Here is a 56,533-nt window from a genome sequence, read left to right as displayed (position 1 = left end):
CGGTGCGCTGCCCGCGCTCTCCGATCGCGTGGGCGAACTGACCCGCACCAACTCCGAATCGATCGTCGGCGCGGGCATGTACGAGGTGCATCCCGATCTGGACATCACGCAGGGCGTCGCGATCACGTCGTCGTTCCATCCGACGCCCGACACCCACATCGAGCCCGTGCGTTACGGCAAGGGCTCGAACGCGATGGGGCTGCTGCAGACCCTGATGACCGACGGCGACGGGCCCACCCCGCGCTGGATCAAGTTCCTCGGTCAGGTGGCGAAGAATCCGCGCAAGATGCTGCGGATGCTGTCGGTGCGGAACTGGAGCGAGCGGACGATCATCGCCCTCGTCATGCAGAACCTCGACAACTCGATCACCACCTACACGAAGAAGGGTCTCTTCGGCAGCCGGAAGGTCACCAGCAAGCAGGGCCACGGCCAGCCCAACCCCACGTGGATCCCCGCCGGAAACGAGGCGACCCGTCGCATCGCGGAGAAGATCGACGGCGTCGCCGGAGGTACGTGGGGTGAGATCTTCAACATTCCGCTCACCGCACACTTCCTCGGCGGCGCAGTCATCGGAACCGATCCCGAACACGGCGTGATCGACCCGTACCAGCGGGTGCACGGCTACCCCACCCTCAGTGTCGCGGACGGAGCGGCAGTATCGGCGAACCTCGGGGTGAACCCCTCGCTCACCATCGCAGCGCAGGCCGAACGTGCCGCGGCGCTCTGGCCCAACAAGGGCGAGCAGGACCAGCGGCCTGCCCAGGGCGAGGCCTACCGCAGGCTGCAGCCGATCGCACCGAAGAACCCCGTGGTCCCCGAGGGTGCCCCCGGGGCGCTGCACCTGCCCATCGTCGGGATCACAGGCTCGACCGGGGCCGCCTGATCCTCCACCGGTCCGGCCGCGTCGGGGGCACCCGGCGCGGCCGCTTAGACTGTTCTGGTGTCGCAAACCCAGCAGTCCAGGCCGGTCCTCGTCGTCGACTTCGGAGCCCAGTACGCGCAGCTGATCGCACGGCGCGTCCGTGAGGCGAACGTGTACTCGGAGGTCGTGCCTCACACCACCGCCGTAGACGAGATCGCAGCGAAGGATCCGCTCGCAGTGGTGCTCTCCGGTGGTCCCTCCAGCGTCTACGAAGACGGCGCGCCCACACTCGACCCGAAGCTGTTCGATCTCGGCGTCCCGGTGTTCGGCATCTGCTACGGCTTCCAGGCGATGGCCCAGGCGCTCGGCGGCACCGTCGGGCACACCGGTGCCCGTGAATACGGCCGCACCGAACTCGAGGTCTCCGGCGGAGTTCTGCACGACGGTCTGCCCGCGACGCAGCCGGTATGGATGAGCCACGGGGACGGCGTCACCGCAGCTCCCGAGGGCTTCGAGGTCACCGCGACGAGCGCGGGTGCCCCGGTTGCCGCCTTCGAGGATCGCGCCCGGCGACTTGCGGGCGTCCAGTACCACCCCGAGGTCCTGCACTCACCGCACGGCCAGCAGGTCCTGAGCCGCTTCCTGCACGACATCGCGGGCATTCCCGGCAGCTGGACGGCAGCCAACATCGCCGAATCCCTCATCGAGCAGGTTCGAGCACAGGTCGGAGACGGACGCGCGATCTGCGGGCTGTCCGGCGGCGTGGACTCGGCAGTCGCGGCGGCGCTCGTGCAGCGCGCGATCGGTGACCGCCTCACCTGCGTTTTCGTCGACCACGGCCTGATGCGGGAGGGTGAGCGTCAGCAGGTGGAGAAGGACTTCGTCGCCGCCACCGGCGCCCGCCTCGTCACCGTGGACGCCTCGGACACCTTCCTCCGGGAGCTCTCCGGTGTCACCGACCCCGAGACCAAGCGCAAGATCATCGGCCGCGAATTCATCCGCAGTTTCGAAGGCGCGGTGTCCGAGGTGCTCGGCGAGGGCGCCGAGAAGGGCGAGACCGTCGAGTTCCTCGTGCAGGGCACGCTGTATCCCGATGTGGTCGAGTCGGGTGGCGGCTCCGGCACCGCCAACATCAAGAGCCACCACAACGTCGGTGGTCTCCCGGAAGATCTGCAGTTCGCACTCGTCGAACCGCTGCGCCTGCTGTTCAAGGACGAAGTGCGCGCCGTGGGACGTCAGCTCGGACTGCCCGAGGAGATCGTCGGCCGCCAGCCGTTCCCCGGCCCGGGCCTCGGTATCCGCATCATCGGCGAGGTCACCCGCGAGCGACTCGAGATTCTTCGTCGTGCCGACTCCATCGCGCGCGAGGAACTCACCTCTGCCGGGCTCGACGGCCAGATCTGGCAGTGCCCGGTCGTGCTGCTCGCCGACGTGCGGAGCGTGGGCGTGCAGGGTGACGGCCGCACCTACGGCCACCCCATCGTCCTGCGCCCGGTCTCGAGCGAAGATGCCATGACCGCGGACTGGACGCGACTGCCGTACGAGACGCTCGAGCGCATCTCCACGCGCATCACGAACGAGGTCGCCGAGGTGAACCGCGTCGTGCTCGACGTGACGAGCAAGCCGCCGGGAACCATCGAGTGGGAGTGACCTTTGCGGCGTCGTAGTGCACGGGAGCAGGTCGAGCGCCCTCGACCTGCTCCGTGATGCCGTCTCCTCTGCCTAGACTGAAACGTCACCGGCGAGGAGCGCGGAACATGGACCACGACCCGAGATCTCAGTCCTGCCGCAATCACCACAGGCCTCCGGCATGACCAGCGGCACGCTCGTCAACGTGGGGGCGGTGCTGCTGTTCGTCCTCGTCGGCGGCGTGTTCGCCGCTACCGAGATGGCCTTGGTGTCGTTGCGGGAAAGCCAACTTCGGGAGTTGGCCCGGCGTGGCGGTCGTGGTCGCCGCACCGCCGCCCTCGCGCGTGACCCCAACCGGTTCCTGTCCGCCGTGCAGATCGGCGTCACCGTCGCGGGGTTCTTCTCCGCCGCCTTCGGTGCGTCCACCCTCGCCCCCGATGTGGCACCGACGCTGCGCGGTTGGGGGCTCGGGCCGGCAGTCGCCGATGCAGTCGCTCTCGTCGGCACCACCTTGGTCATCGCCTACCTGTCATTGGTGCTCGGTGAGTTGGTGCCCAAGCGCATCGCGTTGCAGCGGTCCACCGGGATGGCGCTGGCCACGGCACCCGCCCTCGACCGATTCGCGAGCATCATGCGACCGGTCATCTGGCTGCTCTCGGTCTCCACCGATGCACTGGTGCGCCTTCTCGGTTCCGACCCGTCGATCAAGAACGAGCAGATCACCCACGAGGAACTGCGCGACATGCTCGTCGGTCTCGAGGCGCTTTCCGAGGACGAACGCAGCGTGTTCACCGAAGTGTTCGACGTAGGCTCCCGGAACCTGGGGGAGGTGATGCGGCCCCGCACCGAAGTGGACTTCCTGCGCGCCGACACGACGATTCCCGACGCCCGGGCACTCGCCCTCGGTCTCGGCCATACGCGATATCCCGTCATCGCCGACACTGCCGATCACGTGGTCGGATTCGTGCATCTGCGCGATCTGCTGCTGATCGATCGGCCCGACGGCACGGTCGCGGACCTGTGCCGGCCGATTGTGGCGTTGCCGGGATCGAAGCCGGCTCTTGCCGCTCTGACGGTGATGCGACGGGGCAATGCGCAGATCGCGTTGGTCGTCGACGAATACGGCGGCACCGCAGGCATCGTCACGGTCGAGGACATCGTGGAGGAGATCGTCGGCGAGATCGGTGACGAGTTCGATCCCGTCGACGGTGCGCCCGGTCCGGACGCGTCGGGCACGGGACGCCCGGCGTTGCGCGAAGACATCGACGGATTACTGCACGTCGAGGACTTCGCTCGGCGGACCGGTATCGCGCTACCCGAGGGCCCGTACGACACGGTCGCCGGCTTTGTCCTCTACCGGCTGGAGCACCTGCCGCAGGTGGGCGAAAGCCTCGCTCTCGACGGAAACCGGTTGACCGTCACCGAACTCGACGGTCGCCGCATCGCGCGCCTGCGCCTGACTCGCCCCCGGCACTCCGACCCGGACGACGCATCCCGGTCTCGAGCCTGAGACCGGGATGCGTCGGTGTCGGTGCCGCGTCTACTTGGAGCGCCTGTTCGGCAGGAACACCAGCACGGCACCGATCACGACGGCTACCCCGACCAGAATCCATCCCCCGTCGAACGTGGTGAGGAAATCCACGGAGAACGGTCCGACGAGTGCCCACGCGCTGACCAGAAGCGCGACGACGCCGGAGAGCAGGAGCAGGATCGAGGGGCCGCGCCGGCACCGGCCTTCCTGCGCGGATCCGGTATCGAATGCGGTGTCGTACTCAGCCACGATGCACCTCCAGGTTTCCGAAGTCGACAGCCGCGTCCAAGGTCAGGACCGGCCCCTTTTCGCCGTCACGCCCTCCGTCGAGGCCGGGCTCGGGGCATTGCGTGATCTCGCCGGCGTCGACCGAACACGTCGTGCGGACATCGAGATTCTCGGGCAGCAGCACCTCGACGTTGCCGAAGCTGCCGTCGACGTCGACCGTGTAGTCCTCGGTGAGCTCGAGGTTTCGCAGATCGAGTGTCATCTCACCGAAATGGGACGCGTAGGCGGGCTGGAGTTCTGCCGCCGAGGTCGGCGCCCAGTGGCGATTGCCCCAATTCGAATGATCCATCGGACCGATGATCGAGGCCAGGACCACGAAGCCGAGCAGCGGTCCGGTGACGACCAGCAGTCCGTGCCCGCGATGCAGGAACGCACCCACGATCATGCCGGCGCCGATGACCGCGAGTGCGATCGCGCCGACCCGGGCCGGTGTCATCCACGCGACATCGCCGGCCACGGCGACCGCTCCTGCGGCTGCCGCAGCGAGCACCGCAAGTCCGAGAACGGTGGTGGTCAGGCGCGAGCGCCTCTTTCCGGTGGGAACGAGATCACGGGCAGGTGCCGGTGCGGGAAGATCCCACGCGAACGGCGCGACGCCGAGGGGATCCCATGCCGGCGGACCCGGCGCAGCCGGCGAGGAGTCCTTCGTCGGCGCTCCGGGGTCCGGTTCCTTACGAAGGTTCGGCGTGCCGGACGGCGTGCTCATCGGCGTGGTTCCCTCCTGCGTCGTGCCGGCCGTCGCCTCCGGCGTACCTGTCAGATAGCCCGGGTCGCCGGGGGCCAATCCGCTGGGGGGCGGAGTCGAGGTGGTCGTCTGCCCGAACGCGTTCCGCGTGAACATCTGGTGCATGAACATTCCGTGCGAGAAGATGCCCTGCTGGAAGGGCTGCTCCGGAGATGCGGACGGGTCAGCGGTGAATCCTCCTTCCGGCGGGAGGAATCCCACCGGAGGTTCCGGCTGGCGCTGGTACAGCAACCACCAGCCGCCGAGCATCAGGAACGCACCGATGAATCCGGAACCTCCGAAGCCGGCTCCGACCGGGCCTACAGCGCTCGCCGCGATCGCGAGGGCCACCAGGATGACGATCACCTTGGTGGACGAATCCGAACTGTTCCCCCGTCCCATCAGGGATTCGAGTGGCGACACCTGATCGCCGCGGCGCGTGAACAACACCCACGCTGCCAGGTACAGCACGATTCCGGCGCCACCGAAGATCGCCGATACGGTGAAGGCGACGCGGATGAGCACCGGGTCGACGCCGTAGCGCATTCCGATCCCCGTGCACACACCGGCGACATGTCCCTGTTCCGGCAGGCGCACCGGGCGGGTGCGCCACATATCCGACAGTTGCTCGGGGAAGCTCCTCGTGGTCATGGCACCATCCTGTCGTGAAGCAGCATCGGGCACATCGGGGAGAAACCCTGATTTCCGGCGCCGCGGAACACCCTGACATCAGGGTCCGTCCCCGATGCCGTACCGGGTGCAACCGTGTCAGTATCGATATGTGCAGCCTGTAGCCGGATCACCCCTCCCCGTCCCGCGCCTCGAGCGACGGGTGGGCGGACGTGTCGTGGGCGGCGTCGCCGGTGGACTGGCGGATCACCTCGGAATCGACGTCACGAAGGTGCGGGTCGCGTTCACGATCCTGGCCGCCCTCGGCGGCGTCGGCATCGTCGCATACGGATTGTTGTGGATGTTCGTGCCGCCGGGATCGGACAGTACCCGCCCCGAGCCGGGGGAACGTCGCCGCGCGGTGGGGCTGGCGGTCATGGGAATTGCCCTCGCTGTGGGCCTGTCGTGGCTTTTCAGCGGGGGAGCGGCCTCGGTCATCACGCCGGTTCTGGTGGTCGCGGTGGGCGCGGCCCTGGTGTGGCGAGAATTCGACGCGGAAGGACCGAGATCGGTCTTCGGTCTGCCGGCCAGGCCGACGGTGCTCACGTGGGCCCGCGTCCTCGGTGGTCTCACGCTCGTGGTGACGGGACTGGGAGTGATAGTCCTCGCCCAGGTCGACGTGGCGGCATTGCGGTCCTCGCTCCTGGCGGTGGTGGTGACCCTGATCGGTGCCGCGTTGCTGTCCGTACCGCTGTGGATCCGGATGTGGCGGGCGCTCGAATCCGAGCGTGCTGCGCGCGTCCGGAACGAGGAGCGCGAAGAAATTGCGTCCCACCTGCACGATTCCGTATTGCAGACCCTCGCCCTCATCCAGAAGCAGGCTGCCGATCAGCAAGAAGTCCTTCGGCTCGCGCGCAGCCAGGAACGCGAACTACGACGCTGGCTGTTCGGTGGGGACGAGTCGCCGCGGACTTCCCTCGCAGAAGCACTGCGGACGATCGCGGGCGAGGTCGAGGATCAGCACGGAGTGTCGGTCGTGCCCGTCATCGTCGGCGACGTGGCACCGGACGACGACATGTCGCCCGAAGCCGTCACCGCCGTTCTCGGCGCCACGCGCGAAGCACTCGTCAACGCTGCCAAGCACGCGCAGGTCGACAACGTCGATCTGTTCGCGGAAGTCGAACCGGACCAGATCAGTGTGTTCGTCCGCGACCGCGGCGTGGGATTCGATCCCGATGCGGTGCCCGGAGATCGCCAGGGACTTGCTCGTTCGATCCGCACCCGTATCGAACGCCGCGGCGGCCGGACGGTGGTGAAGTCGAACCCGGGCAAAGGCACCGAAATTCGCATCCACATGCCGCGCGCCGGACGCGAGCAGAGCGAGGAGACGACCTTAGAGTGGGAGGTGACCGACCCCCACCCCGAGGAGCAGACGCAGTGATTTCGACCCCGGTGACAGCGTCCGAGGTTTCCGAGCACGTCCGCCGTTTCCGCGTCTTCCTGGTCGACGACCACGCGGTGTTCCGGTCGGGTGTCCGCACCGAGCTGGGGCGCGAACACGACATGGACATCGTGGGGGAGGCCGGCGGTGTCGGTGAGGCCGTCGCCGGTATCGAGACTTCGCGGCCCGACGTCGTGCTCCTCGACGTGCACATGCCCGACGGTGGCGGAGTGGCCGTGCTCAACCGCATCACCGACGGTCCGGTGTGTCTCGCGCTGAGCGTGTCGGACGCAGCCGAAGATGTCATCGCCGTCATCCGTGCCGGCGCGCGCGGATACGTCACCAAGACCATCTCGGGACCCGACCTTGCCGACGCGGTACGCCGGGTGGCAGGGGGAGACGCGGTATTCAGCCCGCGGCTTGCGGGTTTCGTGCTCGACTCGTTCACCGGCAGGTCTTCCGCGCCGGAACCCCCGCTCGATCCCGAGTTGGACTCCCTGACGCCGCGGGAACTCGAAGTACTGCGATTGCTCGCCCGCGGTTACACCTACCGCGAGATCGCCGAAGAACTGGTGATCTCGGTGAAGACGGTCGAAACCCACGCGTCGAACGTGCTTCGCAAGACCCAGCAGTCCAATCGCAATGCGCTGACGCGATGGGCACACCGGCGCCGCATCGATTGACCGGCCCTCAGTGTGTCGCCAGGCGCTCCGTAGTCCTCGCGGCGATCGCTGCGGCCACGTTGTCGATTCCGCCTAGGACACCCGCTCCGTAGCCGTCGTCGGCGAGGGCATCGGCGCAGTCCCGGGCGGCCGCGAGATGACCGGCGGCCGAGTCGAAGTCGCCGAGGCGCCGGTAGTCGTCGGCGAGGTTGAGGTGCAGCGACGGGTAGAAGCCGCGGATGCGGAGGGACTCGTGGTGTTCTCGGACGCGTCGGTCGTCCATATCGTCGGCGGCGGCCAGTGCCCTGATGTCCCATTCCAGTGAGGCTGCCGCGTCGTCGTACAGGTCGGCCAGATAGTGGGCGAGGGTGCAGCGATGGAGCGGGTCGCCTCCGGGGCCGATCCCGGCCCACAGTTCTTCGAGCGCAACACGAGCGTCGGAGGCGCGTCCCGCGCGAGCCAGAGTCACGGCGTCGGTGATCGCTGTCATGGTCGGATCCGCTGGTGGAGTGCTCACGGTCTGCTCCCTCTGCTGTGGGGTGGGAGCCGGATCGTCACATACCCGTCCGACATTGCCGGGCGGACCGCAGATTTCGCCTACGCGGAATCGGGAAAGGTCAGGTCACGAGAAAGCTGATGACGAGGGCGGCCACGAGCGCTGCGACCAGCAGCGCGACCATGGCTGCCATCGCCAGCGGTGCGTAGGCGACAACCTTGTCCTGCAGTGAGTCGGGTACCGGGCCGTTCGGAAGGAGGCGGTCCAGCAGCCCGGAAGGAGGCGAACTTCTCCTGCTCGGCGACGGTCCCTGCGTCTTGTGCCCGGGCGGTATCTCGCCGAGCGGCCGGTCGACGAACGACCCCCGACCGCGGAGAGGCTCCGCGAGAGGGGTCGCGCGCTGCGCCCAGGAGGGAACGGTCCCGTCCTCCGACACGATGGGTCGTCCGCGGAGTTGTGCGGCCGTGCCCCCGGGACCGAGCGTGACCGCGGCGAGCAGGTCGCGGGCCTGGGCCATCGTCGGCCGACGGGCAGGGTCCGGCTCGAGCATCGACAGGAGGATGTCGGTGAGGGGGCCCGTGTTCGTGGGCATGATGATCTCGGCGCGGGCAACCCGGTGCAGCAGAGCGATCGAGTCGGCCTCGAAACCGAACGGCGGCTGCCCCTCGATGGCGGTGTAGAGAGTCGCGCCGAGTGAGAAGACGTCGCTGGCCTCGGTCGGGTCGTTGCCGCGTGCGACCTCTGGGGCAAAATACGCGGGCGTTCCGATGATCACGCCTGCCGGGTCGTTGTCGCCCTTGACCCGCGCGATGCCGAAGTCGCTGATCTTCACGACGCCGGAGATCTCGCCCCGCTCGGCGATCAGGATGTTGCCGGGTTTGACGTCGCGGTGAACGATGCCGGCAGCATGTGCGGCGGTGAGAGCGTCGGCGACGTTCGCCCCGATCTGGGCCACGATGTACGGCGGCAGCGTGTCGACGGCGTTCATCACCTGCGCCAGGCTCCGAGAGGGCAGATGCTCCATGACGAGCCACGGCTCGCCGTAATGCAGAGCGACGTCGTACATGGAGATGGCGTGTTCGTGCGTGAGCTGGGCCGCGACCCGGCCTTCGCGTAGTGCCCGGCGGCGGATCTCCTCGGCTTCGGCGTGGTCGAGGTCGGCGGTGGAGATCACCTGCTTGACAGCTACGTTGCGGCCGAGTCTGGTGTCGCGGGCGAGCCAGACGGCTCCCATGCCGCCACCGCCGAGCTTGGAATCGAGTCGATACCGCCCGGCCACCAAGTGGTCCGGGCCGACGACTCGTCCTGCTCTGTCCTGATCGACCACCTTGCCAAGGGTAATCGATGGGGTCGGGGCCGCCGGAGGCGAGACTGCGAGGTGTGGCCGGTCGCCCACTTGACGGCGAGCGAGCACATCGGGTCTACTGAAATGGTTCGAATGAATGTTCGAATACGAATTCGCGCTGGGCCACGTCTTCCCCGTGGTCGGCCGGTCGTGTGCAACGCGGCGGGCGGATGACAGGGGTGCAAGGTGGGCGAGGTAGCCGAATTTCCGATCGGTGACGAAGAAGCAGGGCTGGAGCGGGCGCAGCAGATAGAGACGCTGCGACGACGGATCGCCGCTGTCCCCTCGCGCGGTGAGGTCTCCCGCCCGACACCGGTGGCGGAGCCTGCCGAGGTCCCGTCCCGTGGAGTGCTTCCGGTACCCGGGCCGCTCGCCGAGTTGCTGCCGCACGGTGGTCTCGTCCGCGGCACCGTCGTCTCGGTTTCCGGTGCGGCCTCCCTGTTGCTGGGGGTGCTGGCCTCCGTGACCTCCTCCGGGGGGCACGCCGCGGTGATCGGTCAGCGGCGGCTGGGATTGCTCGCTGCGGCGGAAATGGGAGCGCATCTGCAACGTCTCGCGATGGTTCCGGATCCCGGGCCCGATCCCGTCGAGGTTGCGGCGGTGCTTCTCGATGGGATGGATCTCGTCGTCCTCGGACTGGGCGGTGCCTCCGTCCCGCCGACCCGGGCACGTGCTGTCGCGGCCAGGGCCCGGAGCAAAGGGGCTGTCCTGATCGTCACCGACGGGAGATGGGAGGGGGCACAGGTCCGGCTCGAGGCGCAGGTCAGTGGTTATGACGGAGTGGACGGGCCCGGCCTCCGGAGGCTGTGCGGAACGCGACTGTCGGTACGGGCGCACGGGCGGGCTTTTCCTCCACGCACCACCCAGATCGATGTGTGTGCCGAGCGCAGCAGAGTGCTGTGGGAGCCCGGTGGACCCCGTCGCATCGGTGGCGGTGCCGGGCGGGTGGCGCAATGAACGTGCCCGCGCAAGCTCCGGCTCGGGTGGTCGCGGTGTGGTGCCCGGACTGGCCGGCGGTGGCGGCCGCGGCGTCCGCAGAACTGCCCGCGACCACCCCGATCGCGGTGGTCGCTGCCAATCGGGTGATTGCATGTTCTGCTACCGCACGCGCCGCGGGGGTACGACGCGGCCTGCGCCGTCGGGAAGCACAAGCACGATGCCCGGAACTGTATGTGGCACAGTCGGACCCCGACCGTGATGCAATCCGGTTCGAGTCGGTGGTGTCCGCGATCGATGCGGTCGCTCCGGGGGTGGAGGTGCTGCGCTCCGGTCTGGTGGTGCTGGCTGCTCGCGGTGTCGTCCGATGGTTCGGCTCGGAGGAGACGGCAGCGGAAAGCTTGGTCGACGCCGTTGCCGCAGTCGGAGTCGAGTGCCAGGTCGGCATCGCCGACGAGTTGTCCACCGCGGTGCTCGCGGCCCGGCGCGGCACCCTCGTTCCCGTCGGTGCCGGTGCCGGATTCCTGGCGCCCCTGCCCATTTCGGAACTGGCGGTGGAACCGGCACTGGCAGCTCCCGAGCGTACGGAAACGGTGGACCTGCTGCGTCGGCTGGGAATGCGCACGATCGGAACGTTCGCCGCACTGACCCCGGCCGAAGTGGCCTCCAGGTTCGGTTCCGATGCGGTCGCCGCGCACCGGAGTGCGCGAGGCTTGCCGGAACGCCCACCGTCGGGCCGGGCGATCCCTCCCGACCTGGTGGTGGAATATCCGTGCGATCCGCCGATCGATCGGGTGGACGCGGCCGCGTTCGCCGGTCGCACGCTGGCCGGGCTACTGCATGTCCGCCTTGCCGCGGCGGGGGTGGCATGCACGCGATTGCTTGTCGCCGCGCGCACCGGAAACGGCGAGGAGCACTCCCGGACCTGGCGCTGCGCCGAACCGTTGACTCCGGACGGGACCGCCGATCGGGTGCGCTGGCAACTCGACGGATGGCTCACCGGCCGCAGCGTTTCCCGCCCCACCGCGGGGATCGTGATGCTGCGTCTGGAACCGGTGGAAGTGGTGGCCTCGGGTGCGTTGCAATTGGGATTGTGGGGTGGGGTAGGAGACGAGGACGAACGGGCCAGACGAGCGCTGGTCCGCGTCCAAGGGCTTCTCGGCGGCGATGCGGTGCAGGTGGGAGTGCTCAGCGGCGGTCGCGGACCGGGCGAACGCGTCGTCCTCGTGCCCGTGGGGGACGAAGCGGTGCCGGCGTCCGACCCGAACGCTCCCTGGCCCGGTCGGCTCCCCCCGCCCGCGCCCGCCATGGTCCTGCACGAACCGCCCGTCGTGGCACTGGACGACGAGTCCGGTGCGCCGGTGACCGTCACGGAGCGGGGTGTGCTCGACGGGCGGCCGGTCCGGTTGCGATGGGGAAGTCGCAGCTGGACGGTGATCGGATGGGCGGGCCCGTGGCCGGTGGACGAGTACTGGTGGGATCCGGCGTCGGCTCGGCACGTCGCCAGGCTCCAGGTGCTGCTCGACGGCTCGCGTGCACTGCTCGTCATCTACGGCGCGGACGGCTGGCGGGTGGAGGGCGTCTACGACTGAGTAGGCTCGGCGGTCGTGGACAGTCTCGTGCGTACGGCCGAACCGAACGGTGTCGTGGTCTCGTATCGCGAGACCGCGCCGACCGGTCGCGCGCACCCGGTGCCGGTCGTGCTGGTGCACGGACTCGGCGGTGACGGTCGCACGTGGGCGCGTTTCTCCCGGATTCTGGCAAAGGCGGGGCGACGTGTCGTCGCTGTCGACCTGCGCGGCCACGGCCGAAGCGGTCGCGCCCAGTCGTATCGGTTCGACGATTTCGCCGCAGATGTCGCGGGTGTGTGTACCCACCTGGGATTCGACACGATCGATCTGGTCGGCCACTCACTCGGGGGGCACACCGGCTCGTTGATCGCACAGCGGCACCCGGAGCTCATCCGGCGGCTGGTACTCGAGGAAGCCCCGTTGCCCTCGAGAGCGGGTGATCCGGTTCCGCAGATTCCGGCCGGCCGTCCGACGCCCGCCGAACTGTGGCATGCCACCAGCAGCATGATCCTCAATCCGCGCGCCCTCTTCACTTTCGATCGGTCCATGACCGAGACCGTGGTGAGCCAATTCCATACCCCGAATCCTTTGTGGTGGGAACAACTTTCACACGTCCGATCGTCGACCCTGTTGCTGCGTGGCATCCGCCGCGGCAGTATGGTCGACCCGACGCTGCTCGCTGCGGCGCTGTCGTCGCTACCGGACGGAACGGTGCAGGAGATCGGGTGCGGCCACAGCATCCACCGCGATCGCGCCGGAGATTTCGCGGCCGCGGTCCTGCCGTTCCTCATGGACTGACCTTCGGTCCCTACACTGGTACTCCGTGCGTATCGCGACCTTCAACATCAACGGAATCCGTGCGGCGCAGCGACGCGGATTCGAAGAGTGGCTACGTGAGCGCCAGCCCGACGTGGTTGCACTGCAAGAGGTGCGTGCTCCTGCTGCGGCGGTTCCGCCCGGAGTATTCGGCAAGTACCACTTCAGTTACGAAGAGGGTGTGCTCCCGGGCCGCAACGGTGTGGGGATCCTGACGATGCATCCTCCCGCGGCGGTGCGCACATGGAGCGGTAGGGCTTTGGTGCGGGCACCCGGTGAAGATCACAGCGAGCCGATCGAACTCGAGCGAGTGCCGTTGGCGCGCGGACTGAAAGAATTCGCAGACGAAGGCCGCTATATCGAAGTCGATCTCGCAGATGCGCCGATCACTGTCGCGTCGCTGTATCTGCCGAAAGGTGGCGTCCCGGCGCACCTGCAGAAGCCTGGCCGCATGCGAGACGAACCCGACGGCGGGCTCCGGTACGCGCGCAAGATGCGTTTTCTGGACGCATTCGCACGACAACTGGGGAGGTCGCGTCGCGCGGCACGCGCGCAGGGCAGAGAACTGCTGCTGATGGGCGACCTCAACATCGCACACACCCGCTACGACGTCCGGAACTGGCGGCGCAGCAATCAGGCCGAGGGGTTCCTCCCCGAGGAACGTGAATGGCTCGATTCACTACTCTCGCCGCGCACCCTCGTCGACGTCGTCCGCCGGCACTACCCGGGTGTCGACGGACCGTACTCGTGGTGGTCGTGGATCCCCGGATCGTTCACGCGCGACGTCGGGTGGCGGATCGACTACCACCTTGCGACCCCGGGCCTCGCCCGAACCGCCGTCGCTGCGGGCACCGATCGGGAACCCGCGGAGGATCGACGGATGAGTGATCACGCACCGGTCGTCGTGGATTACGACATCTGATCTATCAATCCGTTTCACGGACCATCGACGCGCTGAGGCCAGCCGGGAGCGGAAAGCTGGACAGCGGGAGGAGCGTCGAGAATATCGCCGTAGCGGAAATCGTCGTTGGTGGACGGATGGCGAGGAGATATGGCGCTGCCTCGGCGAAGGTGAATTCACGGAACAGTTGGGATTCTCCGAACGCCCGTACAACGAGAAGTTCTGGGCCTCCAGGCGATGCCAGGAACGTCGTCCACAGGACCGGAACGTCCTCGGTTGCCACCCATTCGTAGGGTGGGGTGGGGTGGCTCGACCACAGACGCGCTGTCGAAGTGTTTTGTCGGCGTGGTGCCGTACCCTGCCGAAAGTACTTGGGGTCGCGGCGATTGTCGCTGTTGTCCGCCGCATCGTCTCGGTTCGAAGAAGCAAATGAAGAGCAGTGATCACCGATAGGCAAACGAAGAAAGTGAGCCGTCATGCTTTACACATGGGTCAGGTCCGCTGGAGGCCCCTTTCTGGTCGCCCCCGAATCAGAACTTGGTCACTGGGGCGGCGTAGACGACGACATGGAGGGACCCGTAGAGACATGGGGCGACTACGGCCGAGCCTGCTCGGTTGAGCGATCCATCGGCCTGGTCACAATCGGCTCCCAGCAGGCATTGGTCCTTGCAGACGAACCGGCTCGCACGACGTATCTCCCCGCCGAGCGGACGTTCCTGCGATGCTTAGCCGCAGACTCAGAAGACGAACTCGTCGCCGCAGCGCGGCAAGCGTTACAAGAACACATCACATGGGAGCCAGACGAAGACCTCGTCTGGGAAATACGTGAGCCTGTTTTGCTATTCGACTCGGCCTGGGCGGGAACTGAGATAGAACTCGACAACAGGCTCCACATCGCCCTCGATCCAGGGCTTTACCGAGTCCGGGCAACCTACATCGAAACCGGGGGCAACTGGATGATCCTCGTTCAACTCCAGCCGACCGGCGACAAGCACCGAACGGCGGCGAGTATCGCTGTCGTCTGACCCATCGTCTCAGTCCGAAGAGTGAAATGACTGGTGGGGCCCCGTTATGGGCTTTGCTTGTCAGGGACCATCGACGCGCTGTGGCCATCCGGGAACGGAAGGCTGGGCAACGGGAGGAGCGTCGAGAATATCGCCGTAGCGGAAGTTTCCGTTGCTGGGTGGGTACCCGCGATGACAGTAATCGAGAAGCGCGCGATCCTCGGGTCGACTAGCGGAGAAGAAGTCATTGTCCTTGCTCGTACTGAGACGTAACTCCCAGCCCTCGAAGACATTCCAGGGCGGGTGCACAGTGCGGACCGCGAGGTTCACCTGAGGAGCCGGAACATTCCAACCGGTGCGGGTAATGGCCAGAACGCGGGGACGGCTGCTCGTGTAGTTGCTCGTTTTCCAAGTGTCGCCGATGGGCACCGCCGTACCGGACTCGTCGGCGCAGTAGATGACGCGGTAGGACGGGCGGCCAAGTTTATCCGGGAGTGCGCGCGCCTCGATGACGTGGTTGTTCACCGTCCCTGTGCGGGGATAGGTTCGCCAATTATCGGCAATGGGATACGGCACTGCCTCGGCGAAGCCTTCGTAGGTTGATTCGAATCGGCCGGTGATTTCGTAGAACAGTTCGGATTCTCCGAACGCTCGAGCGACGAGGAGTTCGGGAGCGTCGAGGTCGATGCCAGGAACTGCGGTCCAACGGACGGACACGTCGTCGACTGCGACCCACTCGTGGGGTGGTGGCGTTTCGGTCACGGGCGTGTTATCGACGTGTTCTGTCTGCTGTGTGCCGCACCCTGCCGAGAGAACCAGCATGGTCGCGGCGAGTATTGCTAGTGCTGGGCGCATCTTCTCAGTTCGTCGAAGTGAAGTGAACGGTAGGGGCGACGTCGTGATAACTCCGTCGGTATTCGTCGGTGTAGCCATACAAACGGTCAGATCCGAACTCGGTCTTCACGGCATTCCTTACGAGTTCGTGCACGCTCTGAGGGCTTCGGTTCGACAGCGGATCGGGTTCGGGTGAGAGCGTACTGTTTTCTGCCAGCACGCCCGCCGCTGTCAGATCGTCTGTCGCGCTAGGACTCTGGGGCGTCCATCCCGTGCCGACCAGCAACCGTGCGATCCGAACATCGTTTTCTGCGGTTATCTGCGACTCGTTCATGGTGAACGCGAAATTTTCCGCCGGTGATTCCGGAATCGTGAAGGTGTCGCGAACACTCGGGTTGAGCATGTCCATGGTCATGCCGACCGTGAAGTTGGCGGGAACGAACGACGCGACCGCGTTGCGCATCATCGTGTAGCCGGTGTCGTAAGCCTGGTTGCGGCGTTCGGCAACCGTGTTCGCGATGTTCTCCTGGTCCCGCGACTGTTCGACGGCCGCGCCGTAGATGCCGGTATCGACCAGAGCCTGGATGTGGGCCGCATTTCCGGCGGCCGCCGTGTCGGGGGATATCTCACCCCACTTGTCGGGCTCGACGAGGCTGCGGACGAACGCGCGATCGTAGGTCTCGTGGAACGCGAGGGCACCTCCCATGAACGTGGTGTTCGCGTCGGTTCCCGTCGACATGAGGGCGAACACACGCTGAGCATGGGCGAAACGCTTGTCGCCGGCGTCACTGGATTCTGCTGCGCGGTAACCCCACTCGCGGCTATCGGTGTCGACGCCTGCGAGATGCGGGATGTACCCGACGAGGCCCTGGCTCGTCGCATGCAGCAGCGCAGGATTCACCTCGCCGAGGCTCGAGGTGTCGGGCCCGCTCATGTCCATGAAACGTGAGTAGTTCTCTCCGTGCGAAAGGTATTGCACGAGGCCGAGAGCCGCTCGATCCGCGCGGTCGCGGCGTTCGGTGTCGAGAGAGCCGGCATCACCGGGTCCCTGCACGGCGAGGCTCTCCTCCGTCATCCACGATGTCAACCGGCCGAGCGACGCGCCGTCGTCCTCCCACTCGTGCACGAACAACGGGGTGAGGACGGCGTCGCGTCGTGTCTCGGGACTGCCGTCGCCGTCGAGGTCGCCGGTGAGGATCCGCGCGTTGGTTTCGTTGTTCCGGGTGCCGACGTCGAGCATGGCTTCGCCGAGCCCGTTCGGGAACGCGTACGACGCGGAGGCGATTGCGGAACGGCCGGTGGAGTCGGAGAGGCCCACCTGTGTCGCTGCGGATTCGACGAGTTCGATTCCGAGTCGAGTGCCGGGGATACCGTCGGAGTCGGCTACGCGTCCCCAGAACTCGTTTTGGACGCCGAGGCGCTGGGCGTAGTGGCTGCCCGGATCCCGCAGCATCTCGGCGTGCGCGCGGGCGGCCGCGCCCGGATCGGTTTCCAGCCGGGATCGCTCGAACGGCGAGAGGGAGCGCAGGTAGTCGTCGAGAGTCGCCGGTGCGGAGTCGGCCGGATTCAACTGCACGAGGGCGCGCACGTCCGGCGGAAGTCTGTCCCAGCCGCCGCTGTGTCCGCCGTCGTCGACGATGCTCTCGTTCGACAGGGTGAGGATCCCGGCGCTCAGCGCCCGCCCCGCTGCAACAGCCTGCGGGCTGCCGTCCTCATCGAGCGCGTTCTGTAAGCGAAGGAATTGTCCGACTCCGCCCCGGTGATACAACTCTTCGAGGTATCGGATGGCCCCGGCGGGCAGGTGTGTGACCTGTCTGCCCGCCGCGAGATCGGCGAGGGAGTTGGTGTCGAGGCCGGCAGCGGTCAGGTTGGCCAGCAATCGCCCGACCTCGTCGCGGTCGAGTTTTCCGTCGTCGAGTATGGAACGGTCGCGGACCGCCTCGTCAGGGGAGAGCGGCGCAGGTTTCGGAGTGCTCGCTGCGAGATCCGCAACGATCTCCCGGAGGATGTGTGCGTAGTGATCGTCCAGTTCTCCGAGAGTGGCCAGTGCGCGTCGGATCGACTCGGCGTGCTCGGCGGCAGCGTCCTGGGTTGCAGCGGCCGAGTCGTCCGCGTGGCGGCGGGGTTTCACGCCGCTGTCGTCGACAGTGAAACCTGCCCGTTCGGCGTTCGCGATTGCATTGCGCACCGCCAGAACCGACCAGGTGAGCGCGGTATCGGCGCGGCGGAGTTGGTCCCCGACATGTCGCAGATGCTCGACGACCGCCACGACGGAGCGACGTTCCCTGTCCAGGTGTTTCTCCGCCGCGTCTGCTGCACGTCCATGCCAGGACTGCCACAGCGTGAGTGCGGTGTCCGTCAGAGCGCCGCGCTCGCTGTCGAGGTGTGCGGCAACCGTGTCGACGGCTTGTGCTCTGTCGTGGAGGACGGCGGGCTTCCAGTTGCGAACATCGGTGATCGTGGGGATCACTCGGGAACTGCCCGCGCCAATCCGGCGGCGAAGTACTCGTCGGTGTTCTCGTAGTCCGCGGCGACCCGGTCGATGGTGTCGGACGTCGACCAGGCACGGTCGGCGAGGAGTGAGACCGAGCGTCGCGACGCGGACTCGACTGCTGCAAGTGCCTCGACGATCGCAGCACCGCCGGAAAATCCCTCGACGGACCCCGCCGAGATCGCGCGGGTGTCGATACGGGCGATACGCCCTGCAATTCCACGGAAAGCCGTTGACAAAGAGAATAATTCGTCGATATCGGCCCTGATCGTATCCGCCATCGTCCCCCCAGACGTTCGGTAGCGCGGACACCATAACGCACAAATCCGACACCCGGGAAGTGGGCGCTACCATCATGGGCATGGCACTGACCGAATCGGATCGTCGGCTCATCGGATCGTCGCTGTTGTTCCTGGCGTCCCAGGCAAACATGGGCCGCGTCCTCGGCCCCACCGCGCTTACCGTCGGCACGATTCAGGCCACCTTTTCGGCGGACAAGTATCGGAAGATCCTCGACAACCTGGGTCCGGACGAGATCAGCCGGTACCGGCAGCACTACTACTGGGACATGGTGCATCCGTTGACGTTCGCCATCGCGCTCCGGGACGGTGCCCGGGCCCTCGACCACCACCGCCCGCTGACACCCCGCACGCGCAGGCTTCTCGCTGCCGCGCCTGTGATCGCTGCGGCCGGGGATTACGCAGAGAACATCACCGGGCTGTACCTGCTCGACCATCGCAGTCGCATCGACGACACGACCGTTCGTGCCGCGACGACGATCAGCCTCACCAAATGGGTGCTGGCCCTCGGTTGCTTGGGCTACCTGACGCAAGGTTTCCTACGGGTGTGGGGGAGAGCCGGACTGCGGCGGATACGAGGAAAACGGCGCTGACCGGGGAAACTCGCGAGGGCGCCGATTCCGTGAATGATCCGAGCGGCGACAATGAACCGGTGACGATCGCTGCGACAACCTGCTCCGCGCTGTCCGCTCTCGACGAGCCGTTGCCCGGCACCGCCGCAACGGCGCCCGGGTACGTGTGCCTGGAGTTCCCCTCGGGCTGGGGGCGGGACGTTCTCGACGGCACGGCACTCGGCCCGGAACTCGCTGCCGAACTCTCGGCCCGCGCAGATGCGGCGGGGGTCCGGTTCATGTTCATCCGCCGCCCGGGGCGCGACGTGGTGCGTGCGACCCGGACGGTTCTGCTCGCACGCACCGAACCGGGCGCTACGTGGTGCGAGCGCCTCGAGATCACACACCCGGCAGAACTGCTCGACATCGTGCCGCAGGTGGTGGCCGGGCCCGCCCTCGGTCTCGGCACCCCGGTCGGCGAACCGGTCGTGCTCGTCTGCGCCCACGGCAAGCGGGACCAATGCTGCGCGGTGCTGGGCCGTCCGGTCGCTGCGGCGCTCGCCGCCGAATTCGGTGACGCGGTGTGGGAGTGCTCTCACACCGGAGGACATCGCTTCGCCCCGTCGATGATTCTCCTGCCGACCGGTTACACCTATGGGCGCCTCGATGCCGCACAGAGCGCAGACGCAGTGCGCGCCGCGACAGCCGGCCGGGTATATCTCCCGGGTCTTCGTGGACGCAGCACGTGGGATGCGTCGGGCCAGGTTGCAGAGATCGTGGTGCGCGCGCTCACCGGCGCCGACGAACTCGACGACTTCACCGTCGATGAGGCCGCTGTCCCGGTCGTGCGTCACCGCGACGGCCGGGCATGGCGAGTCGAGATGGACAAACGCGACCTACCGCCGCGGCCGGCGAGCTGCGGTGCCGCACCCAAACCGGTGTATCCGGTGGTGGCAACCCGGGTGACGCCGATCGTTGGAGGGTTCGACCGGAGCTGATCCCGGCCACGCGGGCGAGAACGTGCAGTCCGCGCCGGCATCTATCGAACTCACGCGAATGCGTAGCCAATCGGTTACGCTTTTCGGTGTGGAGGGAGCGCGAGCGATAGCGGACCCGGTACGCCGGGAGATTCTCGAGTTGCTTCGCGCTGCACCGCTGTCGGCCGGGGGGATCGCGCAGCGCTTTGCGATCAGCCGGCCCGCCGTCAGCAAACACCTCCGGGTCCTGATCGAGTGTGGCGTGGTCGAGGTGACCGTCGACGGTCGCCGGCGCATCTACACACTGCGTACGGAGCCGCTGGTGGAAGTTGCCGACTATCTCGACAGGCTCATCGGGCCTGCTCTGCCGCAACGGTTCGATGCCTTGGACACCGAGGTTGCGAGAACCCGGCGTGAACGAAAGGCGGCATCGAACATGCCGAAGTTCGAGAACGGAAGGAAGAGAGCATGACGACTCCGAAACCGACCGGAAAGCTCGTGAACGGTTCCGAAGGGCTCGACCTCGTAGTGACGCGCACACTGCCCGGCTCTGTCTACGACGCCTGGGCAAGCATCACCGAACCCGAGCGCACCGCGCGGTGGGTCGGACGATGGGAAGGTACCGGCGCCGTCGGCGAAACGATCAGGGTGCAGATGGGTTTCGAGGAAGGTGCGCCCTGGGAGGACGTCGAGATCACCGAATGCGATGCCCCACATCGACTCGGCCTCCGGACGATCTCCGAGCAGGGCGCGTGGGACGTCTCGTTCGAACTGTCCGAAGACGGGGAGCGATCCGAGATCCGCTTCGTGCACCACCGCGTCGCGGCGGCAGAAGTCGGTGATGTCGGTCCTGGCTGGGAGTACTACCTGGACCAACTTGTGGCGTCGGTCTCCGGGGCACCGTTGCGGTCCTTCGACGACTACTTCCCCGCTCAGCGCGAGTACTTCGAGGAACAGACGCGATAACGCACGGAGGAGTGTCGGCGGGAGGCGCGGTGGGCTCGTCGGCCGCTCGTTCCTACCAGTGCACGCCCGGCAGCAGTCGTCCGATCCGCCGCAAGGTTGCGCCTCCGGTCAGTGCCGGAAGCACGCCGAAAGGCGCGGGTGGAGTCGGTTTCCGTTCTTCGGTCTCACCAACGGGTGTACCGGAATCCGATGACGCGTGATGCAACCGGGATCGGACGAGATTCGCGATCGACGGGGCGAAGAGGCTACCGAACTCGGCGAGGGTCGAGACCGGGACGTCGATGCGCGTGGGTCTTTCGATCAGGGCGCGCACGATCATCGCCGCCGCAGCCTCCGGGCTGGCTGCCGGTGCGTCGGTGTACTCGTCGGTGGGTGCGATCATCGGTGTGCGCACGAGCGGCATCCGGACTGTGGTGAAGGTGATTCCGTCGCTCAGGGTTTCTCCTGCGGCGACCTCCGCGAATGCTTCGAGGGCTGATTTGGAGGCCAGGTAGGCCGCGAACCGAGGCGTGCGGGCGGGCACACCCGCGCTGGTGATGTTCACGATGTGCCCGAAGCGTCGCCGGCGCATCTGCGGAAGAAGCGCGAGCACCAGACGCACTGCGCCGAAATAGTTGACCGCCATGGTTCGTTCGAAATCGTGCATCCGGTCCGTCGAGTCGTACAGCCCGCGACGGATCGATCGACCGGCATTGTTGACGAGCATGTCCACGTGCCCGTGGTCCGTGAGGATAGCCGCGACGGTGTGTTCGACGGAGTCTGGGTCGGTGAGATCGCAGGGGTAGGCGTGGCCCCGCCCGCCTCCGGCACAGATCTGAGCGACTACGGCGGCGAGTTCCTCGTCGCGGCGAGCCACGAGAATCACCCGCGCCCCCTCCTGTGCCACTGCGAGTGCGGCGGCTCGGCCGATCCCCGACGAGGCGCCGGTGATGACTACATTCCGGCCGGCAAGCGGTCCGGGCCCGTCCCCGCGTCGCGCGCGGTTCGGATCCAGATTCTCTTCCCAGTACCGCCAGAGCGCCGGTGCGTACGTCGAGAGATCCGGAACCGTGATACCGCTGTCGCGCAACACTTCCCGGGTTCGCGCGTCGTCGAACACGGTCGGCAGGGCGAGATGGTCGAGCATCACCGGTGGGATGCCGAGACGGTGCAGTGCGAAACGGCGAACAGCGTCGAGCCCGGGCAAAGCTGTCGACGACAAGAGCGTGCGCACGAAACCGCCGGGAACGGTGGCGACCGGAAGCGGGGCCCCCGCCGCGGAAGCGAACGCGGCGAAGACTTCACGCAGCGGTTGGGGCCGGGGAGCGACGAGGTGGAAGGCCCGGCCGTCGAGGTGCGGGCGGTGCACGAGTTCGACGATCGCAGCGGCGACATAGTCCACGGGCACCAGGTTGGTGTCGCCCAGATCGGGTACGACGAGGGGCAACCCGGAGGGCAGCGCTCCGAGGCGCGCCACCGCGGGGAAGAAGAAGTACGGCCCGTCGATCTTGTCGATGGCACCGGTGACGGAATCGCCGACGATCGCGGACGGGCGGTACGTGCGCCAGCGGATGTCGCTTCGGCGCACCGCCTTCTCGGCCTCGAACTTGGTGCGGTGGTATGGCGTCGGGAAGTGCTGCCCGAGGTCGAAATCGTTCTCGGTGAAGGTCCCGCGGTGGTCGCCGGCGACCGCGATCGACGAGACGTGGTGCAACGTCGCGTCGAGTTGCCGTGCCAGCGCGATGACGGCGTGGGTGCCGTCGATATTGGTGGCGGTCTGCTCGTCACCGGCGGTCAGGTCGTAGATGGCGCCGAGGTGCAGAATGTGCTCGGCCTGCGGGATCGTCCCCGGTTCGAGGCCGAGCTCGCTCGCCGTCAGGTCTCCGATCAGGGCGTGCAGCCGCGCGCCACCCGGCAGGGAGTCGGCGAGCGCCTCGAGCTTGGTGACGGAGCCCCGCCGCACCAGCACATGCACTTCGGCGTCGGGCCGGGTGGCGAGCAGTCGTGCGAGGACCTGCCGACCGAGAAATCCTGTTCCACCCGTGACCAGGTAGGTTGCCATGCCCGAGAACTTACTCTGAGGTAAGTATCGCGGGCCGGAAATCGGGGTCGCGCCCTAGTGGCCCAGCCCGACCTTCTCGTGAATTCGTTTCATCCATGCCGGCGCCCACCAGTTCGCCTCACCCATCAGCTTCACCAGCGACGGGACCAGAAGCATCCGGATGATCGTCGCGTCGATGATGAGCGCGATGATCATGCCGATGCCCAGGAACCGCATGATCGACAGACCGGAGATCGTGAACGCACCGGTCACCACGATCAGCAGCAGGGCAGCCGCAGTGACGACCCGGCCGGTCCGCGCGGTGCCGTATTCCACGGCTTCGACCGTGGTGGCGCCCGCTGCGCGGGCCTCGACCATCCGGGACATGAGGAACACCTCGTAGTCCGTGGAGAGGCCGAACACGACCGCCAGGATCAGGACGACGAATGTCGGCTCGAGTGCACTGGGTACGACACCGATCCACGATGCGCCGTGCCCGAGCTGGAACACCCAAGTCAGCACGCCGAACGTGGCTGCCAGGCTCAATCCGGCCATCAGGACCGCCTTGATCGGCAGCACCACGGAGCCGAACGCGAGGAACAACAGCACCAGCGTCGAGGCCACCATGATCGCGATCATCCACGGCAGAGCGTCGGCGATCGCAGCATTGGCGTCGTCGACGAGCGCGCGTCCGCCACCGACGAGCACCTCCGTTCCGGCGGGTTCGGGCACGGCACGCAGTTCGTCGGTGATGGCACTCGCCCGGGGCGTGCCGTCGACCCCCTGCCCGTACAGCGCTTGCAACACCGCGACGTCGCCCTGGGAGCCGACGGTGACGGTTTGCTCGATGCCGTCGAGGGCGGTCGCCGCGCGCGACACCTCACGAACTGCCTCGGCCGACGGGGTCTGTCCGTTGTCGCCGCGTACCACCAGGGTGGCGCCGTTCCCGCTGCTGGAGAAGTCGTCGAGGAGTTTCTGCGTTGCGGCGCGTGCGGGACTGTCTTCCGGAAGGGCCGTGTACTCGATCTCGCCGAAGCCGGCCTTGAAGACCGGTGTGGCAAGCACGAGCAACCCAGCGGTGATGACGATCGCGATGGTCGCGGGTCGCCGCATCACGTTCCGCACCACACGGCCCCAGAAGCGCACGGCGCGGGCCTCGCTGCGAGCGGACGCCTCCCTGTCCCAGGTCCAGGCGTTGATTCGGTGACCGAGCAGTGCGAGCACGGCCGGCACGGCGGTCAGGGACAGCAGGGCAGCGCTGAACACGGACGCCATCGCGCCCAGGCCGAGCGACCGCAGCACCGACTGCGGGAAGACGAGCATGCCCGCGAATGCGCAGATCAGCAGGGCCGCGGAGAACATCACCGTGCGCCCCGCAGTGAACATGGTGCGTTTCGTGGCGGCGATGACCTCGGCTCCGGCGTTGAGTTCTTCGCGGAACCTACTGACGATGAACAGGCCGTAGTCGATCGCCAGGCCGAGCCCGATCAACGAGGTGATGTTCAGCGCGTACGAGGACACGTCGGTGAACATCGTGAGGAATCGCAGCGTCGCGAGCGAGGAGAAGATCGCAAGGACACCGACGAACACCGGCACCGCTGCGGCGACGACCCCACCGAAGATGAACACCAGCAGGAGGAGTGTCACCGGAATCGCGATCGCCTCCGAGACGATCAGGTCGTGTTCGAGGGTTCCGGTGAATTCCACTCCGACGACGGTCCCGCCGGCGAACTGCGAATCGACTCCGGGAACCTCGAGCATCTCGAGGACCGCCGGGAAAGTAGCGTTCGTGACCCCCGATTCCTCTCCGAGGATGATCGAGGCCGCGACACTGCGCTGGTCTGTGGAGACCAGCAGCTGGTTCATCGGCGGCGGTGCCGTCCAGTAGGTCGAAATGGACGTGACCGTCACCTCGTCGGAGAACTTCCCGAGGGTTTGCTCGACGTCGTCTCGGATGTCGTCGATGGTCTGGCCTTCGGGAGCGGTGTACATCGCGATGATGTCTGCCGTCTGCGGACCGAAGGTGTCGTAGATGATCTTCTGGGCCTGCACGGATTCGCTGCCCGCCACGTAGTAGCCGGTGCCGGAGAGTTTTCCGAACACCCCCACTCCCCAGATTCCGGCAGCCAGGACCACCAACAGGACCGCGGCGAGAACCCACCGACTTCTGGTCACCACGATGTCGGCCCAGCGGTTCATGCACACTCCCGTTTCGGTTGCCTCGGTTACCGAACGGCAACTGTACTGGCGGGAGAATCGAGCGCCACAGCGATACCGGTCATAACGGAAACGGGAGCGCAATCCACCCGGCAGTCACAGCACGGGAGGGCGAAGAGAGAGGCGGACCGACGCGCCCGATGCCTCACGGCGTCTCGCGCAACGTGGCTCCAGCCGGACGGTATTCCACGAAGGCCGTTCATACTGGCTCCGGGGCGTACTGACGCGCCGATCCATGCGGTTCCAACACCGCCACCCCGGGATGTATTCCCCGGATAATTCCGCTGGTCATCAGCCGTGCGTGCCGTGCCCACCGGTGGATGAGTGATCGGTGACGCCGTCCACCCGGGCCGCATCGTCCGGACCCACGACGACGAACTGTCCCATCATCCCGCTGTCCTCGTGCCACAACAGGTGGCAGTGATACATGTAGGGCATCGCGGGGTCGCTGTGCTCACCGAACCGCACGAGAAGGCGCACCGTCGAGTTCGGGGGTACGAACACCGTGTCCTTGCGTCCGGCGAGGAGGGGACGGTCGTTTCGGGTGCCCGTCGCATCGACAACCTTGAATTGAACGTCGTGAATATGGAAGTTGTGGTGGGTGGACGACGCGTTGCGGACCTCCCACATCTCGGTGGCGCCGGCGGGAACCACGTCGTCGATGCGGGTCATGTCCACGGTCCTGCCGTTGATCATGTTCGTCCCGTTCAGATCGATGCGGCGGGTGGTGCTCGGCTCACCGAGATCCTCGAACGTGATGAGGCGTTCCGGCAGCGCTGCGGAGCTTTCGAGGACGGTGGCCGTGCGTAGTTCCAGAATGTCGAAGCTGTCGTCGCCGCCGGAGAAGCGGCTCTGGAAGAAATCGGAACCGAGCGCCGGCGGGGTGCTGCGCAGGACATCCCGAGACCCGGGCACAGGACGCACGACGATCTCGGCGCGCTCGCCGGGAGAGAGCTGAACGTTGCGTACGGGGGTGGGACGTTCGAGCAGGCCGCCGTCGGTGCCTACGAGAGCGAACTCCTGACCGGACTCGAACGAGAAGTCGAAAACCCGTGCGTTCGACGCATTGAGCAGTCGCAACCGCACTGCTTCGGTCGTGACATCGAGAAACGGCCCGGGCGTGCCGTTGACAAGGATCTCGTCTCCGACCGTCCCGGAGATCCCGAAAACGCCGGGGTTCTCGTCGAGCTGGTCACCGTCGAACTTCTTGTCCTGGACGATCAGCGGAATGTCGTCGACCCCATACGTCTGGGGCAGGGCCCGAGCGCCGGGGGCGGTCGGGTCGGCCGGATCATCCACCAGGAACATCCCCGCGAGGCCTCGGTACACGTGTTGCGCGGTGGCGCCGTGGAGGTGCGGGTGATACCAGAGCGAGGCAGCGGGCTGGTCGATGGTCCACGTCGGGGACCACGTGTCGCCGGCGTCCACAACCTGATGGGGGCCACCGTCCATCGCCGCGGGAAGACGCATGCCGTGCCAGTGCACGGTGCTGGTTTCGCCGAGCTGATTGGTGACATCGACGCGAACCTTGTCGCCGCGCGCGGCGCGGAGGGTCGGGCCGAGATAGGAGCCGTCGAAGCCCCACGTCCGAGTCGCCGGGCCGTGGCCGAAATCGCTCGTGCCACCCTGCAGCGTCAGATCGAATACGCGGGTGCCGTCGGCGGTCACGGTGCCGGTCTCCAGCGGAGGGATCTGCAGTGGCCGGTCGAAGTCGACCCGGCCGAGCGTGTCCACGTCGGCCGTCGTCCACGTGTAGGCCACCACGGAGGCGCCGGTCGCAGCCGCCACCAGGACGAGGGCGAGTGCCGCCACGACCAGCCGCACCAGAAGTTTCATACTCACCATGCTCGTCCGCGGCACGACGCGGCACCTCCGGTGTGATACCCGATCTTGCCCTCGGGGAGAACCCCGAAGATCACCCGCTGCGCAGGCGCAGCCGTCCGTTTTCCCGCGGCGGCACTAGGGTTTTCGTCATGCGAATTCATCTCGGCCCGGACCACGACGACTACCTCGCTGCGGCGATCACCGACGGTGGCGCCACGGTGTCGTCGCTCGAGGACGCCGACGCCGTCGTCTGGTACGGCAGTGCGGAGGACTTCCCCGCCCTGCCCGAACGGGTGCGCTGGGTGCAACTCGCCTACGCGGGCATCGAACCGTTCTTCCGTGCCGGCCTGGTAGACCGCACCAGGGTGTGGACGAACGCGTCCGGGGTCTATGCCGACAACGTGGCCGAGTACGCGGTCGGAGCCCTGCTGGTCGGCCTACGGCAATTCCACACCGCCGTCGCGGCGAACCGGTGGAGCAAAGATCGCATCGATCCCCTCGTCCGCCCGCTGCACGGATCGACCGTGGCGATCGTGGGATGCGGGGGAATCGGCCGGGCGATGATTCCGAGACTCCGTGCCTTCGGGGTGGAGGTCGTCGCGGTCACCCGTTCCGGACGTCCGGTCGACGGAGCGTCGGTGACGTTGCCGGCACACCGCACCTCTGAGGTGTGGACGATGGCCGACCACTTCGTCGTTGCGGCGCCCGCGACCGCCGACACCGACCGGATGGTCGGCGCTGCGGCGTTCGATGCCATGCCGGATACGGCGTGGCTGGTGAATGTGGCGCGCGGCAACCTGGTCGACACCGATGCGCTGGTCGATGCATTGCGCGCGGGCACGATCGCCGGGGCGGTGCTCGACGTGACCGAACCCGAACCGCTGCCGGACGGGCATCCGCTGTGGGCACTCGACAATTGCGTGATCACCCCGCACGTCGCGAACACTCGGAGCGGTTTGACCGCCACCTTTGCGCCGACGCTCCGTGAGAACGTGCGGAGGTTCATCGCCGGGGAGGACCTCGTCGCGCGCGTCGATCCGTCGGCAGGCTACTGAGCTCCCGTGTCGCGCAGGTCTTCGACGGTCTGACAGCATTCCGTTCTCACACGGAGCGTTCCGCAGCCTTCTTGATGGCGTCGAGCCGTCGGTCCCATCCCGAGCCCACCGCTTCCAGCGCCCTGCCCACCGCGCTCAGCCTGGAACCGGCTGCGGAGAAACGGAGTTCGCGGCCGACACGTTCGGACGTCACCAGACCGCAGTCTTCCAGTATCGACAAATGCTTGGCGATCGCTTGACGCGAGACCGTGCATTCCCCCGCCAGACCCGACGCGGACGCCGGGGATCGGGCGAGTCGTTGCAGCAGTTGCCACCTCGTGTCGTCCGCGAGTGCCGCGAATACGCGAGTCGGGTCGGTTACTGTGCCCGCGTCGGAGCCGCCGTCGTCGAACGTTCCCGTTTTACTGTGCGGCAACGATTTTCCTGCCCTCCAGGTGCTGTCGTGCGAGATCGAGTTCGATGGTCCACCCTTCGACGTTCCCCTCGTACTTCGCGCGACGCTCGGCGGCGTCTCCGGGAAGCGACTCGAAGCCGGTTTCCGTCACATGCAGGACGGTGGAGGAGTCGGAGACGGCATCGACCCGGAATTCGACGAGCGTGGACGGGCTGTCGGGGTCGGTGCTGTCGGCCAACCAGCGGAACGCCGCGTAGTGCGGTTTATCCAGCGCCACCGTGCGGAACAGGAAGGCGCCGTGGACGGGATCGTGGACGACGGTGAGGTCGCCGTCGCGTTCGAGTCGGTGTTCGGTGATCGTGTGGTCGTTGATGTACCACCCGGGTTCGGCTACGAGTTCCCAGACCCGTGCGGCCGGTGCTTCGATGGCGATCTGTCGTTCGATGCGGTCGAGTTCGTCGGTCATGACGTCTCCTCGTTCGATGCGATCGGGGTGCAACCCCATGGTTGCACCCCGATCGTCTATCGGCAACCCCTTGGTTGCAGTTGAGTCGACGCACCCCAGCTCAGGACGCGGGAAGTACGTCGATGGTGCCCTGGCACACGGCGTTCTGTGGATTGACGAACCACCACCCCGCGCCGGTCTGGAGCGTGACAGTGAAGTTGATCGTTCCGGACCCGGTGAGGGTGCGGTTCACCGGGACGCTCGGCTTCTGTTTCCACGCCTCCTGATCGCTGACGCTCCGTCCGGACTGACCGGTGCTGGTGTTGTGCCAGTCGACCAGCACCTGCGTGCCGTACCAGTTCGGTCCGATACTCGGGATGAGACCACCAGGAGGAGTGGGCAAGTCGTTGTTGCCGCTGAGCAGGAGAGATGGCAAGAACTCGCCCTCGCCGCCGGGACGGGACGCCCCCGACGAGGCGGTGACGGTCCAGGTGAACGGCGGCGCCCAAAATAGCGGGTTGGCGCTTCCGCACGTCATGGTGGTGGAAGTCGGCGCGGCGTGTGCTGCCCCGACGTTTCCGACAGTCATCGCAACACCCAACCCCGCTGCCATGACTGCCGCCGCACCCACGCGGCGAAATGTTCGTTCGGCCATGTACATACTCCGTTCGATCGCAGGAAACAGAACACGCCATTCCTATCGAATATGCGAGGCGTCCGGTCGCATTCCGTACAAATCGACCTGCGCTGAACCGTGCGCGCGGGATTGTCGACGGGAGCGGCAGTCGCGTAACTTCGCGAAACCTGGCCCAGTTGTCCGGTGGGATCGGTCTTTTCGATCCGCACACTTTCTATGCCAGGATGGCCCCACCAATGCCACCGCAATCCTGCATGGGAGGGATCATCGCATGCCGACCATCGAAGAGCGCTTAGCGAGACTCGAAGCCCTCGAAGAGATCCGGATGCTGAAGCACCGCTACTTCCGCGCGAGTGATGCGAAGGATCCGGTGGCGATGCGTGCCTGTTTCGTCGCCGACGGCGCCGACATCTACTACGGGCCCGCGCTCGGGAGGTTCGACGACGCGGACGGACTGGTGGACGCGTATTCCCGGATCGCGCTTCGGCGCGTCGACGATCGCTACGTCATCCTCGATATGCATCACGGGATGCACCCCAGCATCCGACTCATCGGCCCGGGCGCGGCGACCGGCGCCTGGACACTGCGATTCCGGCAGGTGGACGTGCAGGCCCGGACCGAGCGGGTCACCGCGCTGGACTACGACGACGGCTATGTGGTCGAGGACGCCGAGTGGAAGATCGCGAAATGTCATGTGCGCGTCCTGTGGTCCATCGAACGCACCCTCGCCGACGACGTGAAAGTGATTGTGTGACATGATCGAAAGCGCACCGGAGCGGAAAGTAGCCCTTGTCACCGGCGGGAGTCGCAGCGTCGGTAAGGGGATCGCCTGCGCACTCGGTTCCGACGGGTGGACCGTCTATGTCACCGGTCGTGGGCCTGTCGGTGCCGGTGGACCGCTCGATCACACGGCCGACATCGTCACCGAGCGCGGCGGTCGCGGCATCGCGGTGCAGTGCGATCACCGTGACGACGGGCAGATCCACGACCTCTTCACCCGCATCACGGACGAGCAGAACGGCAGGCTCGACGCGCTCGTGAACAATGTGTGGGCGGCTCCGAAAGGCTTCGCAGGTTTCACCGAGCCGTTCTGGAAGCGACCCATCGACGTGGGACAGCCTGATCGGTGTGGGTCTGCGCGCGCACTACGTTGCTTCGGTGGAGGCCGCCCGGATGATGGTGCCGCGCAGCAGCGGCATGATCGTCAACATCTCGTCGTTCGGCACTCGTGCTCACCTGCATTCGGTGCTGTACGGCATGTCGAAAGCCGGCCTCGACAAGATGGCCGCCGACATGGCCGTGGAACTGCACGGCACCGGGGTCACCACGCTGTCGCTCTGGCCGGGCCTGGTCGAGAACGAGGCCATGCAGGCGCGCGGGCTCGACAACTTTCAAGGCTTCCCGTTGGCCAACGCCGAGACACCCGAATTCATCGGCCGTGTCGTCGTCGCCCTGGCGGGCGATCGCGAGGTGAACGGCCGGAGTGGATCGACCCTCATCACCGCAGAGGTGGCGCTGGAGTACGGGGTCGTGGATATCGAAGGAAACCAACCGGATTCACATCGCGCCGTGTTCGGTGGCGGACCGGTATTCGGCAGTTGAACACGAAGTGCGTCACCCCGGCGTGCACGTCGCTCAGCGCGGTCGGCTTCAGTCCAGAGTCCAGACGGCGAGGGGAGTGGAGGCGTCGGTGCCGACGAGCACGATTTCGGTGAGGTTCGTGCCGGAGGGGATCTCGAAGAGGAGACTTCCGTGGCGTCTCTCGCCCGAGGACAGGGTCCCTGAGCCGAGATCGTCCTCGAGTCCCACGGTGGAGGCAACGTAGATGTCTCCCCCAGGGGTCCGAACCGAGAAGTACACGGTGCTGTAGGAGAACTCGCCCGATCGAGTATCGATCTCGACCCACACGGTGTAGCCGGCGCCGTGGAGGGGCACGGGCGTTGCCGGATATTTCTCTATTCGGGGGTATGGGAGGGCTGCGAAGTTGGACACGGTGACCCCTGCGGTGCCCGTGACCCCTTCGGTGGGTCCGTTCATCTCTTGGGAGACCGTGACAGTGCCCCCGATCGATACGGTCGGAACGCCGGAGTCGGGGAGGGGCTTCCGGTCGGCGCGATCTTCGATCGAGGGGGAGGACTGGGCCGGTGCGGATGACTCGGACCGAGTGTTTGCGCAGGCTGTGAGGGGTAGAAGTGCAACGAGCGTGGCGGCGACGACGAGGAGGTGCTTTCTCATTGTCTGGACCTTCTTTCCGGTTTACCTCAGCGCACGAGGACCACTGACCCGCGACTCCAGCGAGGACCACAGGCGAAATCGATATCCCGGTGCTTCCCCCCCATTCTGGCCCTGATGTTCTCCGGACCGATAGGGGCTACGGCCGTAATTCTGGGCTTCGACGTGGGCTCGCACCGTATCGATTGAGGAATTGCCGGCTCGACCGGCGCCTTTCTGCGGGGTGGCTGGATAGTATCGCCGGGTGGCCGGATCGCAGAAAGCTGCCGTGCTGACCTCGCAGGACGAGGATTTCCCCCGCTGGTATCAGGACGTTCTGAACAAAGCCGAAATGGCCGACAACGGGCCGGTTCGCGGGACGATGGTGATCCGGCCGTATGCGTATGCCCTGTGGGAGCACATGCAGTCCGCAGTGGACGCGAGGATCAAGGCTGCCGGTGCCGAGAACGTCTACCTGCCGTTGCTTATTCCGCAGTCCTACCTCGAGCGAGAATCCGAGCACGTCGAAGGGTTCAGTCCGGAGCTTGCGGTGGTCACCCACGCCGGCGGTAAGGACCTTGCCGAACCGGTGGTCGTGCGCCCGACGAGTGAGACGGTGTTCGGTGAACTGATGGCCACGTGGGTGCAGTCGTACCGCGATCTGCCGATGCGTCTGAATCAGTGGGCCAACGTCGTGCGGTGGGAACTGCGGCCCCGGATCTTCTTACGCACGAGCGAGTTTCTGTGGCAGGAAGGCCACACCGCTCATGCCACCCGAGACGAGGCCAGCGCATTCACCCGCCGGATTCATCTCGGCGTCTACCGAGACTTCCTCGAAAACATGCTCGCAATTCCCGTCATGGTCGGGATCAAGACCGAGCGCGAGAAGTTCGCCGGTGCCGTGACCACCTTGACGTGCGAGGCGATGATGCGTGACGGCAAGGCGCTGCAGATGGCGACCAGTCACGAACTGGGACAAAACTTCGCCACGGCGTTCGGCATCAGCTTCACTGACTCGTCCGGACAGGCGCAAACATGCTGGACCACCTCATGGGGATCGAGCACACGCATGGTCGGTGGTCTGATCATGGCGCATGGCGATAACCAGGGACTGTGTATCCCGCCGAAGGTCGCCCCGGTGCAGGTGGTGGTGATCGTGGTCAAAGAGGACGACGGCACCGTGTCCGCGGCGTCTGCTCTCACCGACTCGCTTTCGTACGCCGGCATTCGTGCGCGCCTCGATATTCGCACCGACCAAGGTTTCGGGCGCCGAGCCACCGAATGGGAACTGAAGGGCGTTCCGCTGCGCGTCGAGGTCGGGCCCCGTGATCTCGAGCGGGACGAGTTCACGGTGCGCAGGCGCGATACGCAACAGAAGTTCACGGTCGCGCGCGACGCGGTGGTCACGACCCTCCGCGAGCTACTCGACACCATCCACGCCGAGATGTTCTCGGCCGCCCACGAACGCCTCGGGCAGCACGTAGCAGACGTCGCGACCCCCGCGGAGGCGGTCGATGCCGCTGCCACCGGATTCGCCCGTATCCCCTGGAGGGTTCTCGGTGAAGCGGGGGAGCGTCAACTCAACGCGCACGCGATCACCGTCCGGTGCCTCCAGACCGCCGACGGCGGCTTGCCGGACGTCGATACACCGGATGGTGAGCTCATGGCGATTGTGGGCCGCAGTTACTAGTGCACTTCCAGAGCAGAACCGAACCTGTCGCGGACTGGACACCACGCAGCCGCTGTCGTCTCGGCCTTAACACCTTTACGGGTTTCGACGCGAGAAAGCGGACATCGACCGGGCGGTCGGTACTTGATGCGTTCACGGTAGGAGCGGAGCATGACAGGAGTCGACCTTCACCCGAATGACCTACGGGAAAGGACATGCGATGAGTGCAGCCGACAACATTTCGCTCACCGTGATCGGCTTGGGGCCGATGGGCCAAGCGATGACCCGCATCCTGCTCGGCGCCGGCCATCCGGTCACGGTCTGGAACCGGACGCCCGAACGTGCAGACACGCTGGTTGCGGCGGGCGCGACACGCACTGCCGCCCCGGCCGACGCGGTCGCTGCTTCGGAGTTGATCATCCTCAGCCTGACCGACTACCGGGCGATGTACGACATCCTCGAACCGGTGGACGACCTGAGCGGTCGCACCCTCGTCAATCTCAGCTCCGACACCCCGGAAAACACGGCCTCGGCGGCCGAATGGGTGGCCCGGCGCGGCGGCCGGTTTGTCGCCGGCGGAATCATGGTGCCGGCACCGATGCTGGGTACCGACGCAGCCTACGTCTACTACAGCGGCGACCCCGAGGCCTTCCACGGTGTGGAACCCGTGGTGCGGGCGCTCGGGACACCTCGGTACCTGGGCGGCGATATCCGGCTCGCCCAGCTCTTCTACCTGGCGAACCTGGACGTCTTCCTGACTGCACTCGCAGCGGTCCTGCATGCGGCGGCCCTCATCGAGTCGGTCGGCGGTCCGGTCGACCACGCGCTCGAGGACCTGTACGAACACCTCACGCTGATACCCGACATAATCGGACCGAGCGGCGACCTGGCCGCGGACCTGGCCACGGGCCGGCACCCGGGAGACCTGAGCACAGTCACCATGATGGGTGCCACCGCCGACCATCTGGTGCAGGCCAGTATCGATACCGGTGTTGCGCAAGAGTTGCCGGCAGCAGTCGAACACCTCTACGACGCCGCGATCGTCGCCGGGCACGGGAAAGACAACTGGACCAGCCTGTTCGAGGTGATCAAAGCCGGTCGTGAGACGCGCGGACGCTGATCCGGCCGCTCGGAGGGTTCGCACCGGCCATCCCGGTACCCGCGACGAGGCCGCCCGCTACCGACACGTAGGCACGAACAGCACCTGAATCACGCACGGGGTTGCACAACTATCGAACATACGTGCGATAATTGTGGTGAATACGTGCAGTTGGAGGTGCGGAATGGGATGGGGAAACGGCCCGCCGACCTGGTCGGAGATGGAGCGTGTCCTGTCCGGCAGGCCTCCGTCCGGCGCATCCCGCCGCGATCTCGTCCACCCCGGCGACGGCAACGACAGCCCGGCGTGGAGCCGCACCCGAGGCGAGTACGAAAGTCGGGCCCGGCCACCCGACGGCCCGGTGGTGCCGTACGCCGAGTTGCACACGCACTCGGCGTTCAGCTTCCTCGACGGCGCCTCGACCCCGGAGGAACTGGTCGAAGAAGCGGTGTGTCTCGGCCTCGAGGCTCTCGCGATCACCGATCACGACGGCCTGTACGGCGCCGTGCGCTTCGCCGAAGCCGCGCGGGAACTCGATATGCGGACGGTGTTCGGTGCGGAGTTGACGCTCGACGATGCGCATCTGCTGGTGCTCGCCCGCGGACAGGAAGGGTACCGCCGGTTGTCTCGGCAGATCGCCGATGCACACCTGGTCGGAGGGGAGAAGAACGAACCTCGTTACGACTACGACGCGCTCACCGATGCGGCGGGCGGCCACTGGCAGATCCTCACCGGGTGCCGTAACGGACACGTGCGCCGTGCCCTCGACAACGGTGGTCCGGGAGCCGCCGAAGCGGCTCTGCTCGATCTCGTCGACCGGTTCGGGCCCGACCGCGTCACCGTCGAGCTCACGTGGCAGGGAACTCCCGACGATTACGAACGCAATGTCGCACTGTTCGGACTCGCGGAGCGCCACGGAATTTCGTCTGTCGCCGGTACCGCCGCACACTTCGCCCGGCCGGAGCGCCGACGACTCGCCATGGCCATGGCGGCCATATCCGATCGACAGAGCCTCGACGACGCAGCGAGTCGCCTCCCTCCCGCCGGTGGCGGCCATCTCCGCTCCGGAGCCGAGATGGCCCGGCTGTTCACGGCCTTTCCCGGTGCCGTGCACACCGCGGCGGAACTCGGCCGCGAATGTGCTTTCGACCTGCGGCTCATCGCCCCGAAGCTACCTCCGTTCGACGTGCCCGACGGGCACACGGAGTTCACGTGGCTGCGTGCCCTCACCTACGCGGGCGCACTCCGCCGGTACGGACCGGTCGAGCACAACCGGGATGCGTACCGGCAGATCGAGCACGAACTCGGCATCATCGGCAGTCTCGGCTTTCCCGGTTACTTCCTGGTCGTCCACGACATCGTCGAGTTCTGCAGGGACAACGACATCCTTTGCCAGGGAAGAGGTTCGGCTGCCAACTCTGCTGTCTGTTACGCCATCGGCATCACCAACGTCGACCCCGTGCGCAACCGACTACTGTTCGAACGGTTCCTGTCACCGGAGCGCGACGGACCTCCCGATATCGACCTCGACATCGAATCCGATCGGCGCGAAGAAGCGATCCAGCACGTCTATGCGAAATACGGCCGGACCCACGCCGCGCAGGTCGCCAACGTCATCACCTACCGCGGAAGGTCGGCGGTTCGCGACATGGCGCGCGCGCTCGGTTACTCGCAGGGGCAGCAGGATGCGTGGAGCAAACAGATCAGCAGATGGGGAGGGGTGAGCGTCGAAACCGACGCAGACATCCCCACTGCCGTTCTCGATCTCGCCGAGCAGATCGAAGGCCTGCCACGACATCTCGGAATCCATTCGGGCGGCATGGTGATCTGCGACCGGCCCGTCTCCGATGTGTGCCCTGTCGAATGGGCGCGAATGCCGGGCCGCACCGTCCTGCAATGGGACAAGGACGATTGTGCCGCCGCGGGACTCGTGAAGTTCGACCTACTCGGACTGGGAATGCTCTCCGCGCTGCATTACATGATCGATCTCGTCGCCGAACATGAAGGTGTCCGGGTCGATCTCGCGCAACTCGACCTGACCGAGGACGGCGTGTACGAGATGCTGCGCCGCGCCGACTCGGTGGGTGTGTTCCAGGTGGAGTCACGCGCGCAGATGGCAACCTTGCCGCGTCTGAAACCCCGGAACTTCTACGACCTCGTCATCGAAGTGGCGCTCATCCGGCCCGGACCCATCCAGGGCGGGTCCGTGCATCCGTACATCCGCCGTCGCAACGGACTCGAACCGGTCACCTACGACCATCCGTGTCTCGAGAAGTCGCTCGAACGCACCCTCGGTGTCCCGCTGTTCCAGGAACAGTTGATGCAGATGGCAGTCGATGCCGCCGGGTTCAGCGCAGCCGAGGCCGATCAGTTGCGACGGGCGATGGGATCGAAGCGATCGCCCGAGAAGATGGAGCGCCTGCGCGACCGCCTCTACGACGGGATGCGCGAGTTGCACGGCATCACCGGCGCCGTCGCCGACGGCATCTACGAGAAACTGCATGCGTTCGCGAATTTCGGTTTCCCCGAAAGCCATTCGCAGAGTTTCGCGTCGCTCGTCTTCTATTCCGCCTGGTTCAAACTGCATCATCCCGCCGCATTCTGTGCGGGTCTGCTCCGGGCGCAGCCGATGGGCTTCTACTCTCCGCAGTCGCTCGTCGCCGACGCACGCCGGCACGGGGTGATCGTGCACGGTCCCGACATCGGTGCGAGCCTCGCGCAGGCGACGGTGGAGAACGCGGGGAAGGAAGTGCGGCTCGGTCTTGCGTCGGTGCGGCACATCGGCGAAGACCTTGCCGAACGGATCGTCACCGAACGGCAGGAACACGGCCCGTACACCTCGTTCCTGGACCTCACCGCGCGTATCGAATTCACCACTGCGCAGGCCGAGGCACTCGCGACCGCCGGAGCGCTCGGCGGGTTCGGCGTCACCCGGCGTGAGGCGCTGTGGGCTGCTGCCCCCGCTGCCACTCAGCGCCCGGGGCGACTGCCCGGTGTGGGGGCGACCGCCGTGGCGCCGGCACTGCCGGGCATGAGCGCCCTCGAGCTGGCCGCCGCCGATGTCTGGGCCACGGGGGTGTCCCCGGACAGTTACCCGACGCAGTTCCTGCGTGCACGGCTCGACGCGCTCGGCGTGGTTCCGGCGTCGCGACTGCTCGACGTGCCGGACGGAACGAGGGTGCTCGTCGGAGGGGCGGTGACGCACCGGCAGCGACCCGCAACGGCCGCAGGCGTCACCTTCCTCAACCTGGAGGACGAAACCGGCATGGTGAACGTGGTGTGTTCGGTCGGGCTGTGGGCGCGGTACCGCACCCTCGCCCACACCGCCTCGGCGTTACTCGTCCGGGGGCGACTCCAGAACGCCGACGGCGTGGTGACGCTGCTCGCCGACCACCTGGAACCTTTGGACCTGCGGATGCCGGGCAAGTCGCGCGACTTCCAGTGATGCCCCCGACTGTCGGTGGCCTGTATCGGGTGCATGGAGGGTGACCTGAGGGGTCGCGCTACCGTGGGGACGTTCCCGATCGTGTGCCCCCGGAATCGTCAACCTGGTCGCGTGGCTCGTCATGCGCCTGCGATGCTCGTCCGGAGTACCCGACGAAACCCTTGATCGAGAGGACCCACACCGATGCGTGAGGTCGACCTGGTTGCCTTCGAGACCGCACTCGCCGACGGAGCACCCGTCATCGATGTACGCGAACGCGACGAATACGCCCAGGTGCGGGTGCCCGGCGTCACCAATATCCCGCTCAGTGAGTTCGTCGCCCGCATCGACGAGATTCCCACGACCGGGACCGTGTACGTGATCTGCGCCGTCGGCGGACGCAGCCTCCAGGCCGCGAACTATCTCGCGGGCCGGGGAATCGACGCGGTGTCCGTCGCCGCGGGCACCGACGGGTGGGCGCGTTCGGGCAGGCCCACCGAGAGCGGCGAGTAAGCGGCAGCGGCCGCGGGGCCGCAGCACTCAGTGAGCGGCAGCGGTGCCGAGGAGTGCTGCGGCTCCCGCGACCAACCCGTCGCGCCAATGAACGTTGTCGTGACCGCCGCAGAATTCGCGGTAGTCGACGTCGAACCGCTTTGCGAGGCGCCGAACGTCGCGATTCTCTTCGATCAACTGCGGCTCCAGAACTCCGCTACGCATCCGGAATCGTGACCCGCACTCGTCTCATCTCTGGTGCCAACGGCTCATCTCGGGAATGATCCCGATATGAGCCTTCACCTCTCCCTCGGCGAGAAGATCGCACCGAAGGGCCGGATTCTTACGGTTTCCGAACTCGATGTAGCCACCTTGGCCGATATGCGTCCATTGCTGATCGAAGTTGCGCGCTCCCGCGGGACTATCTCTTATTCGGCGCTCATAAAGGCACTGGATTTGCCGCACGCGACTAACGGCTTGGGACGCATACTGGACCTACTGTCCGAGGATTGTAGCCGTCGGGACGAACCCTCCCTGGCCGCGCTTGTAGTCTCGCAATCGACTGGGGAAGTAGGGGAAGCCTTTTGGGGGAATCCGGCTTCCGAACGAAAGTTGGTGTATCAAATCTGGGGAGAAATCGCTGAAGCGGAGTGATGCATAGGCCCCGATCGTTCTCCTGGTGTTCAAGAGACATGACCATTGACTCGAGGAGTTCTGACGTCTCGTTGTCCCACCTGGCGCTCCCGCCTGCGATATCCTGCCGAGATGGTCGGTCGGCCACATCGACTGGTCGGCGCACCCTCAGGAGGTGTGGTCGTGAAGATTCGAGTAGTGCCAGCGCTGATATCGGTCTTGCTTCTTACGGGATGCGTCGCTGACGATGATTCCGACACGACAGGAGCTGGTACAGGCAATGCGTCAACAGAATCGACGACCGTCGGGCTGCCCCGCAATGCACAAGGGCGAATTGACAAGAACTTTGGCGAGTCCGCCGGCCTCCACGACAACGCCAGTGGTGAACCTGCCTTTACGTTCACACTGACCAACCCTCGAATGAATTCGGGATGCACGGGTTTCTGGCAGATCACCCCGAATGGGCATTACCTGTTCGTCGACGTCGAGGCCGTCACGTCGTCGACCTATACGGAAGCGGTCACCGGTGCAGGTAACCGCAGCGTCAAACAGATGGCCGACCGCAGCTTGAAAGCGGGTAACTGGAAGGGGATTGGGCCGGATGGGGCCGTGCTGACCAGCCTGATCAGCACCGCGGCGCTCAACTGCGACGAACTCGACGACGACGGGTTCAACGAGCCGTTGGCGCCGGCGTCAACTTATCGAGGCACATACGCTTTTGACATCCCGATCGGAACCAAGAGCATTTACCTGGACATGTTGGGAAAGGACATCAGCTGGGAGTGGCGGATTCCGGAGACCCTGAGCCCAGGTGCACCCGGTGCACCGAGCGGGTTCTGAGTCGTACACACCGATTATCTTGCCGTGGCGGCGGGCGTCGTGGATCTTCCGGTGGCAACGCGAGGTGGGGGCGCAGTGTGCGGTATCTGGCTCTGATGGGTTTGACCGTGTCCGCAGCGGCGACGTGGTATCGCCGGTGCGATGACGCGTAAGGCATCACCAGCAAAGGCGCGTTCTGCCTGTGTGCGATCAAAAGATCAATTTGAACTTTTGCACGGCCGCTCCCGTATCGCGATTGAAGCGAATCAGACAGCGCCTTCAAAGCCGTTCTGGCGCCAGGCTTCGTAACTGACCACCGCGGCGGCGTTCGACAGGTTCAGCGAGCGCCGGCCCGGCAGCATCGGGATGCGGACCTGCGCGGTGATGTGCGGGTCGGACAGGACCTCTTCCGAGAGCCCCGTCGGCTCCGGTCCGAACAGCAGCACGTCGCCCGGCCGGTACTCGATCTCTGCGTAACCGGTGGTGCCGTGAGCGGTGAAGGCGTACACGCGCTCGGGGCGCAGAGCCTCCCACGCGGCAGCAAGATCGGCGTGAACCGTGACCGACGCGAGGTCGTGGTAGTCGAGACCCGCCCGGCGCAGTTTCGGCTCCGAGAGGTCGAACCCGAGTGGTTCCACGAGGTGCAGTTCGGCACCCGTCGCGGCAACCATCCGAATGGCGTTGCCGGTGTTGGGCGGAATGCGTGGTTCGTGGAACATCACTCTGAACATAACCAGAGAAAGATAGCACCACGACGGTAAACGCCCTGGGCCTGGGAGGTCGCGCCCCGATGGTGGCCGGGGCGCGACCCCTCCGAGTGCCCGCAGAAGACGGATGTCGCCGGACGGTGAGCACATGCGCTGCCGACTAGAAGGATCCCCCCAGCAGGAGGTGGATCACCGCGAACGGCATCCCGAGGAAAGCAATAGCGGTGAAGAGCGCGGACTGTATCGGCTCTCCTGCGACGTACCCGTCGCCGATCCATTGCAAGATTTCGACCGAGCCCATGGTGTGCCTCCTGTTTTCGGTTGTGTGTCAACGGGATTGTCGCGCGCACACGACAATCCGTTACTGATTGTGTATCGGCTTCGGCGAGGTTCGCGACGGCAGATGTGGCCCGGCGGTCTCGATGCCGCGGCAAGGTTGTGAAAAGTCTTCTACGTCAATGGGTTCGAATGACAGACTGCCGAGCTGTGTTGATGGTGGTGGACCGGTTGTGTCCATTTCGCGCACGCTCCGTCATCGAATGTTGTTGTGCGAAAGCAACATCTTGCGGTTTTGTTCCGATCCGTGTCGGCCGCGCAACAACCCCTTGGCGCGCACGCTGACAAGTGACACCGCGGTGGTGCCGGTGGATGTTCCGGAATGGAGTCGCCCGGGAGTATCCGGCCCGAGTTCTGCCGGGCCTGCTCACGCTGCAACAGCCCCGAGGCGGCAACAGTAGGTAAGCCGGGCACCGCTCATGACATGACCCCGCCCCGGGCCCTACACGGCGGACGGCAACCGGAATCGGCAGACCGCGACCCGCGCACGCGGGCTGACGATCCGCGGCGCGCAGTCGCCTGGAACAATGGAACCGTGACTGCGACGATCCTGGACGGCAAAGCAACCCGCGACGAGATTTTCGAGGACCTGAAGGCACGAGTGGCCGTGCTGAGGGAGCAGGGCATCACGCCCGGCCTCGGCACCATCCTCGTGGGCGACGACCCGGGATCGGCAGCGTACGTGCGGGGCAAGCACAACGACTGCGCGAAGGTCGGCATCACGTCGATCCGCAAGGACCTGCCCGCCGACATCACCCAGGAACAGCTCGAGCAGGCGATCGACGAGCTCAATGCGGATCCGGCCTGCACCGGATACATCGTGCAGTTGCCGTTGCCCCGGCACCTCGACGAGAACGCTGCCCTCGAGCGGATCGACGCAGACAAGGACGCCGACGGGCTGCATCCGATCAATCTCGGTCGTCTGGTCCTCGGCAAAGAGGCGGCGCTGCCCTGCACGCCGCGAGGAATCCTGCACCTCCTGCGACGCTACGACGTGCCGATCGCGGGATCGCACGTGACGGTCGTGGGCCGCGGTGTCACCGTCGGCCGCCCGATCGGGCTGCTGTTCACGCGCCGCAGCGAGAACGCCACCGTCACGCTGTGCCACACCGGCACCCGGGACCTCGCCGCGGAGGTGCGCCGGGCCGACATCGTGATTGCGGCGGCCGGCGTACCCGGACTCGTCACCGCCGACATGGTCAAGCCGGGCGCGGCAGTCCTGGATGTGGGCGTCTCGCGCACTCCGGACGGGCTGCGCGGCGACGTCGCCGACGATGTGCGCGAGGTCGCGGGTTTCGTCTCCCCGAACCCCGGCGGCGTCGGACCGCTCACCCGCGCCTTCCTGCTCACCAACGTGGTGGAGCGGGCAGAGCAACTCGCGGCGCGCTGACCGGGCACGGGCACACAGTCATGGGCCGGGCCTTGCGGTTCGCACGTCTGAATCTGCCGCTCATTGCCGTCACTCTGGTGATCGCGATCGCGGTGGCGCTCGTTCTCGCAGACCGGTGGCGGCGCGGCGCGTTCGTCTTCGGGGGTGCCACGATCCTTGCGGGGCTGCTGCGGTGGGTTCTCGACGACAGTCGGGTCGGTGTACTCGCGGTGCGCAGCAAGGGCTTCGACGTGGGGGCGCTCCTCGTCGTCGGAGGGGTCATCGTCGCGCTCGCGGCGTCCATCGATCCGCTCGGCACCGGATAGCCGGCTGCGGGTGGGCCGGGCGGTATCCCGCCCGCAGCCCCCGGTTCAGAGGTGCAGATCCTGCTTACGGATCAGGGCGGTCGCGATGACGCTGACCGCGGCTGTCCCGACGAGGTAGGCGCATGCGATCCAGGGGCTGCCGCCGCCGACGGCGATGAGCGCGGTCAGGATCATGGGGGTGACGCCCGACGCGTAGATGCCGGAGAACTGGTAGACCACCGACAATCCCGTGTACCGGATTTCCGCGGGGTACAGGCTCGCATACAGAGTTCCCTGCGCGCCGTAGAAGAGGGCGTGGACGATGCCGAAGACTACGACCATGGCGACCGCGAACCAGACGAGGCTGTTCGTTCCGAAAAGCCCGAACGCGGGGAACACGGCGACGCCGTAGGCCGCGATGCCGATGAGGTAGATCCGTTTCGCGCCGAACCTGTCCACCAGCAGGCCCGACAGCGGCAGCAGCGCAGCCATCACGAGCGCGGCCACGGTGACCACCAGCAGCACCGGCACCTTCTCGAAGTTCAGATCCTTGGTGGCGTAGGCGATCGCGAACACGCCCCACGTGTTGAAGGCGGCACCTTCGCCCCATCTCGAGAGCAGACCCAGAACCGTGCCGCGGCGGACCGCCGGCCGGAAGACGTCCAACAGTGGCGCCGCCGACCTCTTCGCGAGGTCTTGGACCTCACGGAACGCGGGGGTCTCGTCGACCTTGAGCCGGACGACGAACCCCACGACGACGAGAACAAGACTGAGAAGGAAGGCGATGCGCCATCCGTACGCCAGGAACTGCTCGTCGTCGAAGATCACCTGTAGTGCTGCGAAGACCCCGGTGCCCAGTGCGAGACCCAGGGCCAGACCGACCTGCGGAATGCTCCCGAACAGGCCCCGCTTCTTTTCCGGACTGTGCTCCACGGCGAGCAGCACCGCGCCGGCCCATTCGCCGCCCAGGGCGAAGCCCTGCAGGATGCGCAGCACCAGCAGCAGGACCGGTGCGAGAACTCCCACCTGCTCGTGGGTCGGCAGAATTCCCATCAGGGCCGTGGCGATGCCCATGATGAACATCGTGAGCGCGAGTGTCTTCTTGCGGCCGATGCGGTCGCCGATATGGCCGAAGACGACGCCGCCGATCGGTCGCACCAGGAAGCCCACCGCGAAGGTGGCGAACGCGAGCATCGTTCCGACGAAGGAACTCTGGTCGGGGAAGAAAAGCTGGTTGAACACCAGGCTCGCGGCGGTCGCGTAGAGGAAGAAGTCGTACCACTCCACGGTGGTGCCGAGCAGACTGGCCGCGACGACGGTGCGCAGGCGTTTGCGGCGCTCCGGATCCGATTCGATCCCGGGCGCGGGAGTGGGCTGGGACAGCGTGGTCATGGGCTCGATCCGTCTGTAGAGGTCTGCAACCCGGCGACGCTAACCACCACCGGGACTGCACCGCACCGGTTCTGCTCACGCTGATTCCAACTGTCGCTCCACACCGCGGAGCCCTGATGTACTGAGCTCCGTTTCATGCCTGCCGTCGACCCGAGGATGTCGCGTGTCTTTGCATCTGCACTGGTTTCTGCCCACCTACGGGGACTCCCGGAATCTCATGGCAGGAGGTCACGGAAGCTCGATGGCGGGAGATCGTCCCGCAACCCTGCGCTATCTGAACCAGATCGGAGCCGCTGCCGAGTCCAGCGGGTTCGAATCGGTGCTCACGCCGACCGGAGCGTGGTGCGAAGACGCGTGGCTGACCACGGCGATGATGATCGACACCACGGACACTCTCAAGTTCCTCGTCGCGTTACGTCCCGGGCTCATCTCCCCGACCCTCGCCGCCCAGATGGCCGCGACCTTCCAATGGCAATCACGGGGCCGGCTGCTCCTCAACGTGGTCACCGGCGGTGAAGATCACGAGCAGCGCACCTTCGGCGACTTTCTCGACAAGAACCAGCGCTATGCGCGGTGCGGCGAGTATCTCGACGTTCTCCGCCGGCTGTGGGCCGGCAACGGACCGGTCGACTTCGACGGCGACTACATCAAGGTCGAGAACGCACAGCTTCAGCGCATTCCCGACCCGGCACCGCCGTTGTTCTTCGGCGGGTCTTCTCCCGCCGCGGGAACCGTCGCGTCGAGGTACTGCGACACCTACCTCACCTGGGGTGAGCCGCCGAGCGCGGTCGCCGACAAGATCGCCTGGATCCGTGGGCTGGCCGACATCCAGGGACGCACCCTCGACTACGGCATCCGGCTGCACGTCATCAGCCGGGACACGTCGGAACAGGCGTGGGCAGAGGCCGACCGGCTGCTCTCGCAACTCGATCCCGCGACGATCGAGAAGGCGCAGCAGAGTCTGGCCCGCTCGGGATCGGAAGGGCAACGGCGGATGGTGGAACTGCACGGGGGAGGGGCCGCCTACTCCGCGGGCCGCGACGCGCGCAGTCTCGAGGTGTCGCCGAACCTGTGGACCGGTGTCGGCTTGGTTCGGGGTGGCGCGGGCACGGCGCTGGTCGGCTCACACGAGGAGGTCGCCGATCGGATCGCCGAGTACGCGGCGGTCGGGCTCGACCACTTCGTGTTCTCCGGGTATCCCCACCTCGAAGAGGCATATCGGTTCGGTGAGGATGTGCGGCCGATCCTCGAGCGACGCGGCCTGGTGGCGCCGCGCGAGGATCGGCCGGGCGATCTGTCGGGTTCGACGGCGTTCCTGCCGTCCGCCCGGTAGGGCCGCGGTCAGCCCTGCGCCAGCACCATCAATTCGTCGAGGAGTTTCGCCACGGCTTCCGCTTCGGTGAGGAAGCCGTCGTGGCCGTTGCGGGAGACGAGGACGCGCAGTCGGTCGGCTCCCGGGAGCCCGTCCGCGATCTCCTGCTGTAACCGCAGCGGATACAGGCGGTCCGAGTCGACGCCGGCGACGATGGTCTTCACGGGAGTTGAAGCGAGCGCAGCGTCGACGCCACCGCGGCCGCGGCCTACGTCGTGCCGGTTCATCACTTCGGACAGCACGACGTAGGTGCCCGGATCGAACCGTGCCACGAGCTTGTCGGCCTGATGCTCGAGGTACCCCTCCACCGAGTACCGCCCCCCGCGCCACGGGTCCTCGCCGTCCTGCGGGTGGTTCGCGAACCGGGCATCGAGTTCGAGTTCGGTGCGGTAGGTCAGGTGCGCGATGCGGCGGGCGATGCCGAGACCGGTCGCGGGGATGCGGCCGGTGCCGTAGTAGTCGCCTCCCTGCCAGTCCGGATCCGCGGTGATCGCGGCGATCTGCGTGCTCTGCATGCCGATCTGGTCGGCGGTCGCGCGTGCGCCGGTCGCGAGCACGAGGGCAGCGCGTACCCGGTCGGGGTGGGTGACGATCCACTCGAGTGTGCGCATACCGCCCATGGAGCCGCCGGTCACAGCGGCGAGGGTGTCGATGCCGAGCGCGTCGAGCAGTGCGGCTTCGGCGGCGACCTGATCGCGCACGGTGATCTGGGGGAACCGTGAACCCCAGGCCGTGCCGTCGGGTGCGAGGCTTCCCGGGCCGGTGGTGCCGCGGCAGCCGCCGAGCACGTTGGTGGAGATCACGCACCACCGATCGGTGTCGAGCGGGGCTCCGGGACCGACCATTCCCGACCACCAGCCCGGCGACGGATGATCCGGACCGGCCTGGCCGGTCACATGCGAATCACCTGTCAGGGCGTGCTCGATGAGGACGACGTTGTCGCGGGCAGCAGAGAGCGCACCCCATCGCTGAACCGCGATCGTGACGTCCGGAAGCGACTCGCCGCTCTCGAGCTTCAGGGAGCCGATGCGGATCTTTTGCAGGCGTCCGTCGGCGGGCGGCAGTTCGACGTGCGCCGGCTGCGTGTCCGTGTCTGTGGTCAAGGCGTGACCGCCTCGGCGTGGGGAGAGAACGAGGCGCCACGGGCAAGCGTGATCGACTCGACGGCCCGGCCGCTCGGGGGGAAGATGTACTGGGTGTCGCTCATCATGTCCTTCGAACCCTGGGGGAGGGCGCGGAGCAGGAGCTGTTCGCTCGTCATCTCACCCTCCCGAAACCGGCTTGCCGTCGGCCTTCCGACGACCGTGTCCTCACCCGGAGCACCCCACCCTGGCTGGAGGGTTGCCGGCCAGCAAGCCGGGGCTTCGCGCTGGCACTCATGACCTCGCCGAAAGTCTAGCGACTCTCGCGCGCGAAGGGGCATGGGGTCCCGCAGCGGCTGTGACCAGCGGCAAGGTTACCGGTCGGTAGTAGTCGAGGGCGGTATTGCCGCTTTGCGGACGCGTCGGATAGCAGTACGCTTGTCTTGTTTGGTCGCTGTCAGTACGCGGGACAGGGCCATGCTCGCTCGTACCGAGCCGATGGCGACTGCGCTCACAAAGCACAGTCGATTGGGGACCAAGTAAACGTCCTAGGAGGACAAGAAGCGCACATGTCCAAGATCAAAGTTGAGGGTAAAGTCGTCGAACTCGACGGCGACGAGATGACCCGCATTATCTGGCAGTTCATCAAAGACAAGCTGATCCATCCGTACCTGGACGTGGATCTCGAATATTACGACCTCGGTGTGGAGCACCGCGATGCCACCGACGATCAGGTGACCATCGACGCGGCCAACGCCATCAAGAAGCACAACGTCGGCGTCAAGTGCGCGACGATCACGCCGGACGAGGCGCGGGTCGAAGAATTCGGCCTGAAGAAGATGTGGCGTTCGCCCAACGGCACCATCCGTAACATCCTCGGCGGCACCATTTTCCGCGCGCCGATCATCATCTCGAACGTGCCGCGCCTGGTGCCGGGCTGGACCAAGCCCGTCATCGTCGGCCGCCACGCATTCGGTGATCAGTACCGCGCCACCGACTTCAAGGTCGACCGTCCGGGCACCGTGACGATCACCTTCACCCCGGAGGACGGCAGCGAGCCGATCCAGCACGAGGTGTGCCAGATCCCCGACGACGGCGGGGTCGTCATGGGTATGTACAACTACAAGAAGTCCATCCAGGACTTCGCGCGCGCATCACTGTCGTATGGTCTGCAGCGCAACTACCCCGTGTACCTGTCGACGAAGAACACGATCCTCAAGGCCTACGACGGCATGTTCAAGGACGAGTTCCAGCGCATCTACGAGGAAGAGTTCAAGGCAGAGTTCGACGCCGCGGGCCTGACCTACGAGCACCGCCTCATCGACGACATGGTCGCCTCCTCGCTCAAGTGGGAGGGTGGATACGTCTGGGCGTGCAAGAACTACGACGGCGACGTCCAGTCCGACACCGTCGCGCAGGGCTACGGCTCGCTCGGCCTGATGACGTCGGTCCTGATGACCCCGGACGGCAAGACCGTCGAGGCGGAGGCCGCACACGGCACCGTGACCCGCCACTTCCGCCAGCATCAGCAGGGCAAGCCGACGTCGACGAACCCGATCGCGTCGATCTTCGCCTGGACCCGCGGTCTCGAGCACCGTGGCAAGCTCGACAACACCCCCGAGGTGATCGAGTTCGCGCAGCAGCTCGAGGACGTCGTCATCAAGACCGTCGAGAACGGCCAGATGACCAAGGACCTCGCTCTGCTGGTCGGCCCCGAGCAGGCCTGGCTCACCACCGAGGAGTTCCTCGGCGCGCTCGACGAGAACCTGCAGAAGGCTCGCGCCTGATCCTGCTCTCCGGTTAGGCAGCACAGACACGGGACGCCCTTCGGGGCGTCCCGTGTCGTGTCGGGCAGGCTGTTCCTGCCACCCGTGTGTCTGGTCGCGGGGTTCGTCGGGGCGTGGCGGGAGCCACGAACGAGGACGCCGTGCGTCGGACTCGTCCGACATGTCGGATACGGTGACCGCCGTGTCGCTCATCATCACCACCGTGAATGTCAACGGCGTCCGCGCTGCCGCCGGCAAAGGCCTGCTGGACTGGTTGGCCGGGACGGCAGCCGACATCGTGTGCCTGCAGGAGGTGCGCGCCACCGAGCAGCAGTTCCACGCCGCGATCGCGCCCGCGCTGGAATCCGGCTGGCACTGTGTCGGAGCCGAATCGTCGGCCAAGGGACGTGCGGGTGTGGCGATTCTTTCCCGCATCCCGGCCGACGCGGTGCGTGTGGGATTCGACGCCGAGGAGTTCTCGGCGGCGGGCAGGTACATCGAAGCGGATTTCGGTGCCGTGACCGTGGGCAGCCTCTACCTGCCCACCGGGGAGGCGCAGACGCCCAAGCAGGACGACAAGGAGCGCTTCATGAAGGGCTTCGGGGCCTACCTGGCGGAGCGGTCGGCGGCCGTGACGGCCCAGGGCAGGGACATGGTCGTGTGCGGGGACTGGAACATCGCCCCCACGGAGCGCGACATCAAGAACTGGAAGGGCAACGTCAAGAAATCGGGCTTCCTTCCGGGCGAGCGAGCCTGGGTGGCCGAGTTGCTCGACGCCGGGTGGCGGGATGTGGTCCGCGACGTGCACGGCGACGTGCCCGGGCCGTACTCGTGGTGGTCGTACCGCGGTAAAGCCTTCGACACCGACGCGGGGTGGCGGATCGACTATCACCTCGTGACCGCGGCCCTGGCCGCGCGCGTGACCGATGCCCGAGTGGAACGTGCCGCAACATACGCCGACCGCTGGTCGGATCACGCACCCGTGACGGTGACCTTCTCCTGACGCTCTCCGACGAACCCTCGACGCTCGGCTGACGCACCCCTGACGCATCGCAGGAGCGCAGGCGGACCTCGGTGGCATCACCGAAACCGATTCGTGAAATTATCGAGCACATGTCGAGCACCGCAGATTCGAACACCACGAAGCCGAAGGCACGCCCCCGCGTGCTGTCCGGCATCCAGCCCACCTCGGATTCGTTCCACCTCGGGAACTTTCTCGGTGCGCTGGCGCAGTGGGTTCCCGCGCAGGACGAGAACGACGCGTTCTACTTCATCCCGGATCTGCACGCGATCACCGTTCCCTACGAACCCAAGCTTCTCCGCAAGCGCGTCCTCGTCTCCGCCGCACAGTTGCTCGCCATCGGGATCGACCCGGAGAAGTCCGTGCTGTTCGTGCAGAGCCAGGTGCCCGAGCACGCCGAACTGTCGTGGGTTCTGAGCTGTATCACCGGGTTCGGTGAAGCCTCGAGAATGACGCAGTTCAAGGACAAGGCTGCCAAGCAGGGCACCGACCACGCGGGCGTCGGGTTGTTCACGTACCCGATTCTGATGGCCGCCGACATCCTGCTCTACCGCGCCAGCCACGTTCCGGTGGGCGAGGATCAGCGCCAGCACCTCGAACTCACGCGCGACCTCGCTCAGCGGTTCAACTCCCGTTTCGGCAAGACCTTCGTCGTACCCGAGCCGATGATCGTCAAGGAAACCGCCAAGATCTACGACCTGCAGGACCCGACCTCGAAGATGAGCAAGTCCGCCGCGACCGACGCCGGCCTGATCAATCTTCTCGACGATCCGAAGGTGTCCGCGAAGAAGATCCGCTCGGCGGTGACCGACAACGAGCGCGAAATCCGGTTCGATCGTGAGACCAAGCCGGGCGTCTCGAACCTGCTCACGATCCAATCGGCCCTGTCCGGGCGGAGCATCGACGACCTCGTCGCGGGTTACGAGGGCAAGGGTTACGGCGATCTCAAGGCCGACACCGCCGAGGTGCTCACCGAGTTCGTCACTCCCATTCGCGCGCGCGTGGACGAGTACCTGAGCGACGAGGCGGAACTGCTCCGCATCCTCGATCACGGCGCGGATCGTGCGCGAGAGGTTGCGTCCCGCACGCTGGCTCAGGTCTATGACAGGGTGGGATTCCTGCCCCGAAAGTAGATGAAGGAGTGCCTTGATGGCCGGCGAGCCGGACGGCGACAAGAAGCCGAGTTTTCTCGAGCGTCAGCGCGCCGCACATCCTTCGTTCGACCGGCTGATGCGGGCAGCCGACCGTTATCAGAGCCAGAAAGGTGACTACTACGCCGCCGGACTGACGTATTTCACGGTGCTCGCGATCGTCCCGATCATCATGGTCGGGTTCTCTCTCGTCGGTTTCGTGCTCGCCGGGCGTCCCGAGTTGCTCGACGACGTTCGCGACGTCATCGCTCAGAACATCCCGGGAGAACTCGGCGGCACAGTCCAGGACCTGATCGACTCCGCTATCAACGCGCGCAGCACGGTGGGTCTCATCGGCTCACTTACCGCGGTGTACGCCGGGCTCGCGTGGATGTCGAATCTCCGGGACGCCCTGACGGCGATGTGGGACTACGCCCGGGACAAACCGAACTTCGTGATCGTCAAGCTCAAGGACGGTGCGGCGCTTCTCGGTCTGGCCCTGGCGATGGTGGTGTCGCTGGGCTTGTCCGCGGTCAGCAGCGGCCCGATCATGCGCCGGGTGGTCGAGGTGCTCAACCTGCAGAACATCGTCGGTATCGGAGTGGCGCTGCGCATCGCGGCGCTGCTCTTCTCGATCGCCGCGACCGCGGCTGTGTTCACCTGGGTGATCGCGCGGCTGCCGCGCGAACCCGTTGCCTTCCGCAGCGCGATCTTCGCCGGAACGCTCGCCGGAATCGGATTCGAGCTTCTCAAGCAGGCCGGTTCGCTCTACCTCGAGAGGGTGCTGGTCGGGCCTGCCGGTGTCGCGTTCGGTCCGATCCTCGGCCTGCTCGTGTTCGCCAATCTCACCGCGCGCCTGATTCTGTTCTGCACCGCTCTCGCGGCATCGTCACGCGCGAATCTCGCGCTGGCACACCGTCCCCCACCCGAGTCCGCATTCATCTCGCCGCGACTCGAGGTCCACGAGGGGCTCGATGCGCGACGCGGTGTGGCGATCTTCGGGGCCGGCGTCCTCGGTGGTGTTCTCGCGGCGGCGCGCCTGCGCCGCAAGTGATCCCGGAGACGCGCCGACGTTGCACGTGAGGGTGCGGGCGCGTCTGCGACGCACGGACAGACGGCAGCGCGGGCCCGTCCCCGAGGGGCCGGACCCGCGCTGCGCGGTGTGTGCGTGTCAGCGAGCGAACATCAGCGCGCGCTTGACTTCCTGGATCGCCTTCGTCACCTGGATGCCACGAGGGCAGGCGTCGGTGCAGTTGAAGGTGGTGCGGCAACGCCACACACCTTCCTTGTCGTTGAGGATGTCCAGACGCTCGGCAGCACCTTCGTCACGCGAGTCGAAGATGAAGCGGTGAGCGTTGACGATGGCAGCGGGACCGAAGTAGCTGCCGTCGCTCCAGTACACCGGGCACGACGTGGTGCAGCAGGCGCAGAGGATGCACTTGGTGGTGTCGTCGAACCGCGCACGGTCGGCCTGCGACTGGATGCGCTCGCGGGTCGGCTCGTTGCCCGTCGTGATGAGGAACGGCTTCACGGCGCGGAACGCGTCGAAGAAGGGTTCCATGTCGACGATCAGATCCTTCTCGACCGGCAGGCCGCGGATGGGCTCGACGGTGATGGTGACCGGCTTGCCGTCCTTGGGGAGCATGTCCTTCATCAGGATCTTGCACGCCAGGCGGTTGACGCCGTTGATCCGCATCGCGTCGGAGCCGCAGACGCCGTGTGCGCAGCTACGACGGAACGTCAGGGTGCCGTCGAGGTAGCCCTTCACGTACAGCAGCAGGTTGAGCATCCGGTCCGTGGGGAGCGCAGGCACCTGGAACGAATCCCAGTGCTGGCCCTTGTCGTCCTCCGGGTTGAACCGTGCGATCTTGAGCGTGACCATCACGGCGCCCTCGGGAACAGGAGGCAGATCCGCGGCGGCGGTGTCGTTGATTCTTTCGACAGTTGTCATCAGTACTTCCGCTCCATCGGCTCGTACCGTGTCTGGACCACTGGCTTGTAGTCCAGGCGGATATCGGAGATAAGGTCCTCACCTACTTTGTACGCCATCGTGTGCTTCATGTAATTGGCGTCGTCGCGGTTCGGGTAGTCCTCGCGAGCGTGACCGCCGCGGGACTCCTTGCGGTTGAGAGCACCGACCACGGTGACCTCGGCCATTTCCAGAAGGAAGCCGAGTTCGACCGCCTCGAGCAGGTCGCTGTTGTAGCGCTTGCCCTTGTCGTGGACGGTGATTTCCTTGTAGCGCTTCTTCAGCTCGTGGATGTCGTCGAGCGCCCGGGTGAGGGTTTCCTCGGTGCGGAACACCGACGCGTTGTTGTCCATCGTCTGCTGCAGGTCGCTGCGGATGTCGACGACGCGTTCCTTGCCGCCGGCGTGCAGGATCCGGTCGAGCCACTCGTCGACGTACTTCGTCGGGGCCTCGGGCAGCTCGGCGAACTCGTGGCTGTTCGCGTACTCGGCAGCTGCGATACCGGCGCGACGGCCGAACACGTTGATGTCGAGCAGGGAGTTGGTGCCGAGACGGTTGGCGCCGTGGACGGACACGCAGGCGCATTCGCCGGCGGCGTAGAGGCCCTTGACGACGTCGGTGCTGTTGCGCAGAACCTCACCGTCGACGTTGGTGGGGATGCCGCCCATCACGTAGTGGCACGTCGGGTACACGGGGACCAGTTCGGTGACCGGGTCGACGCCGAGGTAGGTCCGCGCGAACTCGGTGATGTCGGGGAGCTTCTCCTCGAGAACGTCCTCACCGAGGTGGGTCACGTCGATGTAGACGTAATCCTTGTTCGGTCCGGCACCGCGACCCTCGAGCACCTCGAGGACCATCGACCGGGCGACGATGTCGCGGGGCGCGAGGTCCTTGATGGTGGGCGCGTAGCGCTCCATGAACCGCTCACCGTCGGCGTTGCGGAGGATGCCGCCCTCGCCTCGGACTGCTTCCGAGATAAGGATGCCCAGGCCCGCGAGGCCCGTCGGATGGAACTGGTGGAACTCCATGTCCTCGAGCGGCAGGCCCTTGCGGAAGATGATGCCCATGCCGTCACCGGTGAGGGTGTGCGCGTTGGAGGTCGTCTTGTACATCCGGCCCGAGCCGCCCGTGGCGAACACGATCGACTTGGCGTGGAAAACGTGGATCTCGCCGGTGGACATCTCGTACGCGATCACGCCGGTCGCGACGGGGCCGTCCGGTGTCTCCGTGAGGGCGATGTCGAGCGCGTAGAACTCGTTGTAGAACTCGACGTCGTGCTTGACGCAGTTCTGGTAGAGCGTCTGGAGGATCATGTGGCCGGTGCGGTCGGCGGCGTAGCAGGCGCGGCGAACCGGAGCCTTGCCGTGATCGCGCGTGTGGCCACCGAACCGGCGCTGGTCGATCTTGCCTTCGGGGGTGCGGTTGAAGGGCAGACCCATCTTTTCCAGGTCGAGCACCGCGTCGATGGCTTCCTTCGCCATGATCTCGACCGCGTCCTGGTCGGCGAGGTAGTCGCCGCCCTTGACGGTGTCGAAGGTGTGCCATTCCCAGTTGTCTTCCTCGACGTTCGCGAGGGCTGCGCACATGCCGCCCTGGGCTGCGCCGGTGTGGCTGCGCGTCGGGTAGAGCTTGGTGAGTACCGCGGTGCGGGCGCGGGGACCGGCTTCGATGGCCGCGCGCATGCCGGCGCCGCCGGCGCCGACGATGACTACGTCGTAACGATGTTCCTGCATGGAGTTCTAGCTCCCCTAGCTCGCGGTGATGTTGGGGTCGAAGGTGAAGATCACGTAGGTACCCAGGCCCATGATCAGGATCATCGACACGAGCAGAATCGTGTTGAGCCAGAAACGGGTGGAGTCCTTGCGTGCGTAGTCCGCGATGACGGTGCGCAGGCCGTTACCGCCGTGCAACTGCGCAAGCCAGAGCATCGACAGATCCCAGATCTGCCAGAACGGGCTGGACCAGCGACCCGCGACGAACGCGAAGTTGATGCGGTGCACGCCGTCGTCGAGCATCAGCATGATGAACAGGTGACCGAGCACCAGAATGATCAGGGCGAGGCCGGAGAGGCGCATGAACAGCCACGCGTAGAGCTCGAAGTTGTTGTTCGAGACGCGACGCGGCGAGCGCGGATTGTCCAGGCTCGCGGGGCGGTCGTGCGAGGTGCCCAGGGTCTTTGCTTCGGTCATGTCAGTGCCCCGCAAACATGTTGTAGAAGATGCGTCCGGCCGCGGGGATCATCACCACGAACCAGATCGCGAGAATGGTCCAGAGCATCACTCGCTGGTACTTCGGGCCCTTGGACCAGAAGTCGATGAGCATGACCCGCAGACCGTTCAGCGCGTGGTAGAGCACCATCGCGACGAGACCGAGTTCCATGAGACCGACGATGGGGTTCTTGTAGGTCTCGATGACGCTGTCATAGGTCTCGGGATTGACCCGGACGAGTGCCGTGTCCAGGACGTGGACGAATAGGAAGAAGAAGGTCGCCACGCCGGTGATCCGGTGTAGAACCCAGGACCACATGCCGGGGTCCCCCCGGTAAAGCGACCGTGTGCGCCCCGCCTGTGCGGGGGCGGCTTCAGTCGTGCTGCTCATCGAGTGCTGTGCCTCCAACGTCAATGGTGGACGCGTCGAGCCGTTCATTACTGTCGGGGAATACCGCAGCACGGGCTCGACGAACCGGAACCGACTTGGTTCGACTCTAAACCCAACGCAAACCCGGGAACTAATCTCATCCCCGATTCGTACGGCCCCCAAATAACAAGTTAGGTATGCCTTTCCAACTGTGACGGCGACCGGTGGGGGTACCGCAACGTTGCCTGTACCACCGTGACAGGATGATCAACCATGCCGGACATCGACTGGAAAATGTTGCGCGCCAAAGCACATGACGTTATGACCCGTGCCTATGCGCCCTATTCGAACTTTCCCGTCGGGGCGGCGGGCCTTACGGTCGATGGTCGCATGGTCACCGGGTGCAATGTGGAAAATGTCTCACATGGGCTGGGACTTTGTGCCGAAACTGTACTCGTCGGTAACTTGTTTTCCGAAGGTGGCGGGCGTCTTCTCGCCGTGACCGTGTGCGACGCGCGAGGCGAAATTCTGACGCCCTGCGGACGCTGTCGCCAACTCCTCCTCGAACACGGCGGACCCGGTCTCGTCGTCGACTCCGCTCCGCATCCGCGGACCATGTCCGAATTGCTTCCCGATGCCTTCGGTCCCGAGCAACTCGCGGCCGTGCGGGTCGAGCGAGGCCGCGATGCCTGACATCATCGGCATCATCCACCGCAAGCGTGACGGACACGAGCTTTCCGGCACCGAGATCGACTGGGTGATCGAAGCGTTCACCCACGGCATCGTCGAGGACGCGCAGATGTCCGCGCTCGCGATGGCGATCTGGTTCCGGGGGATGACCCGCGCGGAGATCGCCCGGTGGACCACCGCGATGACCGACTCCGGACGTCGGCTCGACTTCACCGGACTCGGCCTGCGCACCGTCGACAAGCATTCGACCGGCGGGGTCGGCGACAAGATCACCTTGCCGCTCGCTCCGCTTGTCGCCGCGTGCGGCGTCGCCGTTCCGCAGCTGTCCGGCCGGGGTCTCGGCCACACCGGCGGCACCCTCGACAAGCTCGAGGCGATTCCGGGGTGGCGCGCCGATCTGAGCACCGTCGAGATGGCCGAGATACTGACCGACCCCGCCGTCGGAGCGGTCGTGTGCGCCGCGGGCGCCGACCTCGCTCCCGCCGACCGCAAGCTCTACGCGCTGCGCGACGTCACCGGGACGGTCGAATCGATCCCGCTCATCGCCAGTTCGATCATGAGCAAGAAGATCGCGGAAGGCGCCGGCGCCCTCGTGCTCGACGTCAAGGTCGGCACCGGTGCCTTCATGACCGAACTCGGCGAGGCACGCGAACTCGCACGGATCATGGTCGAGCTCGGTAGCGACGCCGATCTCCCGACCACCGCGTTGATCACCCGGATGGACACTCCGCTCGGACGTACCGCGGGCAACGCCCTCGAAGTGCGCGAGGCGGTCGAGGTGCTCGCCGGGGGAGGGCCCGGCGACGTCGTGGAACTCACCCTCGCCCTGGCTCGGGAGATGCTGGCAGCCGCAGGGATCGACGATGTGGACCCGGCCGAGCGGTTGCGCGACGGCAGCGCGATGGACCGGTGGCGGTCGATGATCGCGGCGCAAGGCGGCGATCC

General features: G+C 66.3%; 55 protein-coding genes, 1 pseudogene and 1 riboswitch (2 of these 57 running past the window's edge). Of the genes and pseudogenes, 32 read left to right on the top strand and 24 right to left on the bottom strand.

Translation table 11 applies throughout. From position 1 onward, the window contains the following. The 3 genes from ACFWBU_RS05120 to ACFWBU_RS05110 all read left to right on the top strand — a co-directional run. Positions 1-883 carry the 3' portion of a GMC oxidoreductase gene (locus tag ACFWBU_RS05120; RefSeq protein WP_296551770.1) on the top strand. The gene continues 848 nt to the left of window position 1, outside the view, so 883 of the gene's 1,731 nt are visible here — the last part of the coding sequence; its start codon lies beyond the left edge, outside the window; it ends in the stop codon at positions 881-883. A 57-nt stretch (positions 884-940) separates the two neighbouring features. Further along, positions 941-2,512, top strand: coding sequence for a glutamine-hydrolyzing GMP synthase (guaA, locus tag ACFWBU_RS05115; protein ID WP_169619921.1), 1,572 nt, complete (start codon positions 941-943; stop codon positions 2,510-2,512). Between the two features lie 160 nt (positions 2,513-2,672). Continuing rightward, positions 2,673-4,001, top strand: a complete 1,329-nt coding sequence (locus ACFWBU_RS05110) for a hemolysin family protein (protein WP_378527687.1) — start codon at positions 2,673-2,675, stop codon at positions 3,999-4,001. 30 nt (positions 4,002-4,031) lie between these two features. Here ACFWBU_RS05110 and ACFWBU_RS05105 read toward each other — a convergent pair whose 3' ends face one another. Further along, positions 4,032-4,271, bottom strand: coding sequence for a hypothetical protein (locus ACFWBU_RS05105; RefSeq protein ID WP_169619919.1), 240 nt, complete (start codon positions 4,269-4,271; stop codon positions 4,032-4,034). Beyond that, the gene (locus ACFWBU_RS05100) at positions 4,264-5,685 is read right to left on the bottom strand and encodes a PspC domain-containing protein (RefSeq protein ID WP_169619918.1); all 1,422 of its coding nucleotides are present in this window, start codon (positions 5,683-5,685) and stop codon (positions 4,264-4,266) included. Before ACFWBU_RS05100 ends, ACFWBU_RS05105 begins: the two co-directional genes overlap by 8 nt. 130 nt (positions 5,686-5,815) lie before the next feature. Here ACFWBU_RS05100 and ACFWBU_RS05095 point away from each other — a divergent pair, with 130 nt between their 5' ends. Both ACFWBU_RS05095 and ACFWBU_RS05090 read left to right on the top strand, forming a co-directional pair. After that, positions 5,816-7,084 (top strand): ATP-binding protein, encoded by a 1,269-nt coding sequence (locus ACFWBU_RS05095; RefSeq protein ID WP_296551772.1) that lies wholly within the window; start codon positions 5,816-5,818, stop codon positions 7,082-7,084. Then, positions 7,081-7,767, top strand: coding sequence for a response regulator transcription factor (locus ACFWBU_RS05090; RefSeq protein ID WP_169619916.1), 687 nt, complete (start codon positions 7,081-7,083; stop codon positions 7,765-7,767). Before ACFWBU_RS05095 ends, ACFWBU_RS05090 begins: the two co-directional genes overlap by 4 nt. A 7-nt stretch (positions 7,768-7,774) precedes the next feature. On the opposite strand, the gene ACFWBU_RS05085 is transcribed toward ACFWBU_RS05090, so the two are convergent. Together ACFWBU_RS05085 and ACFWBU_RS05080 are read right to left on the bottom strand one after the other, a co-directional pair. Then, positions 7,775-8,236 (bottom strand): hypothetical protein, encoded by a 462-nt coding sequence (locus tag ACFWBU_RS05085; protein ID WP_169620009.1) that lies wholly within the window; start codon positions 8,234-8,236, stop codon positions 7,775-7,777. 127 nt (positions 8,237-8,363) lie between these two features. Continuing rightward, complete coding sequence (locus ACFWBU_RS05080; RefSeq protein WP_169619915.1) at positions 8,364-9,569, bottom strand: serine/threonine-protein kinase; 1,206 nt, start codon at positions 9,567-9,569, stop codon at positions 8,364-8,366. 204 nt (positions 9,570-9,773) lie between these two features. On the opposite strand from ACFWBU_RS05080, the gene ACFWBU_RS05075 reads away from it, so the two are divergent. The 5 genes from ACFWBU_RS05075 to ACFWBU_RS05055 all read left to right on the top strand — a co-directional run bounded on the left by ACFWBU_RS05075 (position 9,774) and on the right by ACFWBU_RS05055 (position 14,836). Beyond that, entirely contained in the window at positions 9,774-10,544 is a 771-nt protein-coding gene (locus ACFWBU_RS05075) for a hypothetical protein (protein WP_378527685.1), read from the top strand. Beyond that, entirely contained in the window at positions 10,541-12,115 is a 1,575-nt protein-coding gene (locus ACFWBU_RS05070) for a DNA polymerase Y family protein (protein ID WP_378527684.1), read from the top strand. The genes ACFWBU_RS05075 and ACFWBU_RS05070 overlap by 4 nt, the downstream gene beginning before the upstream one ends. A gap of 15 nt (positions 12,116-12,130) precedes the next feature. Further along, positions 12,131-12,892 carry an alpha/beta fold hydrolase gene (locus ACFWBU_RS05065; RefSeq protein WP_378527683.1) on the top strand — a complete coding sequence of 254 codons (762 nt, stop codon included), beginning with the start codon at positions 12,131-12,133 and terminating at the stop codon, positions 12,890-12,892. Positions 12,893-12,917: 25 nt separating this feature from the next. Beyond that, on the top strand, positions 12,918-13,832 hold the full coding sequence (locus ACFWBU_RS05060; protein WP_169651640.1) for an exodeoxyribonuclease III: 915 nt from the start codon (positions 12,918-12,920) through the stop codon (positions 13,830-13,832). Between the two features lie 455 nt (positions 13,833-14,287). Then, positions 14,288-14,836 (top strand): Imm21 family immunity protein, encoded by a 549-nt coding sequence (locus ACFWBU_RS05055; RefSeq protein ID WP_169619910.1) that lies wholly within the window; start codon positions 14,288-14,290, stop codon positions 14,834-14,836. Positions 14,837-14,896: 60 nt separating this feature from the next. Here the strand turns inward: ACFWBU_RS05055 and ACFWBU_RS05050 are convergent, their stop codons facing one another. The 3 genes from ACFWBU_RS05050 to ACFWBU_RS05040 are packed head-to-tail and all read right to left on the bottom strand — an operon-like array spanning position 14,897 to position 18,379. Continuing rightward, positions 14,897-15,637 carry a hypothetical protein gene (locus ACFWBU_RS05050; protein WP_378527681.1) on the bottom strand — a complete coding sequence of 247 codons (741 nt, stop codon included), beginning with the start codon at positions 15,635-15,637 and terminating at the stop codon, positions 14,897-14,899. Positions 15,638-15,674: 37 nt separating this feature from the next. After that, positions 15,675-18,119 (bottom strand): WXG100 family type VII secretion target, encoded by a 2,445-nt coding sequence (locus ACFWBU_RS05045; RefSeq protein ID WP_169619908.1) that lies wholly within the window; start codon positions 18,117-18,119, stop codon positions 15,675-15,677. After that, on the bottom strand, positions 18,116-18,379 hold the full coding sequence (locus tag ACFWBU_RS05040) for a hypothetical protein (protein ID WP_378527679.1): 264 nt from the start codon (positions 18,377-18,379) through the stop codon (positions 18,116-18,118). Before ACFWBU_RS05040 ends, ACFWBU_RS05045 begins: the two co-directional genes overlap by 4 nt. A gap of 122 nt (positions 18,380-18,501) precedes the next feature. Between ACFWBU_RS05040 and ACFWBU_RS05035 the strand changes: the two genes are divergently transcribed. The 4 genes from ACFWBU_RS05035 (at position 18,502) to ACFWBU_RS05020 (ending at position 20,933) form a co-directional block, all read left to right on the top strand. Continuing rightward, complete coding sequence (locus ACFWBU_RS05035) at positions 18,502-19,032, top strand: hypothetical protein (RefSeq protein ID WP_169619906.1); 531 nt, start codon at positions 18,502-18,504, stop codon at positions 19,030-19,032. A gap of 59 nt (positions 19,033-19,091) precedes the next feature. Further along, positions 19,092-19,988: a sucrase ferredoxin gene (locus ACFWBU_RS05030; RefSeq protein WP_346765056.1), complete on the top strand. Its 897-nt coding sequence runs from the start codon at positions 19,092-19,094 to the stop codon at positions 19,986-19,988. Positions 19,989-20,076: 88 nt separating this feature from the next. Further along, on the top strand, positions 20,077-20,439 hold the full coding sequence (locus ACFWBU_RS05025; RefSeq protein WP_346765292.1) for a metalloregulator ArsR/SmtB family transcription factor: 363 nt from the start codon (positions 20,077-20,079) through the stop codon (positions 20,437-20,439). Then, positions 20,436-20,933 (top strand): SRPBCC family protein, encoded by a 498-nt coding sequence (locus ACFWBU_RS05020; RefSeq protein WP_169619903.1) that lies wholly within the window; start codon positions 20,436-20,438, stop codon positions 20,931-20,933. Before ACFWBU_RS05025 ends, ACFWBU_RS05020 begins: the two co-directional genes overlap by 4 nt. 52 nt (positions 20,934-20,985) lie before the next feature. Here ACFWBU_RS05020 and ACFWBU_RS05015 read toward each other — a convergent pair whose 3' ends face one another. From ACFWBU_RS05015 to ACFWBU_RS05005, 3 genes are all read right to left on the bottom strand, one after another. Continuing rightward, positions 20,986-22,974 (bottom strand): SDR family oxidoreductase, encoded by a 1,989-nt coding sequence (locus ACFWBU_RS05015; RefSeq protein ID WP_378527678.1) that lies wholly within the window; start codon positions 22,972-22,974, stop codon positions 20,986-20,988. A 54-nt stretch (positions 22,975-23,028) separates the two neighbouring features. Beyond that, on the bottom strand, positions 23,029-25,152 hold the full coding sequence (locus ACFWBU_RS05010; protein WP_169619901.1) for an MMPL family transporter: 2,124 nt from the start codon (positions 25,150-25,152) through the stop codon (positions 23,029-23,031). A 309-nt stretch (positions 25,153-25,461) separates the two neighbouring features. Further along, positions 25,462-27,015, bottom strand: a complete 1,554-nt coding sequence (locus tag ACFWBU_RS05005) for a multicopper oxidase family protein (protein ID WP_378527695.1) — start codon at positions 27,013-27,015, stop codon at positions 25,462-25,464. Between the two features lie 128 nt (positions 27,016-27,143). Between ACFWBU_RS05005 and ACFWBU_RS05000 the strand changes: the two genes are divergently transcribed. Further along, positions 27,144-28,049 (top strand): D-isomer specific 2-hydroxyacid dehydrogenase family protein, encoded by a 906-nt coding sequence (locus ACFWBU_RS05000; RefSeq protein WP_169619900.1) that lies wholly within the window; start codon positions 27,144-27,146, stop codon positions 28,047-28,049. Between the two features lie 46 nt (positions 28,050-28,095). On the opposite strand, the gene ACFWBU_RS04995 is transcribed toward ACFWBU_RS05000, so the two are convergent. The 3 genes from ACFWBU_RS04995 to ACFWBU_RS04985 all read right to left on the bottom strand — a co-directional run bounded on the left by ACFWBU_RS04995 (position 28,096) and on the right by ACFWBU_RS04985 (position 29,543). After that, positions 28,096-28,464 carry an ArsR/SmtB family transcription factor gene (locus ACFWBU_RS04995; protein ID WP_378527677.1) on the bottom strand — a complete coding sequence of 123 codons (369 nt, stop codon included), beginning with the start codon at positions 28,462-28,464 and terminating at the stop codon, positions 28,096-28,098. After that, the gene (locus ACFWBU_RS04990) at positions 28,451-28,909 is read right to left on the bottom strand and encodes an ATPase (protein ID WP_169619898.1); all 459 of its coding nucleotides are present in this window, start codon (positions 28,907-28,909) and stop codon (positions 28,451-28,453) included. The genes ACFWBU_RS04995 and ACFWBU_RS04990 overlap by 14 nt, the downstream gene beginning before the upstream one ends. Before the next feature lie 100 nt (positions 28,910-29,009). Then, positions 29,010-29,543, bottom strand: coding sequence for a hypothetical protein (locus ACFWBU_RS04985; protein ID WP_169619897.1), 534 nt, complete (start codon positions 29,541-29,543; stop codon positions 29,010-29,012). A gap of 253 nt (positions 29,544-29,796) precedes the next feature. Between ACFWBU_RS04985 and ACFWBU_RS04980 the strand changes: the two genes are divergently transcribed. Then, complete coding sequence (locus tag ACFWBU_RS04980) at positions 29,797-30,279, top strand: nuclear transport factor 2 family protein (protein ID WP_169619896.1); 483 nt, start codon at positions 29,797-29,799, stop codon at positions 30,277-30,279. 1 nt (position 30,280) lies between these two features. Further along, positions 30,281-31,127 (top strand): annotated as a pseudogene (locus ACFWBU_RS04975) (SDR family NAD(P)-dependent oxidoreductase). Between the two features lie 48 nt (positions 31,128-31,175). Here the strand turns inward: ACFWBU_RS04975 and ACFWBU_RS04970 are convergent. Beyond that, the gene (locus ACFWBU_RS04970) at positions 31,176-31,562 is read right to left on the bottom strand and encodes a hypothetical protein (protein ID WP_169619894.1); all 387 of its coding nucleotides are present in this window, start codon (positions 31,560-31,562) and stop codon (positions 31,176-31,178) included. 439 nt (positions 31,563-32,001) lie between these two features. Here ACFWBU_RS04970 and proS point away from each other — a divergent pair, with 439 nt between their 5' ends. The 4 genes from proS to ACFWBU_RS04950 all read left to right on the top strand — a co-directional run bounded on the left by proS (position 32,002) and on the right by ACFWBU_RS04950 (position 38,441). After that, positions 32,002-33,426 carry a proline--tRNA ligase gene (gene proS, locus ACFWBU_RS04965; RefSeq protein ID WP_378527676.1) on the top strand — a complete coding sequence of 475 codons (1,425 nt, stop codon included), beginning with the start codon at positions 32,002-32,004 and terminating at the stop codon, positions 33,424-33,426. Between the two features lie 199 nt (positions 33,427-33,625). Then, positions 33,626-34,525 carry an NAD(P)-dependent oxidoreductase gene (locus ACFWBU_RS04960; protein WP_378527674.1) on the top strand — a complete coding sequence of 300 codons (900 nt, stop codon included), beginning with the start codon at positions 33,626-33,628 and terminating at the stop codon, positions 34,523-34,525. 163 nt (positions 34,526-34,688) lie between these two features. Continuing rightward, positions 34,689-37,949, top strand: coding sequence for an error-prone DNA polymerase (locus ACFWBU_RS04955; protein WP_378527673.1), 3,261 nt, complete (start codon positions 34,689-34,691; stop codon positions 37,947-37,949). 183 nt (positions 37,950-38,132) lie between these two features. After that, positions 38,133-38,441, top strand: a complete 309-nt coding sequence (locus ACFWBU_RS04950) for a rhodanese-like domain-containing protein (protein WP_169619890.1) — start codon at positions 38,133-38,135, stop codon at positions 38,439-38,441. Positions 38,442-38,468: 27 nt separating this feature from the next. Here the strand turns inward: ACFWBU_RS04950 and ACFWBU_RS04945 are convergent, their stop codons facing one another. Further along, the gene (locus tag ACFWBU_RS04945) at positions 38,469-38,645 is read right to left on the bottom strand and encodes a hypothetical protein (protein ID WP_378527672.1); all 177 of its coding nucleotides are present in this window, start codon (positions 38,643-38,645) and stop codon (positions 38,469-38,471) included. Positions 38,646-38,711: 66 nt separating this feature from the next. On the opposite strand from ACFWBU_RS04945, the gene ACFWBU_RS04940 reads away from it, so the two are divergent. Both ACFWBU_RS04940 and ACFWBU_RS04935 read left to right on the top strand, forming a co-directional pair. Further along, complete coding sequence (locus ACFWBU_RS04940) at positions 38,712-39,074, top strand: hypothetical protein (RefSeq protein WP_378527671.1); 363 nt, start codon at positions 38,712-38,714, stop codon at positions 39,072-39,074. 162 nt (positions 39,075-39,236) lie between these two features. Then, on the top strand, positions 39,237-39,893 hold the full coding sequence (locus ACFWBU_RS04935) for a hypothetical protein (protein WP_378527670.1): 657 nt from the start codon (positions 39,237-39,239) through the stop codon (positions 39,891-39,893). A gap of 245 nt (positions 39,894-40,138) precedes the next feature. On the opposite strand, the gene ACFWBU_RS04930 is transcribed toward ACFWBU_RS04935, so the two are convergent. Next, positions 40,139-40,603 carry a tRNA (cytidine(34)-2'-O)-methyltransferase gene (locus tag ACFWBU_RS04930; RefSeq protein WP_378527669.1) on the bottom strand — a complete coding sequence of 155 codons (465 nt, stop codon included), beginning with the start codon at positions 40,601-40,603 and terminating at the stop codon, positions 40,139-40,141. A 136-nt stretch (positions 40,604-40,739) separates the two neighbouring features. Continuing rightward, a complete protein-coding gene (locus ACFWBU_RS04925) occupies positions 40,740-40,880 on the bottom strand; it encodes a hypothetical protein (RefSeq protein ID WP_169619887.1) in 141 nt (46 codons plus the stop codon). A 570-nt stretch (positions 40,881-41,450) separates the two neighbouring features. Here ACFWBU_RS04925 and ACFWBU_RS04920 point away from each other — a divergent pair. Continuing rightward, a complete protein-coding gene (locus tag ACFWBU_RS04920; protein WP_169619886.1) occupies positions 41,451-42,305 on the top strand; it encodes a bifunctional methylenetetrahydrofolate dehydrogenase/methenyltetrahydrofolate cyclohydrolase in 855 nt (284 codons plus the stop codon). A 20-nt stretch (positions 42,306-42,325) separates the two neighbouring features. After that, a complete protein-coding gene (locus tag ACFWBU_RS04915) occupies positions 42,326-42,610 on the top strand; it encodes a DUF3017 domain-containing protein (RefSeq protein ID WP_169619885.1) in 285 nt (94 codons plus the stop codon). A 45-nt stretch (positions 42,611-42,655) separates the two neighbouring features. Here ACFWBU_RS04915 and ACFWBU_RS04910 read toward each other — a convergent pair whose 3' ends face one another. Further along, positions 42,656-43,981: an MFS transporter gene (locus tag ACFWBU_RS04910; RefSeq protein ID WP_169619884.1), complete on the bottom strand. Its 1,326-nt coding sequence runs from the start codon at positions 43,979-43,981 to the stop codon at positions 42,656-42,658. Positions 43,982-44,144: 163 nt separating this feature from the next. Between ACFWBU_RS04910 and ACFWBU_RS04905 the strand changes: the two genes are divergently transcribed. Continuing rightward, entirely contained in the window at positions 44,145-45,314 is a 1,170-nt protein-coding gene (locus ACFWBU_RS04905) for an LLM class flavin-dependent oxidoreductase (RefSeq protein ID WP_378527668.1), read from the top strand. 8 nt (positions 45,315-45,322) lie between these two features. Here the strand turns inward: ACFWBU_RS04905 and ACFWBU_RS04900 are convergent, their stop codons facing one another. Both ACFWBU_RS04900 and ACFWBU_RS04895 read right to left on the bottom strand, forming a co-directional pair. Next, positions 45,323-46,456 carry a homoserine O-acetyltransferase gene (locus ACFWBU_RS04900; protein ID WP_240951970.1) on the bottom strand — a complete coding sequence of 378 codons (1,134 nt, stop codon included), beginning with the start codon at positions 46,454-46,456 and terminating at the stop codon, positions 45,323-45,325. After that, the gene (locus tag ACFWBU_RS04895) at positions 46,453-46,614 is read right to left on the bottom strand and encodes a hypothetical protein (RefSeq protein ID WP_169619882.1); all 162 of its coding nucleotides are present in this window, start codon (positions 46,612-46,614) and stop codon (positions 46,453-46,455) included. Before ACFWBU_RS04895 ends, ACFWBU_RS04900 begins: the two co-directional genes overlap by 4 nt. Before the next feature lie 11 nt (positions 46,615-46,625). Further along, a riboswitch (SAM riboswitch) is annotated at positions 46,626-46,737 on the bottom strand. A gap of 267 nt (positions 46,738-47,004) precedes the next feature. On the opposite strand from ACFWBU_RS04895, the gene ACFWBU_RS04890 reads away from it, so the two are divergent. From ACFWBU_RS04890 to yhjD, 4 genes are all read left to right on the top strand, one after another. After that, the gene (locus ACFWBU_RS04890; protein ID WP_169619881.1) at positions 47,005-48,222 is read left to right on the top strand and encodes an NADP-dependent isocitrate dehydrogenase; all 1,218 of its coding nucleotides are present in this window, start codon (positions 47,005-47,007) and stop codon (positions 48,220-48,222) included. Positions 48,223-48,382: 160 nt separating this feature from the next. Beyond that, positions 48,383-49,204, top strand: coding sequence for an exodeoxyribonuclease III (locus ACFWBU_RS04885; RefSeq protein WP_378527666.1), 822 nt, complete (start codon positions 48,383-48,385; stop codon positions 49,202-49,204). Between the two features lie 110 nt (positions 49,205-49,314). Continuing rightward, entirely contained in the window at positions 49,315-50,355 is a 1,041-nt protein-coding gene (gene trpS, locus ACFWBU_RS04880; protein ID WP_296548979.1) for a tryptophan--tRNA ligase, read from the top strand. A 16-nt stretch (positions 50,356-50,371) separates the two neighbouring features. After that, the gene (gene yhjD, locus ACFWBU_RS04875; protein WP_378527665.1) at positions 50,372-51,406 is read left to right on the top strand and encodes an inner membrane protein YhjD; all 1,035 of its coding nucleotides are present in this window, start codon (positions 50,372-50,374) and stop codon (positions 51,404-51,406) included. A 117-nt stretch (positions 51,407-51,523) separates the two neighbouring features. Here the strand turns inward: yhjD and ACFWBU_RS04870 are convergent, their stop codons facing one another. Genes ACFWBU_RS04870 through sdhC form a run of 4 tightly spaced genes read right to left on the bottom strand, consistent with a single transcriptional unit; the run spans position 51,524 to position 54,919 of the window. Beyond that, positions 51,524-52,303: a succinate dehydrogenase iron-sulfur subunit gene (locus ACFWBU_RS04870; protein ID WP_169619877.1), complete on the bottom strand. Its 780-nt coding sequence runs from the start codon at positions 52,301-52,303 to the stop codon at positions 51,524-51,526. Continuing rightward, positions 52,303-54,054, bottom strand: a complete 1,752-nt coding sequence (sdhA, locus tag ACFWBU_RS04865; RefSeq protein WP_169619876.1) for a succinate dehydrogenase flavoprotein subunit — start codon at positions 54,052-54,054, stop codon at positions 52,303-52,305. The genes ACFWBU_RS04870 and sdhA overlap by 1 nt, the downstream gene beginning before the upstream one ends. A 15-nt stretch (positions 54,055-54,069) precedes the next feature. Continuing rightward, positions 54,070-54,510, bottom strand: coding sequence for a succinate dehydrogenase hydrophobic membrane anchor subunit (locus tag ACFWBU_RS04860; protein WP_169619875.1), 441 nt, complete (start codon positions 54,508-54,510; stop codon positions 54,070-54,072). 1 nt (position 54,511) lies between these two features. Beyond that, positions 54,512-54,919: a succinate dehydrogenase, cytochrome b556 subunit gene (sdhC, locus tag ACFWBU_RS04855; RefSeq protein ID WP_169619874.1), complete on the bottom strand. Its 408-nt coding sequence runs from the start codon at positions 54,917-54,919 to the stop codon at positions 54,512-54,514. 252 nt (positions 54,920-55,171) lie between these two features. On the opposite strand from sdhC, the gene ACFWBU_RS04850 reads away from it, so the two are divergent. Together ACFWBU_RS04850 and ACFWBU_RS04845 are read left to right on the top strand one after the other, a co-directional pair. Beyond that, complete coding sequence (locus ACFWBU_RS04850; protein WP_296548984.1) at positions 55,172-55,591, top strand: cytidine deaminase; 420 nt, start codon at positions 55,172-55,174, stop codon at positions 55,589-55,591. Beyond that, positions 55,584-56,533: the 5' portion of a thymidine phosphorylase gene (locus ACFWBU_RS04845; RefSeq protein ID WP_296548985.1), read on the top strand. The gene runs 334 nt beyond the window's last position; only the first 950 of its 1,284 coding nucleotides appear in the window; the start codon lies at positions 55,584-55,586; its stop codon lies beyond the right edge, outside the window. The genes ACFWBU_RS04850 and ACFWBU_RS04845 overlap by 8 nt, the downstream gene beginning before the upstream one ends.

It is taken from the genome of Rhodococcus sp. NPDC060084, from assembly GCF_042730335.1.
Lineage (GTDB): Bacteria > Actinomycetota > Actinomycetes > Mycobacteriales > Mycobacteriaceae > Rhodococcus.
The sequence above is the reverse complement of the archived record's forward strand: the minus strand, read 5'-3'. Positions and strand labels throughout refer to the sequence as shown.

Coding starts and splice junctions, on each gene's coding strand:
- ACFWBU_RS04850 (WP_296548984.1), top strand. CDS start 55,172: ATGCCGGACATCGACTGGAAAATGTTGCGCGCCAAAGCACATGACGTT.
- ACFWBU_RS04860 (WP_169619875.1), bottom strand. CDS start 54,510: ATGACCGAAGCAAAGACCCTGGGCACCTCGCACGACCGCCCCGCGAGC.
- sdhC (WP_169619874.1), bottom strand. CDS start 54,919: ATGAGCAGCACGACTGAAGCCGCCCCCGCACAGGCGGGGCGCACACGG.
- ACFWBU_RS04915 (WP_169619885.1), top strand. CDS start 42,326: ATGGGCCGGGCCTTGCGGTTCGCACGTCTGAATCTGCCGCTCATTGCC.
- ACFWBU_RS05020 (WP_169619903.1), top strand. CDS start 20,436: ATGACGACTCCGAAACCGACCGGAAAGCTCGTGAACGGTTCCGAAGGG.
- ACFWBU_RS05100 (WP_169619918.1), bottom strand. CDS start 5,685: ATGACCACGAGGAGCTTCCCCGAGCAACTGTCGGATATGTGGCGCACC.
- ACFWBU_RS04885 (WP_378527666.1), top strand. CDS start 48,383: ATGTCGGATACGGTGACCGCCGTGTCGCTCATCATCACCACCGTGAAT.
- sdhA (WP_169619876.1), bottom strand. CDS start 54,054: ATGCAGGAACATCGTTACGACGTAGTCATCGTCGGCGCCGGCGGCGCC.
- ACFWBU_RS04950 (WP_169619890.1), top strand. CDS start 38,133: ATGCGTGAGGTCGACCTGGTTGCCTTCGAGACCGCACTCGCCGACGGA.
- trpS (WP_296548979.1), top strand. CDS start 49,315: ATGTCGAGCACCGCAGATTCGAACACCACGAAGCCGAAGGCACGCCCC.
- ACFWBU_RS05000 (WP_169619900.1), top strand. CDS start 27,144: ATGCGAATTCATCTCGGCCCGGACCACGACGACTACCTCGCTGCGGCG.
- ACFWBU_RS04960 (WP_378527674.1), top strand. CDS start 33,626: ATGAGTGCAGCCGACAACATTTCGCTCACCGTGATCGGCTTGGGGCCG.
- yhjD (WP_378527665.1), top strand. CDS start 50,372: ATGGCCGGCGAGCCGGACGGCGACAAGAAGCCGAGTTTTCTCGAGCGT.
- ACFWBU_RS04985 (WP_169619897.1), bottom strand. CDS start 29,543: ATGGCCGAACGAACATTTCGCCGCGTGGGTGCGGCGGCAGTCATGGCA.
- ACFWBU_RS05005 (WP_378527695.1), bottom strand. CDS start 27,015: ATGGTGAGTATGAAACTTCTGGTGCGGCTGGTCGTGGCGGCACTCGCC.
- ACFWBU_RS05055 (WP_169619910.1), top strand. CDS start 14,288: ATGCTTTACACATGGGTCAGGTCCGCTGGAGGCCCCTTTCTGGTCGCC.
- ACFWBU_RS05015 (WP_378527678.1), bottom strand. CDS start 22,974: ATGGCAACCTACCTGGTCACGGGTGGAACAGGATTTCTCGGTCGGCAG.
- ACFWBU_RS05035 (WP_169619906.1), top strand. CDS start 18,502: ATGGCACTGACCGAATCGGATCGTCGGCTCATCGGATCGTCGCTGTTG.
- ACFWBU_RS04955 (WP_378527673.1), top strand. CDS start 34,689: ATGGGATGGGGAAACGGCCCGCCGACCTGGTCGGAGATGGAGCGTGTC.
- ACFWBU_RS05050 (WP_378527681.1), bottom strand. CDS start 15,637: ATGCTGGTTCTCTCGGCAGGGTGCGGCACACAGCAGACAGAACACGTC.
- ACFWBU_RS04930 (WP_378527669.1), bottom strand. CDS start 40,603: ATGTTCAGAGTGATGTTCCACGAACCACGCATTCCGCCCAACACCGGC.
- ACFWBU_RS04910 (WP_169619884.1), bottom strand. CDS start 43,981: ATGACCACGCTGTCCCAGCCCACTCCCGCGCCCGGGATCGAATCGGAT.
- ACFWBU_RS04870 (WP_169619877.1), bottom strand. CDS start 52,303: ATGACAACTGTCGAAAGAATCAACGACACCGCCGCCGCGGATCTGCCT.
- ACFWBU_RS04990 (WP_169619898.1), bottom strand. CDS start 28,909: ATGACCGACGAACTCGACCGCATCGAACGACAGATCGCCATCGAAGCA.
- ACFWBU_RS04890 (WP_169619881.1), top strand. CDS start 47,005: ATGTCCAAGATCAAAGTTGAGGGTAAAGTCGTCGAACTCGACGGCGAC.
- ACFWBU_RS04945 (WP_378527672.1), bottom strand. CDS start 38,645: ATGCGTAGCGGAGTTCTGGAGCCGCAGTTGATCGAAGAGAATCGCGAC.
- ACFWBU_RS05110 (WP_378527687.1), top strand. CDS start 2,673: ATGACCAGCGGCACGCTCGTCAACGTGGGGGCGGTGCTGCTGTTCGTC.
- ACFWBU_RS04940 (WP_378527671.1), top strand. CDS start 38,712: ATGAGCCTTCACCTCTCCCTCGGCGAGAAGATCGCACCGAAGGGCCGG.
- ACFWBU_RS05010 (WP_169619901.1), bottom strand. CDS start 25,152: ATGAACCGCTGGGCCGACATCGTGGTGACCAGAAGTCGGTGGGTTCTC.
- ACFWBU_RS04980 (WP_169619896.1), top strand. CDS start 29,797: ATGCCGACCATCGAAGAGCGCTTAGCGAGACTCGAAGCCCTCGAAGAG.
- ACFWBU_RS05070 (WP_378527684.1), top strand. CDS start 10,541: ATGAACGTGCCCGCGCAAGCTCCGGCTCGGGTGGTCGCGGTGTGGTGC.
- ACFWBU_RS04925 (WP_169619887.1), bottom strand. CDS start 40,880: ATGGGCTCGGTCGAAATCTTGCAATGGATCGGCGACGGGTACGTCGCA.
- ACFWBU_RS04970 (WP_169619894.1), bottom strand. CDS start 31,562: ATGAACGGACCCACCGAAGGGGTCACGGGCACCGCAGGGGTCACCGTG.
- ACFWBU_RS05085 (WP_169620009.1), bottom strand. CDS start 8,236: ATGACAGCGATCACCGACGCCGTGACTCTGGCTCGCGCGGGACGCGCC.
- ACFWBU_RS04895 (WP_169619882.1), bottom strand. CDS start 46,614: ATGACGAGCGAACAGCTCCTGCTCCGCGCCCTCCCCCAGGGTTCGAAG.